A 57,671-nucleotide genomic window follows, 5' to 3' on the forward strand; every position below is an offset into this window, starting at 1 on the left:
GGCCGGACGCCGGATCCTCGAAATGCCCGGAGGCGCGCTCGGCGGGCTGACCCGGCGGCTGGGACCGCGCGAGGGTCGCGGTGCCGAGGACGAGCACCACACCGAGGGACGCGGCGACCCACGCGCGCATCGCAGTTCGTCCGGCCATGCCAGAGCTCCGTTCGCCAGCGTCGTTGCCTACGAAACTTGACGAAACGGTAACGGTGGTCGAGGCCTCAACTCGGCAGCGACGCGCGACTTCGGGCTGGTCACCAGGGTTGTCGGCACCGAGAACGGGTGCCGCGAGCGGCGGGCAAGTATGTTCAGAACCGTCGGCGGACGCCGGCACGACGACAGGGGACGCGGTGCGGGTTTCGAACACGACGAGCAGTGCGCGGCGCACACGCACCGCCGCAGCGGGTTTCGCGGTCGCCACCGCCGCGCTCTTCGCCGTCGGCTGCACGACAGGCGACAAGCTGGACGGCACCGCCACCGCCTCGATGGACTCCTTCGTGCCGTCCGCGGACAACCAGGATCCAGCCGGCGAGATCCCCGGCATCGTGATCACCGAGTTCCCGCCCGGCCTGCACGTGACCAGCACCCAGCGGGTCGCCTACCCCGCGATCCCGCCGCTGGGCGGACCACACGACAGCCGGTGGGCGGCCTGCGACGGCGTCGTCTACGACAAGGGCGTCCGCACCGAGAACATGGTGCACTCCCTGGAACACGGCGCCGTCTGGATCGCCTACAACCCGGACAAGGTGGACGCCGAGGATCGCGCCGCGCTCGCCGCGCGGGTCGAGGACAGGCCCTACACCGTGATGTCACCGATTCCCGGCATGGACCACCCGATCTCCCTGCAATCGTGGGGCCATCAGCTGAAACTCGACAGCGCCGACGACCCGCGGATCGACCAGTTCATCGTGGCTCTGCGCGAAAACCCGTACACCACGCCGGAACCCGGCGCGACCTGCTCGTCACCCCTGTTCGACCGCACCAACCCACCGCCGTTCGACCCCACCGACCCCGGCCCCGGCGCCGTGGATCCGAACAGCGACGGGGCCGCGATACCCGACGTGCCTACGCCGTCACCTGGAAGTGGGCGATGACTTTCGTCGGCCGCACCCGCACGACGAGCTCACCAGCGACCCCGTTGCGCTTGCCGAATTCCTCGGCCTTGTCCGGACCCATGTAGCGAGCCGCGATGTCGGTCGCCGTCCGGACGAGCTCGTCGAGATCCTCGGACAGCGTCACCGTGCCCTGCACCTCCACCAGCGCGTACGGCTGTTCCTCGAGATCCACACACAGGGCGACCCGGGGATCCCGCGCGAACGCCCGCCCCTTGGCGGTGTTCTTGCCGGTATTGAAGACCAGCTCGTCCCCTTCGACGATGAACCAGACCGGGGTGACCAGCGGACGGCCGTCGGCGCCGGTGAAAGCCACCTTGCCCGTTCGTGTTCCATGGGAGAGGAATTCGCGCACCTGAGGATCAGCGAGTGAGGCCATCCGGTCAGGGTAGGCCGGACCGGATGCACCGCGCGCGACCCACACCGAACGAGCCCGCGTACGGCCGTACTTTCGCGCACCGAGCCGCCGCGCTCGGCGAACGGGGCAGAATCGAGGTTCGGCGGTCAGATCGCGCCCTGTGCTCGCGCGGTCGCGACAGCGGAGGTCCGCGACTTCACGCCGAGCTTGGCGTAGATGTGCACCAGGTGCGACTTCACGGTGGTCTCGCTGAGGAACAGTTGTTTGGCGATGTCGCGGTTCGACAGACCTGCGGCGACCAGGCGCAGTACCTCGACTTCGCGCGGGCTGAGAGTGGTGTCGGCGCGGCGGACGCGGGTCATCAGGCGGGAGGCCACGGTCGGTGAGAGGACGCTTTCGCCCGCGGCGGCGGCGCGGACAGCGGCGAGGAGCTCGGTGGGTGGGGTGTCCTTGAGGAGGTAGCCGACGGCGCCCGCTTCGATTGCGCCGAGGATGTCGGCGTCGGTGTCGTAGTTGGTGACGACCAGGACGTTGGGCGGAGCGGGCAGGGCGCGCAGGCCCGCGGTGGCGGAGGCACCGGAGCGGCCGTCGCCGAAGCGCAGGTCCATCAGCACCAGGTCGACGGGATGTGCGGCGCAGAAGGCAACGGCCGCGTCGGCATCGGCGACATCGCCGACGACGCTGATGTCGTCGGCAGCCTCGAGCAGAGCACGCAGACCGGCCCGCACGATGGCGTGGTCGTCGGCGAGCAGCAGCCGGATCACGAGACCGCTCCCAGTGGGAAGGACACAGTGACGGCGGTGTGGCCGGGTTCGGATTCGATCGTCATCGCACCACCCTGCTGTTCGACGCGGCTGCGCATGGCGGCCAGGCCGAACGCACCGGATCGCGGCCCGCGCAGGACGTCCGGCGCGATGCCGATGCCGTCGTCGACGATGTCGAGGTGCACGTCGGTGTCGTCGTAGGTCAGCGTGACCCGCATCCGCGCGGCCGCCGCGTGCTGGACGACATTGGCGACCGCGCTTTGCGCGATCCGCACCAGCGCCGCCTCCACCGGCATCGGCAACCGCTCCGGCTCGCCCTCGACAAGCAGCTGGGTGTCCAGTGCAGGTGATTGCGCGCGCTCGCAGATCCGTTCCAGCGCTTCGGCCAGCGACTGCCCGTCCAGCGCGGCGGGCGACAATTCGTCGATGAGCCTGCGGGTTTCGGCCAGATCCTCGGCGGCGGTCTCGCGGGCGAGCCGAATGCGGTCCAGCGCTGGATGATCCGGCGCCGCCTGTTCGGCGGCGTGCAGCAGGAGCTGGATACTGCTCAGCCCTTGGGCGACGGTGTCGTGGATTTCCTTGGCCAGTCGCTCGCGTTCGGCAAGCTTGCCCGCCGTCCGCTCCTGTTCAGCGAGAACCGCTCTGGTGTCGAGCAATTCATGGATCAACCGCTCCCGTTCCACCGCTTCGCGATACAGCGCCTGATAGCCGAGTCCGATACCGATGGCGACCAGCGCGCCGAGCACAGGCCCGACCACGGCCCCGGCCGACCAGCCACGGTGCGCCGCGAATCCGACGACCCCGACGGCCGTGGCCAGCACCACCGCGACCAGATTCCACGGTCGCGGCAGCAGATGCAGGTAGACGAAGAACAACCCGAAGGCGAGATACACGGCATCCGGAGTGAGCCCCAGCAGCGCCAGCCACAGCACGGTAAGAGTGGCCAGCCACACCGACACCACCCACGAATTCCACACCGGCACCGGCGTATCGGGCCCTGCCGACGGAGGTGTTACCTCGCCCCGAGGACTCGTCACGCGCGCGGCATCCGACTCGACCACCGATGCCGGAGCGCCCGAGGCAACCCGGTCTCCCGAGCGCCGCGGCAGCTCGGTGCCCGCGAAGTAGACGGCCAGCCACACCACCGTCAGGACGACCACCCACACCCCGTGCCCGCCGCCCCCGGGCAACAGCGCCCGCACCGCGACCACCACGGCCAGCACCGTCACCAACACATGCAGACCGAGCCGCAGCGTGGTGACCACCGGGGTCAGCGGGGACGAGTGCACCCGACCAGCTTATGTGCGGCAACCGGCCCGGCATCCATCGAAAGGTGTAAACGCGGGCAGACCTTGGAAGGAAGGCGTTTCGTGCGCTGGTGCGATGGCCCGGCGGCCGTTCGCGGCGAGAGTGGAGGCATGTTCGTCGCACTCCGAGACCTGCGGGCCGCCCGCGGCCGCTTCCTGCTGATCACCACCGTCGTCCTGCTGGTGGCGGTGCTGGTCAGTTTCCTGAGTGGACTCACCGCCGGGCTGGCGCACCAGAACATCTCCGCGGTCCAGGGCCTGCGCGCCGACCAGGTGGTGTTCGCCGAGACCGGCACCGATCCGTCCTTCGACTCCTCGGTTCTCACCGAGGAGCAGATCGCACAGTGGCGCGCGATGGGCGGGACCGAAGTCACCCCTGTCGGCATCTCCCGGGCCCGCGCCGAACACGCAGGCGCGAGCCCGGAACAGGTCGCGTTGTTCGGCGGCGAGCCATCGGCGTTCAGCAATCATCCTGCTACCGCACCGGGTGCGGTAGTGCTGAGTTCCGGCGCCGCCCGCGAACTCGCCGCGGGCACCGGCGACACCGTGGTGCTGGCCGGACACGAGTTCACCGTCGCCGACGTCGCCGGTGACGAGTGGTACAGCCATACCCCCGTGATCTGGACGAGCATGGCGGATTGGCAAGCGGCCAGCCCTCGCGCCGGCGCGGCGACCGTGCTCGCGGTGACCGGCAACGCACCGCGCAACGACCTCGACGCCGAGGCCGGAACGCATACGGTGCCCGCGCAGGACGCCGTCCAGGCGATCGGCTCCTACCAGGCCGAGAACAGCTCGCTCACCCTGATGACGGTACTGCTGTTCGCGATCTCCGCGCTGGTCATCGGCGCCTTCTTCACGGTATGGACCGTGCAGCGCCAGCCCGATATCGCCACGCTGAAAGCCCTCGGCGCCACCACCGGTTCGCTGGCCGTCGACGCGCTGGCGCAGGCCGCGATCGTGCTGGTCGCCGGCGTCACGCTCGGTCTCGGTATCACCGCGGTGGCCTCGTTGTTCCTCGGTGATGCGATGCCGTTCGTGCTCTCGCTGTCGACCACGCTGGTGCCGGCCCTGGCCCTGATCCTGCTCGGCCTCCTCGGCGCCGCGGTCGCGCTGCGCTTCCTGTTCACCACCGATCCGCTGACCGCGCTCGGCGCGACCCGCTGAAGGACCTCCCATGGCACTGACCCTCACCGATGTCACCCTCACCTACCCCGACGGCGCGGGCAGGCTCACCGCCCTCGACCGAGTGTCCATGCATGTCCCCGGCGGCACGATCGCCGCGGTCACCGGCCCGTCCGGCTCGGGCAAGTCGAGCCTGCTCGCCGTGGCGGCGACGCTGATCCGGCCGGACTCGGGCGCCGTCCTCCTCGACACCGACACCGGCCGCACCGATCTCGCGCAGCTGAGCAGGCGCGCCGCGTCCGAGATCCGTCGCACCGTGATGGGCATCGTCTTCCAGCAGCCGAACCTCATCCCGGCGCTGACGGCGCTCGAACAGCTGGAGGTCACCGCCCGCCTCGGCGGCAAGCCGCGCGCTGGTCGCAGCGAAACCAAGTCCCGTGCAAAAGAATTGCTCGATGCCGTGGGCTTGTCCGAGCACGCGGGCAAGCGCCCGGCCCAGCTCTCCGGCGGACAGCGCCAGCGCGTCAATATCGCCCGCGCGCTGATGAACGACCCGGCACTGCTCGTCGTCGACGAGCCGACCAGCGCGCTGGACTCCGAACGCGGCGCGGCCGTCCTCGACCTGATCACCACCATCGCCCGCGAGCACAGGGCGGCGACGATCCTGGTCACCCACGATCCCACCCATCTGCACCGCATGGACGCGGTCTACCGGATGACCGACGGTCGCCTGAGCACCGTCGAGGCCGGCGCCCCCGCCCGAGCCTGATTCAGTGCGCCCGCCACGCGTCGATGGCGCACCGGGCAGACTGAACCGATGAGCGATCCGAGACAGCTGATCGTGGTCGACGCGGCCAATGTCGTCGGTTCCCGGGCCGACGGCTGGTGGCGGGACCGAGCCGGCGCCGCCCGGCGGCTGCTGTCGGAGATCGCCGACCTGACCACCCGGCTACCGGAATCGACCGACGTGACCGTCGTCCTCGAAGGTGCGGCCAAAGCCGCCGCCGACGGCGACGAACCCAGGGCACCGCGGCTGACCGTCGTCCTGGCCGAACGCTCAGGCGACGACAAGATCGTCGACGTAGTGTCCGAAGCCGCCGGACACATCACCGTCGTCACCGCCGACCGCGAACTCCGTTCCCGAGTCCAGGCGCTCGGCGCCGAGACCGTCGGCCCCGGCTGGCTTGTGAGCCAACTGAACTGACAGCCTGCTGGTGGTCGCCGGATCCGGTCACCCGATCAACGGCGCTGGTCGTCGATCAGGCCGGAGACGATCCCGTTGCCTGGAACCGGTTCCGCCGCCCGCTGTTTGCGCTGGCGAGCAGGCTGAATCCGCGACGCGGCCTGGGGCGACTCCGACAGCGCCGCGAGCGCCATCTGCCGCAGCACCGGCCGGGCCCTCGTCGCGATGGCCGGGGTCGCGCTGTGCGGGGTGGAGTTGATCAGACCGAATGCCGCGTGGGCTTGGACGCGGGCGGTTTCCTCGGCGAGGCCGGGGTGCACCTCACGCAGCACCTGCACCCACACCTCGACGTACTGGCGCTGGGTCCGGCGCAGGGTGCGGCGGTCGGCGGCGGGGACGTTGTCGAGGTCGCGGTCCTGGATGCGGATGAGCTCGGGGTCGTCGAAGGCGAAGTCGAGGTGGAAATCGACGAGGCCTTCCAGCGCCTCGGCCGGGGACGCCGCCGCCTCGACGACAGCGCGGCCGCCGTCGAGCAGCCGCTCACTGACGCCGACGAGGAGTTCGACGAGCAGGGCCTCTTTGTTCGCGAAGTGCCGGTAGACGGCCGGACCGCTGATGCCGACCGCCGCGCCGAGGTCGTCGAGGCGGACACCGAAGAAGCCGCGATCGGCGATCAGCCGGGCGCCCGCGTCGAGCAACTGCTCCCGACGCTGGGCTTTCATCAATTCGCGCCGGGTCACCGGGGCGGGCTCGAGCGTGGCCAACCTCGACTCCCTTCCACCGGGTCTGGACAACTTGGTTAGTCAAGATTAACCTGAATTTCAGTTATTGGCGATTAACCGGATGGCAGGATGGCGTGATGACCGTTACGCACGACCTCGACAACGGCACCGCGGCCGCGACGAGCAACCGGGCCGCGCACCACGCGCTGGTCGACGAGCTGCGGCAGCGGCTGGCCAAGACAGCGCTCGGCGGCCCGCAGAAGTCTCGCGAGCGGCACGCGGCCAGGGGCAAGCTGCTCCCCCGGGAGCGGGTCGACCAGCTGCTCGACCCCGGCAGCCCGTTCCTCGAACTGTCCCCGCTGGCCGGCAACGGCATGTACGGCGACGAGTGCCCCGGCGCGGGCGTGATCGCGGGCATCGGCCGGATCGCGGGCCGCGAGTGCCTGGTCCTGGCCAACGACGCGACGGTCAAGGGCGGCACCTACTACCCGATCTCGGTGAAGAAGCACCTGCGCGCGCAGGAGGTGGCCGCGCAGAACAACCTGCCGTGCGTGTATCTGGTGGACTCCGGCGGCGCCTTCCTGCCGCACCAGGACGAGGTGTTCCCCGACCGCGAGCACTTCGGCCGCATCTTCTACAACCAGGCGAACATGAGCGCCAAGGGCATCGCCCAGATCGCGGCGGTGATGGGTTCGTGCACCGCCGGTGGCGCCTACGTGCCCGCCATGGCCGACGAGGCCGTCATCGTGCGCGACCAGGGCACCATCTTCCTCGGCGGCCCGCCGCTGGTGAAGGCCGCGACCGGCGAGGTCGTCACGGCCGAGGAACTCGGCGGCGGCCTGCTGCACTCGCGGACCTCCGGCGTCACCGACCACCTCGCCGAGGACGACCGCGACGCGCTGCGCATCGTCCGCGATATCGTCGCCACCCTCGGTCCGCGCCCCGAGGCGCCGTGGGAGGTGCTGCCGAGCACCCCGCCCGCCAAGCCGGAGGACGAGCTCTACGACGTGGTCCCGGTCGATCCGCGCACGCCGTACGACGTGCGCGAGGTGATCGACCGGATCGTCGACGGTGAGGCCGGATTCCACGAGTTCAAGGCCGAATACGGCAAGACCCTGGTCACCGGGTTCGCCCGCATCCACGGCCACCCGGTCGGCATCGTCGCCAACAACGGCGTGCTGTTCGCCGAATCCGCCATGAAGGGCGCGCATTTCATCGAACTGTGCGACAAGCGCAAGATCCCGCTGCTGTTCCTGCAGAACATCACCGGCTTCATGGTCGGGCGCGACTACGAGGCGGGCGGTATCGCCAAGCACGGCGCCAAGATGGTCACCGCGGTGGCGTGCGCGCGGGTGCCGAAGCTGACCGTGGTGATCGGCGGCTCCTACGGCGCGGGCAACTACTCCATGTGCGGGCGCGCGTATTCGCCGCGCTTCCTGTGGATGTGGCCGAACGCGCGGATCTCGGTGATGGGTGGCGAGCAGGCCGCCTCGGTGCTGTCGACCGTGCGCGGCGACCAGCTCGACAGCGCGGGTAAGCCGTGGTCGGAGCAGGATCAGGAAGCCTTCAAGGCGCCGATCCGGGAGCAGTACGAGACCCAGGGCAACCCCTACTACGCGACGGCGCGGATCTGGGACGACGGCGTCATCGCGCCCACCGACACCAGAACCGCGCTCGGACTTGCCCTCTCGGTGTGCGCGCAGGCGCCGCTCGAGCCCGTTTCCTACGGCGTCTTCCGGATGTGAGAGACATGCTGAACAAATCCCACCCCGTCGAATTCGACACCGTCCTGGTCGCCAATCGCGGCGAGATCGCGGTGCGCGTCATCAAGACCTTGCGCGCCATGGGCATTCGCTCGGTCGCGGTGTACAGCGACGCCGACGCCGGCGCCCGCCATGTGCGTGAGGCCGATGTGGCGGTGCGGCTGGGGCCCGCGCCCGCTCGCGAGAGCTACCTGTCGATCGAGAAGGTCGTCGACGCGGCCCTGCGCTCCGGCGCTCAGGCCGTGCACCCCGGTTATGGCTTCCTGTCGGAGAATTCGGCGTTCGCGGCCGCGCTGGCCGACGCCGACATCGTCTTCCTCGGGCCACCCGCCAAGGCGATCGAGGTGATGGGCGACAAGATCACCGCCAAGAAGACCGTCACCGCGTTCGGTGTTCCGGTCGTTCCCGGCATCGCCGAACCCGGCCTCACCGACGAGCAATTGATCACCGCCGCCGCCGAAGTCGGCTATCCCGTGCTGGTGAAGCCGTCGGCCGGTGGTGGCGGCAAGGGCATGCGCCGGGTCGACCGGGCCGAGGACCTGCCCGCCGCACTGGTCAGCGCGCGACGGGAGGCCGGCGCGTCCTTCGGTGACGACACCCTGTTCCTGGAGCGGTTCGTCACCCGGCCCCGCCACATCGAGGTGCAGGTCCTGGCCGACAAGTTCGGCAATGTCGTGCACCTGGGCGAACGCGAATGCAGCTTGCAGCGCAGGCATCAGAAGGTGATCGAGGAAGCGCCGTCGCCGCTGCTCGACGCCGCGACCAGGGCCCGCATCGGCACCGCGGCCTGCAATACCGCGCGCAGCGTCGACTACGTCGGCGCTGGCACCGTGGAGTTCATCGTCTCCGCCGACCGGCCCGACGAGTTCTTCTTCATGGAGATGAACACCCGGCTGCAGGTGGAGCATCCGGTGACCGAGATGGTCACCGGCGTCGACCTGGTGGAATGCCAGGTGCGCGTCGCCGCCGGGCAGAAGCTGGCGCGGACGCAGGACGAGATCCACCTGGCCGGGCATGCGATCGAGGCGCGCGTCTACGCCGAGGACCCGGGTCGCGGCTTCCTGCCCACCGGTGGCACCGTGCTCGCCCTCGCCGAGCCGAACGGCCCTGGCGTGCGGGTGGATTCGGGGCTGTCCGAGGGCACCGTGGTCGGCAGCGACTACGACCCGATGCTGTCGAAGGTGATCGCCCGCGGCACCACGCGCGCCGACGCGCTCGCCGCACTGGACCGCGCGCTCGCGCAGACCGTGCTGCTCGGCGTCACGAGCAATATCGAGTTCCTGCGTTTCCTGCTCGCCGACGACGACGTCCAGGCAGGCCGCCTCGACACCGCGCTGCTGGACCGCCGGGTGGCCGACTTCCGGCCCGCCGCCGTCACCGACGACGAATTCATCGCCGCTGCGGCCTATCACTGGCTGCGCCGGTGGCCGAGCACGGGTGGTGACCCGTGGTCGGTGCCGTCGGGCTGGCGCCTAGGCACACCGGCGCCGACCGTGATCCGGCTCGCCGGGGGCGATCGGATCCGCCACGTCTTCATCACGGGCACACCGGAATCCGCGACCGTTCGGCTGGAAACCGACGACACCGCGCGACCGGGCGCGCACACCGACGAGTCCGATACCCGCTCACTCGCTGCCGCGCTGCTCGCCGACCGTCTCACTCTCACCGTGGACGGACTCCGGCGCGTGCATCGCGTCGCCGAGGCCGACGGTCAGCTGTGGGTGAGCGGCGACACCGGTGTCGCCGTGCTGCGCGAGGTCGCCGAGGCGAGCGTGCGTGGCGACGCGGCACACGTCGGCGACGCCGAAATCCGCAGCCCCATGCCGGGTTCGGTGATCGCGACACCGGTCGCCGATGGCGCGACCGTCGAGGTCGGCGACCCGGTGATCGTCATCGAGGCCATGAAGATGGAGCACGCGCTCACCGCCCCCGTCGCGGGCACCGTCGAACTCCTGGCACAGCCGGGCGCCCAGGTGAAGCTCGACCAGGTGCTGGTCCGCGTCATCGCCCATCCCACCGACACCGCCGACGCGGAAGGAACCCCCGCATGATCGACTACCTGTCCACCGGATCGCTGCCGGACGAATACCGCCAGCTCGCCCTCACCGTGCGCGACTTCGCCCAGCAGGTCGTCGCGCCCGTCTCGGCGAAACACGATGCCGAGCACAGCTTCCCGTACGAAGTCGTCGCCGGGATGGCCGATATGGGCCTGTTCGGCCTGCCGTTCCCCGAGGAGTTCGGCGGCATGGGCGGCGACTACTTCGCCCTGTGCCTGGCGCTCGAGGAACTCGGCAAGGTCGACCAGAGCGTCGCCATCACGCTCGAGGCAGGCGTCTCGCTCGGCGCGATGCCGATCTACCGCTTCGGCAACGACAAGCAGAAGACCGAATGGCTGCCCCAGCTCACCAGCGGGCGCGCGCTGGCCGGTTTCGGTCTCACCGAACCCGACGCGGGCAGCGACGCGGGCGGCACCCGCACCACCGCGATCGAGGACGGCGAGAGCTGGGTGATCAACGGCGCCAAGCAGTTCATCACCAACTCCGGCACCGACATCACCCGGCTGGTCACCGTCACCGCGGTCACCGGGCAGACCGGCGGCAAGAAGGAGATCTCCACCATCCTGGTGCCGACCAGCACGCCCGGTTTCGTCGCCGAACCGGCCTACAACAAGGTCGGCTGGAACGCCTCCGACACCCACCCGCTCAGCTTCACCGATGTGCGGGTGCCGAAGGAGAACCTGCTCGGCGAGCGCGGCCGCGGCTACGCCAACTTCCTGCGCATCCTCGACGAGGGCCGCATCGCCATCGCCGCGCTCGCGGTGGGCGCCGCCCAGGGCTGCGTCGACGAGAGCGTGCGCTACGCCGGCGAGCGCCAGGCGTTCGGGCAGGCCATCGGCCGCAACCAGGCCATCGCGTTCAAGATCGCCAGGATGGAGGCGCGCGCCCACGTCGCGCGTACCGCCTACTACGACGCCGCCGCGTTGATGCTGGCGGGCAAGCCGTTCAAGAAGGCCGCCTCGATCGCCAAGATGGTCGCCAGCGAGGCCGCGATGGACAACGCGCGCGACGCCACCCAGATCTTCGGCGGCAACGGTTTCATGAACGAATACCCCGTGTCCAGGCACTACCGTGACAGCAAGATCCTGGAAATCGGTGAGGGCACGACGGAGGTGCAGCTGATGCTGATCGCACGGGAGCTGGGTCTGTGACGCGGCGCGTCGTCCAGCGTGGATTGTGGTTCGAGGAGTTCGAGGTCGGGACGATCTACGAGCACCGGCCCGGCCGCACCATCACCGAGGCCGACAATGTCCTGTTCACCACGCTGACCATGAACACCCAGGCGCTGCACCTGGACGCGGCCTTCGCCGACGCGCAGCCGCCGTTCAACCAGCGCCTGGTGAACTCGATGTTCACACTGTCGACGCTGGTCGGCCTCTCGGTCGCCCAGCTCACCCAGGGCACCCTGGTGGCCAATCTCGGCTTCTCCGAGATGGCGCTGCCAGCGCCGCTGTTCCATGGCGACACGATGTACGCCGAAACGCTGGTCACCGACAAGCGGGAATCGAAGAGCCGCCCGGGTGAGGGCATCGTCAGCCTCACCCACACCGCGCGCAACCAGGACGGCGTGATTGTGGCGAAGGCGGTCCGGCAGACCCTGGTCAGGAAGGCGCCCGCGGCATGAGCGGGCAACGCCCGGAGGAACTGGCGTGCCGCACCATCCCCGGGCGTCCCGGCCCGCCGAAAGGACACAGCATGACGATGACGGGAGACAGCGTGAGCGCATGGGAGCCGAGCGGACCGGCCTGGCTGTTCTGCCCGGCCGACCGCCCCGAGCGCTTCGCCAAGGCCGCCGCGGTGGCCGATGTGGTGATCCTCGATCTCGAGGACGGCGTCGCCGCGGGTGACAAGGCCGCGGCCAGGAAAGCACTGATCGAGACCCCACTCGACCCGCAACACACCGTGATTCGCGTCAACGCGGCCGACACCGACGAGTACGCGGCCGACCTGGCAGCCCTCGCGCAGACCGCCTACCGGCGCGTCATGTTGCCCAAATGCGAATCGGCCGAACAGGTTCGGAGCCTGGCCGGGTATGAGGTCATCGTGCTGATCGAGTCGCCGCTCGGTGCGGTGCGGGTGGCCGAATCGGTCGCGGCCGAGAACGCGATCGGCGTGATGTGGGGCGCCGAGGATCTGGTCGCGGGACTGGGCGGCAATTCCAGCAGGCATGCCGACGGCAGCTACCGCGATGTCGCCCGGCACGTGCGCTCGGCGAGTCTGCTGGCAGCCAAGGCCTTCGGCCGGTTCGCCCTGGATTCGGTGTTCCTGAACATCAAGGATCTGGAGGGGCTGGCGGTGGAGACACTCGACGCGGTGGCCGTCGGTTTCGATGCCAAGGTGGCCATTCATCCGAGTCAGGTGGCGGTGATCCGCGAGGGATTCGCGCCCGATCCGGACGAGATCAATTGGGCACGAAGGGTTCTCGCCGAGGTGCCCAACCATCGCGGAGTCTTCGCGTTCGAAGGCCGCATGGTCGACGCGCCGGTCCTGCGGCATGCCGAGCAGATCGTCCGCCGGGCCCGCTGAGTACATCCCGGCGCGCCGGGTAACCATTCGCCGGAGACCCCGGTTCACGTGCAATCCAGAGGAGGACATCCGGTGCAACCGCAATGGGAGCCGAACGCCCAGGACATCGCGTCGGCACGGATCACCGGCTTCGCTGCCTTCGTCAGCGCCAGGACAGGCAAGGTGTATCCCGACTACCAGGCACTGTGGCAGTGGTCGGTCGACGATATCGCCGGGTTCTGGCAGGCGCTGTGGGACTACTTCGAGCTCGGTGAGACCGCCGGTGCGGTGCTCGGCTCGCGGGAGATGCCCGGCGCGCAGTGGTTCCCCGGTACCCGGCTGAACTATGTCGACCAGATCATCCGGATGGCCCAGTTCGGCCGTCCCGCGATCATCGCCCTGCACGAGGACGCCGAGCCGCGAGAGATCGCCTGGTCCGAATTGATCGAGCAGGTCACCGTTTTCGCGCGAACGCTGCGCGAGCAGGGCGTCGAGGCGGGCGACCGGGTGATCGGCTACCTGCCGAATATCCCGGAGGCGATCGTCGCCTTCCTCGCCACCGCGAGCATCGGCGCGGTGTGGAGCGCGTGTGGGCAGGACTACTCGGCCAAGGCGGCGCTGGACCGGCTCGGCCAGCTCGAGCCGACCGTGCTGGTGACTACTGACGGCTACCGGTTCGGCGGTAAGCAGCACGACAAGCGCGCCGACATCGCCGCGCTGCGAGACGGTCTGCCCAGCCTGCGCGCCACCGTCGCGGTGTCGCAGCTCGGCCTCGAGGTTCCAGACAGCGTGGCATGGTCCGATGCCGTCGCCGAGGTCGGCCTCGGCGTCATCGACACCACCGCGGTCGATTTCGATCATCCGCTGTGGATCGTGTTCTCCTCCGGCACCACCGGCCTGCCCAAGGGCATCGTGCACGGACACGGCGGCGTGCTGCTGGAACACCTCAAAGCCGTTGCGCTGCAGTCCGATATCGGACCTGACGACACGTTCTTCTGGTACACCAGCCCCAGCTGGATGATGTGGAACTTCCAGGTGGCCGGGCTGCTGGCCGGCGCGACCATCGTCACCTACGACGGCAGCCCGGCCGCTGGCGCGCCGGATGCGCTGTGGCGCCTCGCCGCTCAGGTGCGCGCCACCGTCCTCGGCACCAGCCCCGGCTATGTCCTCGGCTGTATCAAGGCGGGATCGGTGCCGCGCACCGATCACGATCTGTCGGCCCTGCGCACCGTCGGCATCACCGGCTCGGCGCTGCCGGTGTCGAGTGCGCTGTGGCTGAACGAGAACGCGGGCGAGCACGTGCAGGTGAGCTCGATCAGCGGCGGCACCGACGTGGTGTCGGCCTTCATCGGCGGCGTGCCCACCGTGCCGGTCTGGCCCGGCGAGCTGTCGGCGCCGTATCTCGGTGTCGCCCTCGACGCCTTCGACGAGCAGGGCACACCGGTGCGCGGCGAGGTCGGCGAGCTGGTGGTGACCCAGCCGATGCCGTCGATGCCGGTCGGTTTCTGGCGCGACGAGGACGGAAAGCGCTACCACGACGCCTATTTCGACACCTACCCCGGCGTGTGGCGGCACGGCGACTGGATCACCCTGACCGAGCGCGGCAGCGTCGTCGTGCACGGCCGCTCCGACTCCACCCTCAACCGGCACGGTATCCGCATGGGCAGCGCCGACATCTACCAGGTCGTCGAACAGTTCCCGGAGATCGCCGAGGCCTTGGTGATCGGCGCCGAACAACCCGACGGCGGCTACTGGATGCCCCTGTTCGTCGTCCTCGCCCCCGGCGCCGAACTCACCGACGACCTCAAAACCCGCCTCGCCACCGCGATCCGCACCGAGGTCTCCCCCCGCCACGTCCCCGACGAGATCCGCGAGGCACCCGGCATCCCCCACACCAGAACCGGCAAGAAACTGGAAGTCCCGATCAAGAAGCTCTTCCAGGGCGCGGACGCGAGCCGCGTAGTCGAACGCAGCGCCGTCGACGACCCGGCACTGCTGGACTGGTACGCGCAAATCACCCCACCCCACAAGCCCTGAGGGCTCGCTACGGACGCCCGCGAAGGGCCGTGTCTGATCACCCGCAAAGCCCTCGGACACGCTGCAATACACTTCGCGTATGAATGTCGGCGAGTCTCGTGGAGCACGTGGATCGGTAGTCGGCGGGGCGAAGGATGGTGTGCGGCGGCGGCCGAAGAATCGGCGTGCGCAGATCGCGGCCAGCTCGGCGGTGGCGTTCGGCGCCGCCGGGTATCACGGGGTGAGTATGGAGGACATCGCGGCCGGGTTAGGCATCAGCTCGGCCGCGCTGTACCGGCACTACCCGAGCAAGTACGCGCTGTTCCGGGAGGAGCTGCTGCGGGTCGGGCAGGCCTTCACCGCCTCGATCACCGCAACCGTTGACGCGACACCGACCGCAGCGGAACAGTTGCGGCACATGCTGACCGGGCTCATCGGCGCGACAGTCGAGAACCGGGCGACGGTCACGCTCGTGCGCTGGGAGGGCCGCTATCTGGAGCCCGCCGATCGGCTGGTGCTCGACGAGCAGCGCGCCTGCGTGCAGGTCGCGCTCGACGAGCAGCTGGCCGTGCTGCGCCCCGAACTGACCGCACCGGATCTACGGATGCTGTCCACCGCGATGTTCGGCGTGATCACCAGCATCGCCGACCATCACGCCGCCCTGCCCGCCCGCACACTGAACCGGCTGCTCGGCGCGGCCTGCCTCGCCCTGGCCGAGGGCGGATTGCCGCCCGCGGCAACGGTTTCGGAGCAGCCGACCCAGGTCGAGATCCCGGACTCGTTCAAACACGAACTGCTGCTGCGCAAAGCGGTCGAGCTCTTCCACGAACGCGGCTACCCGAACGTCAGCGTCGAGGACATCGCCTCGGCCGCCGGCCTGTCGGCCGCTTCGGCGGTCTACCGCTTCTACCGCGGCAAGAGCGACATCCTCGCCGCCGCCTTCCGCCGCGCGGCGGACCGTGTGTCCGGCGCGATCGGCCCCGCCGTCGCGAACACCCCCGACAGCGGCGCGGCGCTCGGTGTCCTGATCGACCAGTTCGTGACCGACACCTTCGACGAACGCGCACTCGCCGTCGTCTACTACGCCGAATTCGGGCACGTCCCCGCCGAGGAACGCGCGGTCCTGCGCAATATCCAGCGCCTGAGCGTCCAGGAATGGGCCCGCCTCGTCCGCGAGGAACGCCCCGACCTCTCCGCCGCCGAGTCCCGCTTCCTCGTCCACGCGGCCTTCGCCATGGTCATCGACCTAGGCCAGGCCTTCGCAGGCGACCCCATCGCGTGCCGTGCCAGAGTCGCCTACCTCATGCGCCGAGTCCTACTCGGCTGACCTGCGTATTTCACCCGCTGCGGGTGAGGCAGAGCAGGGCGGGAGCGATTTATGGTGGCCGTCGATACGCTCGAACGGAGAGTGGATGGATGGTCTCGCGGGTGAATACGGCGGGCTGAGCAGGCGTGGGCTGCTCGGGCTCGGCGCTGCGGGTGTGATGGCCGCGGCGCTGCCCGGTTGCGGCGGTGACGATCCGGAGCGGGGGCCGAGGCGGACCACCGGTCCGCCGGACGTTCTCGCGCTCGCCATCGACGCCTATATCTTCGGCTATCCGATGATCATGCTGGACATGTTGCGGGCGGCGAGCGGGCCGACGAACACCGTCGATCACAGCGGGCTGCCCGATCCGGACACCCGCGTCGCCCGGCTCAGCCACGACATGGTCTATTCGCAGGCCTGGCTCGACCTCGCCGACGAGCCGCTGGTGCTGCAGATACCGGGGATGGAACCCGGCCGGTTCTGGCTGTTCCAGGTGCTCGACGGGTGGGCCAACACCGTGCACGATCTGACCAGCGAAGATCCACGCACCTCCGCCGATGGCGCAGGGCGGCCCGACACCTACGTCATCACCGGACCGGAGTGGTCGGGCACGGTGCCCGCACATACCACCCGGTTGCGCATGCCCGCGGTGATGTCGACGATCGTGGGCCGCATCCAGATCAACGGGCCGGGAGACGCGTCCCGGGTGAGCGGCCTGCAGCAGCAGATCAAGCTGATCCCGTTGAGTGCCTGGCAACGCGGCGAATTCGACAGCACCGTGAGCCGCTTCCAGCCGATCTACCGCGGGCCGGAACCGCCGGTGAAGCGGATCGCGGCAATGGACGGCCGCACCTACCTCAATCGCCTGTGCCGGCTCCTGCTGACCACACCGCCCGCACCAGCCGACGCCCCACTGATGCGGGAACTCGCCGCGATCGGGGTGCGGCCGGGTGGCACCGTCGACGGTCAGCCCGTCGACGTGCTCGACGAGGCCGTGCGCCAGGCGAATCGCCGGATCGTCGACTGGCGCGACCCCACCGCCCGGCACGTCAACGGCTGGGAAATCCCGATCGACCTCGGCGACTACGGCACCGACTACCTGCGCCGCGCGGCGGTAGCGATGCGCTCCCCCGGCGTCGCCCCGATCCGCAACGTCCTCTACGCGACGCTCTGGTCCGCCCCCGCCACCGACGACCAGGGCCGTCCCCTGCGCTATCGCATCCGCTTCGCCCGCGACCAATGGCCACCGGTAGCCGCCTTCGCTTCCCTCACCGCCTACGACCCCCAGGGCTTCCTGGTTCCCAACCTGAACGCGATCTACGCCGTAGGCCACGTCCCCCCACCCGTGGCCGCACCCGACGGCTCGATCGATATCGCCGTCCAATTCGAGGACCCACGCCCCCGCGTCCCCACCGGAAACTGGCTCCCCATCCCACCCACCGGCGACTTCTCCCTCACCCTCCGCCTCTACGCCCCGAAAGAAGCAGCTCTCGACGGCACGTGGCAGCCGCCGCCGATGACGCTCGCGGACTGAACCGGGGGACGGAAGCCGGCGGGGTGTCAGCCTTCGTTGGCCATGGCGGCGATGAGGGAGTTGGGGCGCATGTCGAGCCAGTGGGCTTCGACGTACTGGAGGCAGGAGGTGCGGGTGGCGGCGCCGAAGGCTACGGTCCAGCCGCCGGGGACGGCGGCGAAGGTGGGCCAGAGGGAGTGTTCGCCTTCGGCGTTGACCAGGACGTAGAACTGGGCGTTCTCGTCGTCGAACGGATTGCTCATCGGATTTTCCTTTCGGCGGGGGTGCTGAGGTCGAAGGAGTCGCTCGGGGCGTCGGGGTCGGCGGTGAGCAGGCCGAGTGCGCGGGAGAAGCGACGCAGCAGGGTGGCGGCGGTGCGGTCGTCGAAACGGTCTGTGCTGTATTCGATTTCGAGGCCGAGATTGCCGTCGGGGTCGGCGTTGGCGGAGACGATGAAGTGCACGCCGTCGGCCACGGTCGAGCCGTCGAAGCGCATCGCGGTGAGTTCGAGGCCGGGGACGTCGAAGGCGCCGGTGTCGAGGTAGCTCAGTGTCACCTCACCCAGCGGGCCGGTGACCGCGCACGATTCGCTGGTGGCTGCGGTGGCCGAGGCGACCACGGGATCCGGCTCGGCACAGAGGATTTCGGAGAGGGTGGTGGCGCCGGCGACGGCGGCGCCTGCCTGCCAGGCGAGCAGGACCGTCATCGCCGCTCTGACCACCGCGAACGGCGGGACCGCGTGCCTGCGGGACAATTCGGCGATCCGCGCGCCGATCCCGGCACCGATCCGGGCTCGCATGCTCGCGCCGCACACCGGGAACGATTCCAGTGCACCGGTCTTCAGCAGGTCGACGGAACCGAGGCGAACCAATGCCGCTGTGGTGCCGTCGATTTCCCAGCGCGCCAGCTCGCCGGTGCGGAACATGCGTTCCCCGGGGATCCCGAACGGGTTCGACACGAAACGATCGGCGGTCGCCACCGGGTCGTCGCGATATCCGCGGGCCAGTTGCGCGCCGGACAGGTACAGCTCCCCCACGACGCCAGGGCTCGTGGGCCGCAGACGCGGGTCGAGCACATAGACGCGGCGGTTCCATTCGCGGACCCGCACGGCGGGCGGCTCGGGAGTGTCGGTGCGCGGTGCGGGCGGGTAGGTGAGGGTGACGGTGGCCTCGGCCCGGCCGTAGTCGTGGTGCAGCCGGGCGCCCGTCACCGCGCCGAAGGCACGGACCTCGGCCGCGGTGAGCGGCGCACCGAGGACGACGACGCTGCGCAGCGAGACGATCTCGGCGCGCAGGCCTGCCCGGTGGACGTGCTCGGTGAAGGCGGCCAGGCGCTGCGGGGTGAAGTCGGCCGTGGTCACGCCGTAGTCGGCGACCAGGCCGGCTAACCGGACCGGATCGGGTGGTTCGGTGAGGACGACGGTCGCGCCGACCCGCAGGGGCAGCACATAGCCGTGCCATTCGGTGACCTCGCCGATGGCCGCCTGATGCAGATAGACGTCGCGGTTGGTGAAGGCGTGGCGGCCCTGGATGCCGGTCAGCCGGTGCATCGCGGCGATGTGGCTGATCGTGATGCCCTGGGTCGCGCCGTGCGGGTACAGCACGAACGCGGGATGCTCCGGCAGCACGGGCGCGCGGCGTTCGGCGCGGGTGATCGGTTCGTCGGAGTAGTCGGCGAGCGGCGCCTCGTCGACGACGACGGCCGGAATGTCGTACAGCGCCACGTGATCGCGGTCGCGCACGGTCAGCACCAGTGCGGGGTTCGCGACCGGCGGTAAGACGGCCGTCGCGGTGTCGACGGGTACGACGGCGCCGCCCGCTTTGAGGACGGCGTACATCGCGACGATCAGTTCCACCGAGCGCGGAACATCCACGAGCACCGCTGATTCCGGACCGACGCCGAGCGCGGTCAGGTGCCGGGCCAGCTGGTTGGTGCGCCGGTCCAGGTCACCGTAGGTGATGATCGAGGCCGGGTCACCCGTGCTCGGGGTGTACACGACCGCCGGGTCGAAAGGGGTCGCGGCGGCCTGCGCTTCGAATTCGTCGAGCAGCAGTTCGCCGGGGAGCCCGCCCGGGCGCGGCGCCTCGGACCCGAGCTGGTCGCGATCGTCGACGCGGCCGATGAACTCGAGTTCGGCGGTCCAGCCGTCGCCCGGCGGCCTGCGGCGCACGAGGTCGCCGGTGGCGAACATCCGGTCGTCGACCGGGCCGATCGGGTTGGCCAGGAAGGTGGCCGCGGTGGCTTGCCTGCCCAGGTATCCGCGCGCCAATTGCACACCGGAGACATAGAGTTCGCCGACTTCACCGTCGGGGACCGGGCACAGGTGCTCGTCGAGGATCAGCAGTTCGACGTCGTCGGCGGCCGAGCCGAGCGGCACCACCTCGAGGTCGGCGCCGGTGACCTCGTGGGCAACGACCTCACCCGCGGTCTCGGGCCTGCCGTAGACGTGCCACAGGGTCGCGCCGCTCACGGCGCGCAGGGCGGCGGCGGTCTTGACGGGCAGTGGTGCGCCGCAGCTGAGCACGATGCGCAGGGAATCGAGGCGCTCTTCGGCATCGGGCAGCGCGGCGAGCGCGGCGAGCTGATCGGGATCGAAACAGGCTGCGGTGACGCCGGTCTCGGAGATCGAGCGGGCGAGCGAGGCACCCGTCGGGAGGACGAGGGTGGCGCCGGTCTGCAGGGCGAGCAGCATCTCCCCCACCGTCGCCTGACCGGACAGTGGCGCGTGCCAGAGCACGGCGTCACCGGGGCCGACGCCGCAGAGCCGCTGCCGCCACACCGAATTCGCCTGGGCGGCACGGTGTCCGACGACGACCGCGCTCGCCGCCGCCACATCGACCACGAGGTAGGCCGGATTGTCGGCCCCCGGTCCCGGTAGCTCGTCGGCCGCGACGTCACCGCTGGGTTCGGTGTCGATCGCCAGTGCCGGGACACCGTTCGGATGGGGTGTGTCCGGCGCGGTGATCATCAGAACGGGTGCCGCCAGCGATACCGTGCGCTGCCGCACGTCGGTGGGGGCGTCCGGATCGAGCAGGACGAACGCGCCGCCTGCGGCGATCACCGCGTGCACGGCGACGACGAGCTCGACCGAGCGCGGCAGCGACACCGCGACGGTGGTCTCCGGTCCGACGCCGCGTGCGGCCAGGCAGGCCGCCAGCGCGTCGACCCGTTCGCCGAGCTCGCCGTAACTGAGCTCGGTCGCACCGTCACGCACCGCGACAGCGTCGGGGTCGTGGCGGAGCTGGGTGGTGAAAGCGGCGAGCAGCGTCGCCGGGTCACGCCTGCGCTCGTCCTCGGGGTCACGCAGCAGCGCGTCGATCGAGACAGCGGCCGTGACCGAATCCGTGTGCGACATCAGAGTTGTCCTTCCGTGTCGTCAGCCGACCCCGACCCGGCGATCACCGCGGCGGCATCGGTCACCAGTGTTTGCAAAGTGGTGGTGAGTCCGGACGCACCGAGAGCGGCGAGCACACCGGGCACCAGCCCGGCCAGCGCGACGTTCACCAGCGCTTCGGGTTTCATCGCGGCGCCCATCGCCTTGCTCACCGCGGTGAGCTTGGCGTCGAGCGCTTCGAACGAGATGGCGTGCTCGCCGTGCGCGAATGCCACGGTCGCCGGCGCGAGCCGGGCCGCCGAGCCGACGAGGCCCGGCAGATCGGCAATGGTGTAGGCGCGCGGACGCGGTGTCTGTTCCGCGTCGGTGCGCACGTCGATCGCCCGCACCACCACGGCCGGGTCGGCCGCGACGGCCGCAAGGACCTTGCGGAACCGTTCGGCCAGTATCCGGATGGTGGATGCGTCGAAAAGATCTGTGGCGTAACCGAAGTACACGTCGAGTCCGTCGAGTGCGCCGTCGGTGTCGTAGCGCTGGAGGGCCGTCAAATGCAGGTCGAACTTGGCTTCGCCGAGTCCGGGGTCCAGCGTCCGCACGTGCAGCCCGGGTAGCTCGATGCCTCCCGGTGGCATGTTCTGGAAGGTGAGCATGACCTGGAACAGCGGGGTGTAGGCGCCCGAGCGGGCCCGGCCCATGGCATCGACGACCTGCTCGAACGGGACGTCGGCGTGCGTGATGGCGGCGAGGTCACGTCGCCTGGCCTGGGCGAGCAGGTCGGTGAACGGCGCTCGCGAGTTCACTTCGGTGCGCAGGACGACGGTGTTGACGAACATGCCGACCAGGTCGTCGAGTTCGCGAGCGCCGCGGCCTGCGACCGGTGCGCCGATGGTGATGTCGGCGCTGCCGGACTGCTTGGCCAGCAGCACCGCCAAGGCGCTGTGCACCAGCGTGAACAGGGTGGTGCCGTTGGCGCGGGCCACCTCGTCGAGACGGCGGGTGAGCTCGGCGTCGACCTCGAACTGTTCAGCCGCACCGCGCATCTCACGCCGGGTGGCCCTTGGTCGGTCGGTGGGCAGCGCGAGGAGTTCGGGCGCACCGGCCAGTTCGCGGGTCCAGTAGCTCAGCTGCTGGGTGAGCACGCTGTCCGGGTCGCTGTCCGTGCCGAGCAGCTCGTGCTGCCAGGCGCTGAAGTCGCCGTACTGGATTTCCAGTGGCGCCCAGCCGGGTTCGCGGCCTTCGGTGCGATCGACATAGGCGCGCACCAGGTCCCGGGTGAGCGGGGCGATGGAGTAGCCGTCGGCGCTGATGTGGTGCACCACGACGACGAGGACGTGATCGCCCGCGCCCAGGCCGTAGAGCGCCACCCGGACCGGCGGTGCGGCCATGATGTCGAACGGCTGCGCGACCAGGGCGGCGATCCTGGCCTCGACGTCGGCGGGCGAGACCGGGATCGGGGTCAGTTCGACCGCGGCGGACCAGGCGGGCATCACCTGCTGGACCGGCCCCGCCGCGGTGTCGGGGTAGCGGGTACGCAGGGTGTCGTGGCGGGCCAGCAGGTCGCCGACCGCCGACTGCAGGGCGGGCAGGTCGAGGTCGCCGGTGAGACGGATGGCGGCCGGGATGTGATAGGCCGCCGACTGGGGCGAGAGCTGGTGCAGCACCCACATGCGCTGCTGCGCGGGCGAGAGCACCGCGGGCCCGTCACCGGTGCGCCGGGTCAGCGGCGGACGGGCGATCGAGCGATCGATGCTGCCGAGCCGTTCGGCCAGCGCGGCCACGGTCGGGGCGTCGAACACCGCGGCCACCGGCACCTGCGCGCCCAGCGCCGCGCCGAGCCGGGCAGCCAGGCGGGTCGCCATCAGCGAGTTGCCGCCGAGGGCGAAGAAGTCGTCGTCCAGGCCTGCGCTCGCGCAGCCGATCACCTCGACGAAGGTCTGCGCGACCAGCTGTTCGGTCGCGGTGACCGGCGCGCGGAAGGCCGCCTCCGCGAACTCCGGCTCGGGCAGCCGGGCCCGGTCGACCTTGCCGTTGGCATTGAGCGGCAACGCGTCGAGTACGACCAGCGCGGCAGGCACCATGTACGCGGGCAGCTCAGCGGCGAGTTCACCCCGCAGCCGGGCGGCGATCGCCGGCTCGTCGCCGGGGGTCAGATCGGCGACAGCGGCGTAGGCGATCAGGCGCGAACCGGCCCGCTCATCGGTCTTGGCGATCGCCACCGCGGCACGCACTCCCGCGCACCGCAGCAATGCCGTCTCGACCTCGCCGAGCTCGATCCGGAATCCACCGATCTTCACCTGGAAGTCGGCGCGCTCCAGGTACTCGAGGGTGCCATCGGCACGCCAGCGGACGATGTCGCCGGTGCGGTACATCCGCGAACCGTGGGCAGGCGAGGTCGCCGCAGCGCCTGCGTCCGCCCTAGCGGTGAAAATTGCTGTGTCTGTGGCTGTTCCACCTGCGGTAGTCGAGGCGACCGTAGTCGCGGATACGGGCGAGCCGAGAGCGGCGGTCGATGCCGCGCCACGTGCAGGAGCCCCGAACGGGTTGGCGACGAAGCGGTCGGCGGTGAGGGCCTGGCGGCCGTGGTAGCCGCGCGCCAGTTGATCACCGGCCAGGTAGAGCTCACCCGCGACCCCGATGGGTACGGGGCGAAGGCGGGCGTCGAGGACGTAGAGGGCGCTGTTCCAGGCGGGGGTGCCGATCGGAACCGCGTGCGTGGGGTCTTGTGCCACTTCGTATTCGGTGATGGACACTGCCGCCTCGGTCGGCCCGTACAGGTTGTGCAGGCGGGCCGCTGCGCCACAGGCGCGGAACTGGGCGGCGGTGGTGGCGGGTAGCGCTTCGCCGATCGCGAGGACGGCGCGTAAGGAGTCCGGCAGTCCGGCTTCGGTGGCCAGCAGCATGCCGACCAGCGACGGAACCGCGTGCAGGACCGTGACGCCGTGGCGGGACATGGTGGTGCGCAAACGATCCGGATCGCGTTCGTCGCCGGGGCGGGTGACGATCAGGGCGCCACCGGAGGTCAGGGGTGACCAGAACTCCCATACCGACAGGTCGAAGGTGGCGGGGGTCTTCAGCAGGACGCGGTCGGCCCCGGTCATGGTGAAGCGGTCGTGTAGCCAGGCCAGCTGGTTGACGATCGCGGCGTGCGGCATGGTGACGCCCTTGGGCAGACCGGTCGAGCCGGAGGTGAAGATCACATAGGCGGGGTGCTCGGGGCGCAGTGGTGCGGTGCGTTCGGCATCGGAGACCGGGTGGTCCGAGAGTCCGTGCAGCGCAAGGTGGTCCAGTTCGAACACCGGCACATCGACGGTGAGCGGAAGACCGTCGCCCGCGGTGGTCAGCACGCACAGCGGGGCCGCGGTGGACACGATGTAGGCGATCCGGTCGACCGGGTGATCGGGGTCGATCGGCACGTAGGCGCCGCCCGCACGCACGACGGCGTGCATGGCGATCACCAGGTCGAGACCGCGCCGCATGGCCAGCACGACGGTGCGTTCCGGGCCGACGCCTTCGGCGATCAGCAGCCGGGCGATCCGGTTGACACGGCCGTCGAAGGCGGCGTAGTCGAGCGATTCGCCGGTCTCGCCGTCCACCAGCGCGAGCGCATCGGGGGTGGCGGCGGCCTGGCGGGCGCCGAGGTCGGCCAGGGTGGTCCGCTCGACCGGGTGCGCGGTGGCGTTCCAGGTGTCGAGCACCAGGGTGCGGTCGGCGCCGAGCAGATCGAGATCGCCGACGACGGTTTCCGGTGCGGCGGTGACGGATTCGAGCACCCGGCGCAGCTGATCGGCGAACCGCTCGGCAGTGTCCGCGTCGAAGAGGTCGGTCGCGTAGCCCAGCGCCATCTCGATACCGGCGGGTGCGCCGTCGGCGGTGTAGTGATCGAGCGCGAACAGATGCAGGTCGAATTGGGCGACGCCGGAATCGAATTCGATGTCGGAGACGGTCAGTCCCGGCAGCTCGAGCTGACCGCGCTCATGGTTCTGGAACGAGTAGCCGACCTGGAACAGCGGGTGCCGGGCGGTGGAGCGGGCCGGGTTGAGGACCTCGACCAGGCGCTCGAACGGCACATCCGCGTGGGAGAACGCGGCGATGTCGGCGGCGCGGGCGGCGCCGAGCAGGTCGGTAAAAGGCGCATCGGCCGCGACCTGGGTGCGCAGCACCAGGGTGTTGACGAACATGCCGATGACCTCGTCGAGCTCGGCTTCGCCACGGCCCGCGTTGGGGGTGCCGACGGCGATGTCGGCGGTTCCCGAGAGGCGAGCCAGCAGGGCGGCGAAGGCCGCGTGCACCACCATGAACAGGGTGGCGCCCGTGCCGCGGCCAAGGGCGACGAGCGCGGCGTGCAGGTCGGCGTCGACGGTGAAACTCACCTTGTCGCCGCGCAGGCTCTGCCGGGCCGGGCGGGGCCGGTCGGTGGGCAGGGTCAGCTGATCGGGCAGTTCGGCCAGCTGGGTCTGCCAGTAGCTGACCTGCTGGGCGGCAACGGATTCCGGGTCGGCTTCGTCACCGAGCAGCTCGCGCTGCCACAGCGCGTAGTCGGCGAACTGCACCGCGGGCGGCGTCCAGCAGGGCGCGGTGTCGGCGAGGCGCGCGGTGTAAGCGCGCATCAGGTCGGCGACGAACGGTGCGATCGACGAGCCGTCGGCGGCGATGTGGTGCAGGACGGCGGCGAGCACGAATTCGCCCGCGATGGTTCCACCGGATCCGGAGGTGGAGGTGGAGGTGGAGGTAACCATGCCGGTGCCCTCCCCGCCACCCGTGCCGGTGCCGATGGCGGTGCCGACGGTGGCGGTGGCGGCGGTGGCGGTGGCGGTGGCGGTGGCGGTGGCGGTGGCGGAGCGTGACCCCGCTTGGCCCTCGGGAGCATCACCGCCGGATACAGCGCTCACCTGGAACAGGCGCAGCCGGACCGGGATCTCGGCGGTGACGTCGAAGGTGGTCGCGGCCAGGTCGCGGATCGCGCCGGGCAGCTCGGCCTCGGTGACAGCGATCCGCTCGAGCGACGGAATCGCTTGAGCGGCAGTCATGATGGACTGCACGGGCGCCCCGTCGAACTCCGGGTACACCGTCCGCAGCGATTCGTGGCGGGCGACCAGATCGCCCACCGCGGCTCGCAGCGCGGCGACATCGAGATCACCGGACAGGCGCAGCGCGAACGGGATGTTGTAGGCCACCGAGGCGCGGTCGAAACGGTTCAGGAACCACATCCGCTGCTGTGCGGGCGAGAGCGGCAGCTGCTCGGGACGGGCCCGGCCGACCAGCGCGGGACGGTCGACCTTCGCCTGCGCGTCCACGGCCGCGGCCAGCTCGCCGACGCGCGGTGTCTCGAACAGGGTCCGCACGCCGACCCGCCGGTCCAGCGCGGCGCCGATCCTGGCCACCGCCTTCGCCGCGAGCAGCGAGCTGCCGCCGAGGGCGAAGAAGTCGTCGTCGGCGCCGATCGGCTGGTCGTCGGCGGCGGTACGGCCGAGCACCTCGGCGTAGACCGCGGCGATGATCTCCTCGGTCACCGTGGCCGGCTTGCGGTAGACGGTGGTCTCGAAGACCGGAGCGGGCAGCGCGGCCCGGTCCAGCTTGCCGTTGACGGTCAGCGGAATGCGCTCGACGGGCACGACGGCGGCCGGGAGCATGTGCTCGGGCAGCGTGCGGGCCAGTTCCTGGCGGATCGCGGCGGCCTCGATGTGACCGGTGTCCGGGCCTGCGACCAGGTAGGCCACGATCCTTGGCTCGTCGACCAGGTCGGTGCGCACCAGCACCGCGACCTCGCGCGGAGCCACCGAGCTGTGCAGCAGCGCGGCTTCGATCTCGCCGAGCTCGACACGGAAACCGCGCAGGTTGACCTGCTGGTCGGCCCGGCCCAGGTACTCGAGTTCGCCGAAGGCGGTCCAGCGCGCCAGGTCACCGGAGCGGTAGGCCAGGCTGCCCGGTGCGCCGTAGGCGTCGGCGACGAATCGGCTCGCGGTCAGCGCGGGACGAGCCAGGTAGCCGCGCGCCAATTGCGCCCCGGAGACATAGATTTCGCCGGGCACGCCAACCGGAACGGGGCGCAGGCGCGAATCCAGCAGGCGCACAGTCAGTCCCGTGAGAGCACTGCCGATCACGCTGGCCGAACCGGTGTCCGGCGTGATCTCCCGATAGGAGGCGTGCACCGTGGTCTCGGTGATGCCGTACATGTTCACCAGACGCGGCGAGTGCGGGTAGCGGGCGAACCAGCCCGACAACCGCTGCGGTTCCAGCGCCTCACCACCGAAGATCACCGTACGCAGCGCGTAGTGAGCGGGCGCAGTATCCGACGGCGCCGCTCCCGAGGACCCTGCGTGGTTACGCTCCGCTACCTCCTCCGGGCCCGCCGCTCGCGGCGCAGCCAGATCGGCGGCGATGAGCTGGTAGAACGCCGACGGGGTCTGGTTGAGCACGGTCACCCGCTCGGCGAGCAGCAGTGCACGGAACTGCTCGGGCGAGCGCGAGGTGAAGTAGTCGACCAGGACCACCGAGCCGCCGGTCAGCAGCGCGCCCCACAGTTCCCAGACCGAGAAGTCGAAGGCGTAGGAGTGGAACATCGTCCACACGTCCGACGGGCCGAAGCCGAAGTGGCCGGCGCTGTTGTCCAGCAGCGCGAGGACGTTCGTGTGCGGGATCACCACGCCCTTGGGGCGGCCGGTGGAGCCGGAGGTGTAGATGACGTAGGCGGTGTTCGCCGAGGTCAGCGGCGCGCGGCGGTCCGCGTCGGTCAGCGGTGCGGCCGAGTGGCCTCTCAGGGTGTCGGCGGCGGGGTCGAGTACAGGGCCGCCGAACCAGTCGCGAGCCAGTCCGGCGCCGGCGGTGGCGATCGCGCACAGCGGACGGGCGTCGTCGAGGACGTACTCGATGCGGTCGGCCGGGTAGTTCGGGTCGATCGGCAGGTAGCCGCCGCCCGCCTTGAGCACGGCCAGCAGTGCGACGGCCAGTTCCACCGAACGCGGAAGGGCAACGGCCACCAGTGTTTCCGGGCCGACGCCGGCTCCGACGAGACGCCGGGCCAGACGGTTGGACCAGGCGTCGAGCTCACCGTAGGTGAGGGCGTCGGGGCCCGCCTTCACCGCGACGGCCTGCGGGTCGGCCGCGGCGACGTGAGCGAACCGGTCCAGCATGGTCTCGGTGTCCGAGGCCACCGAGCTGCCGGTGGTCGCCCAGTCGTGCAGGGTGCGCTGCTGTTCCTCGGCGCTGAGCAGCTGGATGTCACCGACCACGACGGTCGGATCGGCGACGACGGCGGCCAGCACCTGGGTGAACCGGCGGGCCAGCACCGCGATGCTGCCCGCGTCGAACAGATCCGTGGCGTAGGCGATTTCGATGGCCATGCCGTCGGCGCGGCCGTCGACGTCGTCGGATTCGCGGACGGTGAACTGCAGGTCGAACTTGGCGACCGCGGCGTCGAAGTCGACGGGCGCGACTGTCAGCCCGGCGGCCTCGAGCGCGGGCACGGTGAAGTTCTGCAGGACCAGTGCCACCTGGAACAGCGGGTGGCGGTTACGGGAGCGGGCCGGGTCCACCGCGTCGACGATCTGCTCGAAGGGGATGTCGGCGTGGGAGAGCGCGTCGAGGTCACCGGCGCGCACGGCGTCGAGGGTGGTCTCGAATTCGGCGCGCGGGTCGATCTGGCTGCGCAGCACGAGGGTGTTGACGAACATGCCGATCAGCCCGTCGAGCGCGGCCTCACCACGGCCGGCGACGGGGGTGCCGATGGCGATGTCGCTGCCGCCGGAGAGCCGGGCCAGCAGCACCGCCAGCGCCGCGTGCACGGTGCTGAACAGGGTGGCCTCGTGCTTGCGGGCCAGTTCACGCAGTTCACTGTGCAGATCGGAGTCGATCTGGAACCGGTGCACGCCGCCACGGAAGCTGGACTCGGCGGGGCGGGGGCGGTCGGTCGGCAGTTCCAGTTGCTCCGAGAGACCGGCCAGGCCGCGACGCCAGAACGCCAGCTGGGTGTGTGCGAGGGAGGTGGGATCGGTCGCCTCGCCGAGGTTCTCGTCCTGCCAGAGCGCGTAGTCGGCGTAGTGGATCGGCAGCGGCGACCACGCGGGGGCGGTGCCGTCGCGGCGGGCGGCGTAGGCGGTCATCAGGTCGGCGGCCAGCGGGCCGAGGGAGAAGCCGTCGGCGGCGATGTGATGGATCACCAGCACGAGGACGTGCTCGTCAGCCACGGCGAACAGTGCTGCGCGGAACGGGATTTCGGTGGTGAGGTCGAATCTGATCGCGGCGCAGGACAACAGGCGCAAGGGCAGCTCGGCCTCGGTGATCGGCTCCGGCCGCAGTACGAGGCGTGCGGCGTCGGCGATCAGCTGCTCGGCGCCTTCCGGGCCGTCCGGGTAGCTGGTGCGCAGGGTTTCGTGCCGGTCGACGACATCGGCGATGGCCGCTTCGAGCGCGGTGATGTCGAGCGCACCGGACAGGCGCAGTGCGACCGGGATGTTGTCGACGGCGTCGCCGGGGCCGTCGGCATCGGCGAGGTAGCGGTTGAGGAACCACATCCGGCGCTGCGCCGCGGACAGCGGAATCCGCTGCGGGCGTTCGCGAGTGGCCAGCGGGAGGCGACGGCCGGTGCCCCGCAGCGCGACGCACCGTTCGGCCAGGGCTGCCACGGTCGGCGCGTCGAACAGCAGTCGCACGGGCACCTGGGTGTCGAGGGCGTCGCCGAGTCGGGCGGCCACCTGGGTGGCATTGAGCGAGTTGCCACCGAGGGCGAAGAAGTCGTCGTCCAGGCCGACTTCCCGGTCGGCGGGGAAACCGAGCACGGTGGCGAACGTGATCGCCACGATCCGTTCCACCTCGGTGACCGGGGCGCGGAACACGGCGGCCTCGAAAACCGGCTCGGGCAGTGCCGAGCGGGCGAGCTTGCCGGAGGCGTTGAGCGGGAAGGCGTCGAGTTCGACGTACGCCGCGGGAACCATGTAGGCGGGCAGCGTGCGGGTGAGAGCAGCCTTCACCCCATCGGTGTCGATGTCCGTCGCCGCGACCAGATAGGCCACCAGCAGGTCGTCGCGGACGACGACCGCCGCCTGCGCGACCTCGGCCAGGTCGGCCAACGCGGCCTCGATCTCACCGAGCTCGATCCGCAGACCGCGCAGTTTCACCTGGAAATCGGTGCGGCCCAGGTACTCCAGCTCGCCGTCGGCGGTCCAGGCGACCAGGTCACCGGTGCGGTACATGCGCGAGCCCGCAGGGCTCTCGGGAGCCCCCGCAGCGGACACGGCGAACGGGTCGGCGACGAAACGGTCGGCGGTCAGGTCGGCGCGACCCGCATAGCCACGGGCGAGCTGGGCGCCGGCGAGGTAGAGCTCGCCGGGGACGCCCACCGGGACCGGCCGCAGCCGCGCGTCGAGCACGTAGACGCGGGTGTTGTGGACGGGCTCGCCGATCGGCACGGTGAGCACATCGGCGTCGACGACCTCGTGGAAGGTGACGTCGACCGCGGCCTCGGTCGGACCGTACAGGTTGTGCACAGCCGTACCGGTGTGGCGGCGCAACAGCTGAGCGGGTGCGGGCGGCAGCGCCTCACCGGACGCGAACACCATGCGCAACGACGCGCATCGTCCGGCCGCCGTACCGGTCACGTTCCCGGGGAGCGCGCTCGCCGAGGCGCCGCCCGCGACCGTCCCGATGCTCGTGTCGTCGACGAGGGCGGTCGAGGACGCGCCGAGAGCGGCGACGAACACCGACAGCATCGACGGCACGAAGTGGACGACAGTGACCGACTCGGCGTCGATCAGGTCGGCCAGGTAGGCCGGGTCTCGATGGCCGTCGGGCCGGGCCAGCACCAGCCGAGCGCCGATCTGCAAGGGCCAGAAGAACTCCCACACCGAGACGTCGAAGGTCGCCGGAGTCTTCTGCAGCACGGTGTCGGCGGCGGTGAGGCGGTAGGCGTCCTGCATCCACACCAGGCGGTTGACGATCGAGGCGTGCGAGACGACGACGCCCTTGGGCTTGCCGGTCGAGCCGGACGTGAAGATCAGATAGGCCGCATTGGCCGGTGCGAGGGTGGCGAGGCGGTCGGCATCGGTGATCGGCTCGGCCGGATAGTCGGCGGTGTCGAGCTGCTCGAACTCGAGCACCGGAACCGACGTCGTCGCGGGCAGGTCGAGTTCGTCGATCGAGCGGGTGAGGACGCAGACCGGGTCCGCCGCGTCGATGACGTCGGCGAGGCGTTCGGCCGGGTGCTCCGGGTCCAGCGGCACGTAGGCGCCGCCCGCGGCGAGCACCGCGTACATGGCGACGACCAGGTCCGTGGAGCGGTGCATGCCGATGGCCACGGTGCGGTCCGGACGGACGCCGATCGAGATCAGCAGGCGCGCGAGGCGGTTGACCCGCTCGGCGAAGTCGGCGTAGCTGAGCGATTCGTCCTCGCAGGTCAGCGCGATCGCGCCAGGGGTGCGCGCCGCCTGGGCCGCGAACAGCGAGACCAGCGTCATGGACTCGTCGACCGGGTATTCGGTGGCGTTCCAGGTGTCGAGGATGCGGGTGCGCTCCGCGGCGCCGAGGAGGTCGATGTCGCCGATCACGACGCTGGGATCGGCGGTCACCGTATCCAGCACCCGCAGCAGGCGGGTACCGAAATCTGTGATGGTCTGCGCGTCGAACAGGTCGGTGGCGTACTCGAAGCGGGCGAGCAGGCCGTCGGTGGTCTCGCGCAGGGTCAGCTGCAGGTCGAATTTGGCGGTGTAGGTGTCGATCTCGATTTCGGAAGCGGTGAGGCCCGCGAGTTCGAGTTCGGTCTGGGTGTTGTTCTGGAAGTCGAGCATCACCTGGAACAGCGGGTGCCTGGCGGTGGAGCGCTCGGGGTTGAGCGCTTCGACGAGCCGGTCGAAGGTGACATCGGTGTTGGCCAGGGCGCGCAGGTCACCGTCGCGGACGGTGCCGACGAGTTCGGCGAAGGTGGCGTCGGGGCGGATCTGGGTACGCAGCACGAGGGTGTTGACGAACATGCCGACGAGCTCGTCGAGCGCCTGATCGCCACGGCCGGCCACCGGGGTGCCGATCGAAATATCCTGCTGGCCGGACAGTTTCGCCAGGGTAGCGGCGAAGGCGGCATGCAGCACCATGAACAGCGAGGCCTGGGTGTCGGCGGCGAGCGCGCGCAGCCGGTCGGTGATCGTGGCCGGAACGGCGAAGGTGTGGCGGGCGCCGCGGCCCGAGGCGACCGCGGGGCGCGGACGATCGGCGGGCAGGGCGAGCAGGTCGGGCAGCTCGGCGAGTTCGGTTGTCCAGAAATCGATCTGGCGCGCCATCGGCGAATCGGGATCGTCCTCGGCGCCGAGTGCGGCGCGCTGCCACAGGGCGAAGTCGGCGTACTGCACCGGCAGCGGGGTCCATCGCGGTGCGGTGCCCGCGAGGTGAGCGGCGTAGGCCACCATCACGTCTCGGGTGAGCGGGGCGACCGACCAGCCGTCGGCGGCGATGTGGTGCAGCACCAGGACCAGGACGTGCTCGTCGGCGGCGGTGCGCAGCAGATGCAGGCGCACCGGCGGTTCCTGGTCGACCGCGAAGGGCACCGCGGCGACGGTACGAATCCGGTCATCGAGCGCGGCAGGGTCGACGGCTTCGGGCTCGAGCGTGATCGTCAGCTGTTCGGCGGCGAGCACCTGCTGGAAGGGGATGCCGTCGACGGACGGGTAGCGGGTACGCAGCGCCTCGTGGCGGGCGAACACCGCGGCGACCGCGGCGGTCATAGCGGCGTGGTCGAGCGTGCCGGTCAGGCGGATGGCGGCGGCGATATTGTCGGCCACCGAATCCGCGTCGAACTGGTTGAGGAACCACATGCGCTGCTGCGCGTAGGACAGCGGAATCCGTTGCGGGCGTTGCCCTGCCACCAGCGGCAGCCGGGCCGGTGCCGTCTCGCCCGTGCCGAGGCGGGCCGCGAGCGCGGTGACCGTCGGCGCCTCGAACAGCACCTTCAGCGACACCGTCACACCGAGCGCGGCGCCGAGGCGCGCGACCACCTGGGTGGCGACCAGCGAGTTGCCGCCGAGCGCGAAGAAGTCGTCGTCGGTGCCGACCCGCTCGACACCGAGCACCTCGCCGAACACCTGCGCAACCACGGTCTCGGCACCCGCGGCGGGCGCACGGAACGCACGAGCGGCGAACACCGGCTCGGGCAGCGCACGGCGGTCGAGCTTGCCGCCCGGGGTGAGCGGCAGCGCGTCGATGACGACGAACGCGGACGGCACCATGTGCGCGGCGAGGGACCCGCGCAGGGCGGTCTCGATCGCCACGACATCGACCTCGGGCTGCACAATCTCGCGTGGCGCGACCGCCTCGACACCGATGCCGGGCGTCTCCACACCCTTTCGCGACACATCAGAGTCAGAGTCCACTTCGGCATCGACACCGGCCGACCCACGGTCGTGCGACGAATTCGCGTTCGCAACGACCCCGATTCCGTTGGCCCTGAAACCTTCTCGCGCATCGGCGGCCCCGCGCAATGCGGCGTCGGCGTTGACGGGCACCAGGTACGCGACCAGCTGGTCACCTCTGTGCGCGTCGGCGCGAACCAGCACGACCGCCTGGCGCACCGACGGCTGGGCGAGCAGGGCGGCTTCGATCTCGCCCAGTTCGATGCGGAAGCCGCGGAGTTTCACCTGGTCGTCGTTGCGGCCCAGGTATTCCAGGGTGCCCTCGGCGGTCCAGCGGACCAGGTCACCGGTGCGGTACATGCGCACGCCCGGCTCCCACGGGCAGGCGACGAAGCGGCCTGCGGTGAGGGCGGCGCGGCTGCGGTAGCCGCGGGCCACCTGCGCGCCCGCGACATACAGCTCACCCGGGACGCCGGCGGGGACCGGCTGCATCCGGTCGTCGAGGACCCACTGGGCGATGCCGCGCAGCGGGGTGCCGAGGGTCAGTGGCGCGTGCGCGGACAGCGGGGCGCTGATATTGGTGGCGACCGTCGTCTCGGAGGGGCCGTAGGCGTTGACGAACGCGCGGGGCACGGCGCCCTCGGTCCAGCGGGCGACCAGGTCGGGCGGGCAGGCTTCGCCGCCGACCATCACCATGCGCAGGTCGTCGAGCTGCGCGGGATCGAGCACCGCCAGACCCGACGGGGTCATCAGGGCGTGGGTGACCCGCTCCTCGGCCAGCAATCGCGCGAGGTCGGCGCCCACGTGACGGCCCATCGGCGCGATCACCAGGGTGGCGGCGGAATTCACCGCGAGCAGCAGCTCCATCACGGAGATGTCGAACGAGGGCGACCCGACCTGCAGCACCCGCGCGTCGGGGGTGCCGAACATGCGGTCGGTCTCTTCGGCGGCGAACCCGGCGATGCCTGCCTGGGTCACCAGCACGCCCTTGGGCAGGCCGGTGGAGCCGGAGGTGTAGATGACGTAGGCCAGATGCTGGGTGCGCAGCGGCCGCACCCGGTCGGCGTCGGTGACGGGATCGCTGGAGCGGGCGGCGCAGTCGGCCATCAGCTTCAGCTCGTCGAGGACGAGCCAATCGGCCGGGCCAGGCAGTGCGTCCTGCGCCGCCGACACCGTAAGACCTACTCGCGCACCGGAATCGGTCACCATATGGGTGATCCGCTCGAGCGGGTAGCTCGGGTCGACGGGCAGCCAGGCGGCACCGGCCTTGGCGATGGCCCACACCGCGAGCACCGACTCGATCGAGCGCGGAATACCCACCGCGACAATGTCATCGGGGCCGACACCGCCGTCGATGAGCACCCGCGCCAGCCGGGAGGACGCCCGGTCGAGTTCCCGGTAGGTGAGGCCGCGGTCGCCGTCGGTGACCGCGACCCGATCATGGTCGGCCGCGACGGCGGCGGCGAGGAGGTCGGGAAGCAGACCGGTGGCGGTGACGGGTGCGCCGCGCATGCCGGTCAGGCGCGCCTGTTCGGCCGCCGACAGCAGTGGAAGATCACCGACCGGCGTCTCCGGTGCGGACACCGCCGCGCCGAGCAGGCGCACGAAACGCGCGCCGAGGTAGACGATCTCGGCATCGTCGAACAGGTCGGTGGCGTAGAGGGCGACGGCGTCGATGCCCGCGGCTTCGCCTGCGGCACCGCGCCGTTCGGCGAGGGTGATCTGCAGGTCGAACTTGGTGATGTCGAGTTCGATCTCGTGCACCGACACCGGGGCGCCGCCGAGCTCGAAGCTGGTGTCGAGTACGGCCTGGAAATTCAGTGCCACCTGGAACAGCGGGTGCCGAGACTGCGAACGAGCGGGGTTCACCACGTCGACCAGCCGGTCGAACGGGACCGTGGCGTGCGCGAACGCGGCGAGGTCGGTCTCGCGGGTGTGTTCCAGTACCGCGGTGAAGCTCGCGGCCGGGTCGATCTCGGTACGCAGCACTAGGGTGTTGACGAACATGCCGATCAGATCGTCGATCGCCCGGTCGCCGCGGCCCGCGACGCCCGTGCCGATCGCGATGTCGGTGGTGCCGCCGAGCCGGGCCAGCAGCACGGCCAGCGCCGTGTGCAGCACCATGAACAGCGACGCCCCCGCCTGGTTGGCCAGCTCGGACAGCTGCCGGTGCAGGCCGGCGCCGATGGTGAAGCCGGTCCGGGCGCCGCGCATGCTCGGCTCGACCGGACGCGGCCGCGCCGACGGAAGTTCCAGCTGATCGGGCAGACCCGCCAGAGTTCGCTCCCAGAAAGCGATTTCGCGGGCGGCCAGCGACTGCGGATCGGTTTCCACCCCGAGCAGTTCGCGCTGCCACAGCGCGTAGTCGGCGTACTGCACACTCAGCGGCGCCCAGCCTGGCTCGATGCCCGCGGTGGCGGCCTGGTAGGCGGTGAGCACATCGCGCACCAGCACCTGCAGCGAAACACCGTCGGCCGCGATGTGATGCAGGACGACCGCAAGCGCGCACTCGTACGGTTCATCCGTGACGACGAAGATGTGCGCGCGGAACGGCGCCTCGCGTTCGAGATCGAAACCGGCGCAGGCGAATCGGGCGAGTTCGGCGTCCAGGTCGACGGCGGCGACCGTGGTCGGCTCACCGATCCGCACGATCCCGGCGTCACACACGACCTGCTCGGCCACCTCGCCGCCGGGCACATCCACCGCGGGGAACACGGTGCGCAGCGCCTCGTGCCGCCCGACGACGGCGGTCAGCGCGTCGACGAGCGCGGACAGATTCGCGGTGCCGCGCAGCCGGACCACGAACGGCATGTTGTAGCCGGGCGCCGACGGATCGAACCGATTGAGGAACCAGATCCGCTGCTGCGCGGGTGAGAGCGGGATCAGCGCGGGACGCGGACGCGCCGCCAGCACCGGCAGCTGGGCGGAGATCCCGGCGTCGGCGCGCTCGGCGATCGCGGCGGCCAGCCGGGCGGGGGTGGTCGCGCCGAAAAGATCGCGCACGCCGAGCCGGCAGCCGAGGTCGGCGCCGAGCCGAGCCGCCACCTGGGTCGCGACCAGGCTGTTGCCGCCCAGCGCGAAGAAGTCGTCGTCGCGGCCGATCCGGTCGAGCCCGAGGACCTCGCCGAACACCCTGGCCACCGTCTGCTCCACCGGGCCGACCGGCTCGGCGTAGGCGACAACGATACGGGCGGGGGCGGGCAGCGCCTTGCGATCCAGCTTGCCGGAGGCGTTCACCGGCAGAGCGTCGAGCAGCACGAACGCGGCGGGCACCATGTACCCGGGCAGCGCGCGCAACGCCGCCTCCCGCAGCTGCTCGACCGCGACCGTGCCCGGCTCGGATTCCACGACATAGGCGACGAGCTGTTCGCCGACACCGGCATCGCCGCGGACGACGACCACCGCGCGCACCGCGCCCTCGACGCCTTCGAGCACGGCTTCGATCTCGCCGAGCTCGATCCGCAGACCACGCAGCTTCACCTGGAAGTCGGTGCGGCCCAGGTATTCCAGTTCCCCGTTGGTCGTCCAGCGCACCAGGTCACCGGTGCGGTACATCCGCGCACCCGGCGCGGTCGGGTCGGCGACGAAGCGGCCCGCGGTGAGCTCGGGACGTCCGACATAACCCCGGGCGAGCTGTACCCCCGACAGATACAGCTCACCCGAAGCCCCGACCGGTACCGGCCGCAGCCGCGAGTCGAGAACATGGAGCCGGGTGTTGAACACCGGCGCGCCGATCGGCACCGTGACCCGGTCGGCGTCGTTCACCTCGTGGAAGGTGACATCGACGGCGGCTTCGGTCGGGCCGTAGAGGTTGTGCAGCCGCGCTCCGGTGAGCAGCCGCAGCCGCTGCGCCAGTGCAGCGGGCAGTGCCTCGCCCGAGGCGAAGACCAGTCGCAGCGAGGTGCGCTCGGCGATCTCCTGCTGGGCGAGAAAGGCTTCCAGCATCGATGGTACGAAATGCGCGACCGTGACGCCGTATTCGCCGATCACCTTACGCAGGTACCCGGGATCGCGATGACCGTCCGGCTCGGCGAGCAGCAGCGTCGCGCCGATCTGCAAGGGCCAGAAGAACTCCCACACCGAAACATCGAATGTCATCGGGGTCTTCTGCAGCACCACGTCGATGCCGTGCAGCCGGTAGCTGTGCTGCATCCACACCAGCCGGTTGACGATCGCGGCGTGCTCGACCGCGACGCCCTTGGGCAGGCCGGTGGAGCCGGAGGTGAAGATGACGTAGGCGGGATGACCGGGGCGCAGCGGTGCGGCGCGCTCGGCATCGGTCAGCGAGGTGTCGGCACAGCCGCTGAGATCGAGAGCGTCCACGGCCAGCACCGGCAGCGCGTCGGCGCCGGGCGCACCGTCGCGGGTGGTGGTCAGGACGGCGGCCGGTGCGGCAATGCCGAGGATGTGCGCGATGCGCTCGGCCGGATGATCCGGGTCGATCGGCACGTAGGCCGCGCCCGCGGCGAGGACCGCGTACATCGCGACGACCAGGTCCGGCGAACGCCGAATGCTCAGCGCCACCAGCGATTCCGGGCCGATGCCGTCGGCGCGCAGCCGCCGGGCCAGCCGGTTGACCCGCTGGGCCAGCTCGCCGTAGGTCATGGTCGCGTCGTCGTCGCCCGCCATCCGCACCGCGACGGCGTCGGGCGTGCGGGCGACCTGCGCTTCGAACAGCGCGGGCAGCGTCGCGGCGGCCACGCGGCGCTCGGCCAGCGCGGCCTCGACGTCGAAGGTGGTCGCGTTCCAGATCTTGGTGCTGACCTCCAGTTCCAGCTCGGTCGCCACCTCGACGGCGGCGATCGAAGTGTCCAGGTCGGCGGCCGAGAGGCGCTCGAGGAAGCCGAGGAACCGGCTGTGGTGGCGGGCCAGGGTGTCGGCGTCGTAGAGGTTGGGGTTGGCCTCGAAGTCGACGTGCACGCGATCGCGGTCGCCGTAGTAGACGTTGAGGCTCAGGTCCTCGATCGGGCCGGTGGACAGCACCCGGTAGCGGCCGGTGGTGGTGCCGAGGGTGAGGTCGCTGCGAAAGAGCATGAAGTTGGCGAGCGGGCCGAACAGCGCGCGCCGGGCGGGGCGGCCGTCGTCCTCGGCGTCGCGGCGGATGTCCTCGGCGCGGTAGCGCTGATGCCGCAGCGCACCGGCCACCTCCACCCGCGCCGCGCGCAGCAGCTCACCCCACGTGGTGGTGGCGCCCGCCGCGCCGGTGGGCAGGCGCAGCGGCACGATATTGGACAGCATGCCCGCCGAGCGGCGCATCACCGCGGTGGTGCGGGCGGTGACGGGCAGGCTCAGCACCGCGTCCGGGGTGTCGGTGAGCCGGCCGAGGTAGGCGGCGAAGGCGGCGAGCAGCACCGCCGAGATGGTCGAATCATCGCTGGCGGCAATGGTTTCCAGCCGATCGACCAGCTTTTCCGAGAGGCGTCCGCCGGTCACCAGGTTGATCGCGGCGCGCGGGGCGGTGCGGGTGTCGAGCCCGGTCGGGCTGTCCAGGCCCGCGATGCGCTCGGCCCAGTGTTCGCGGTCGCCCGCGAACCGGGTGCTCTCGCGGTAGCGCTGTTCGCCCTCGACGAGTTCGGCCAGGTCACCGGGCACGACCTCGCGTGCCTGGGTGCCGAGCACGCGGGCGGTGTAGAGCTCGGCGATGCGCTGGGAGTTGGTGAAGGCGCCGTAGCCGTCGAGCACGATGTGGTGTCCGCGCAGGTACCAGAACCAGCGCGCCTCGCCGACCCGCAGCACCGCACCCGCCACCAGCCGGTCGGTGAGCAGGTCGATCGGGGCGCCGAATTCCGCGCGCATCCACTCATGCGCGGCGGCGACCGGGTCGTCGTGGTGGCGCAGATCGATCAGCGGCAGCTCGGTCTCGACCGGGATGGTGTGGTCGACGACCTGGTACGGGACGCCGTCGGATTCGCCGATGCGCACCAGCGGGGAGCCGTAGGCGTGCGCAGCCTCGGCCGTGACCTGTTGCAGCACAGCGGCATCCAGCGCACCGGTGATGTCGACGTACTGGGCGATGGTGATCGGGACATCGGGGTCGAGCAGCTGTGCGTACCAGACACCCAGCTGGGCGGGGGTCAGCGGGAACGGCGCCGACGCGGCCTCCGCTTCCTGTGGTCGCGCGCTGAACCCACCCAACTCCGTACCGTGCACCAGAGCCTCCTCGAATCGCGAAAAAACAGCAGACCGAACGTTTTTCGGGCAGCACGAAGACACCTGGCGTACTCCGTGAGACCGAGAAATTCGGCATGAGCGCAGTGGGCGTGACGCCACACTCGCGCAGGATCCCCGACAGATCATGTGGACGAGATCGACGACCGGTCGGCCGTCGGCGCGACAGACGGTTCGTGTCCGTCGCGGTGCCTAGCTGTTGATCGTTCCTCCAACATCGCGGCCGCGGCTCGAACCTCGCGCCTCGGCGTTGTCACTTACATCACATGGCTGCCTGTCCATGCATTGCAGACACTAGGCGGTCAGTTAATAAAAAGGAACTTTTTCCGATAAAAAAACCGAACAAGCGCCCAGTTGGTTTGGAGGGTAGCCCACGACCTGGGCAGCAGTGTGTGCCACGCCACATCCTTGGCGGATGTGTGAGCTGCCACACTTTCAGAACCGGAGACTATGAGCCGAAACGTTGCATCTGCGTTGCATCGGCCCCGAGGCGCCGGTCGAGCACCCGGATCTTGGCCTCGATCTGCGCATACAGTGGCGAATCGCGGTCGACGGTGGCCCGGTACGCGGCCCATGCGGCGGCGTCGTCACGCCCTTCCGGACCCGCTGTCCACCGGCGCAGCACGCCGGGATCGGCCGAAGCGAGCACCGCGGTGCGCAGCCGCACGCGAAGCTCGTCCCGGATGTCGCAAATGCCGGGAGCCGAGGATCGCGGCAGCACCGGACCGGCGTACAAGCGCAATGCGGATTCGATATCACCGGAGTCGAGCGCGGCCCGCAGCGCCTCCACATCGGTTGCGACATGCACCCGGAGACGGTATGGACGCGATCCGACGACCGTCGCGCCGACCACCGACCGCAGGCGCGACATCGCCGCGCGGATCGTGCCGTTGTCGAGATCGGTGTCGTCGAGCAGCAGCGCCAGATGATCGGCGCCAAGGCCTTCGGGATGCTCGGTGAGCAAGAGCAGGATCTCGGCATGGCGTTGCGAGAGCGGTACCCGCTCCCCCGCCACACTCAGCTGTGGCTGTCCGAGGCCGAGCACATCGAGCCCGAGCCGGGCCGGACCCGCGTCGGCGCCCGCGTCGCCGGTGCGTTGCGGCTCCGCGGCCGGGCCACCGCGGCCCGCGCGCATCGCCCGCAGGACGAGATCCATCTCGGCCGCCGTGGCCGCGGCTTTCACCAGAGCGAGGATCTCGGGCTTGGCCACCCGCATCCCGCCGGCAATCATCAGCACGCCGATCAACCGGCCGTCCGGCTCGTGCACCGGCGCCGCAGCGCCGGTGATCTGGTGCATGCGATGGAGGAAATGTTCGGGTCCGTGGATCCAGGTCGCGCGGCCGGTGCGCACGACGAGGCCGACCGCGTTCGTGCCGATCCGGCGTTCGCTGAGATCGTCGCCCTCGCGCACGCCGATCTCGGCGGCGGCGGCGACCTGCTCGGGATGGCCGTGTACCGACAGCACCCGGCCGAACTGGTCGGCGACCGTCACGATCAGTCCGGCGCGCGCCGCGTCCTGGACCAGCAGTTTGTCGATCAGTGGCATCAGTGCGGCGATGGGATGTGCATCCCGGTAACGCACCAGATCGGCACCACGAAGACCGCGACTGTCGAGGACGTCCGTCGGATCGACTCCGCCACGCACACCGCGTAGCCAGGATTCGAGTACGAGCGGACGCAGCAGGCCGGCCAGCTGGGTCAGCTGTTCACCACCGGCACTGAGAAAACCATGGGCCTGTGCGGCATAGGCTTCCAGAGCACCGAGCTGTGCGCCCGTCTCCGCCGCCTGCCGTGGGGGCCGCCCACCTGCGAGATTGCTGACCATTTGCCTTTCTTTCCCGCTACAAACTGTACCGGTCAGTTATCAGCTGCTTCGCCAGAAGTGTGGGTTTGTCCCGCAGGTCACATTGTGGTAGCAAATGTCACTTCGTCACACCGCATGGAGATCGGCTATCAGTGCCGCCAGCAGCACCACCGCGGCCTGCGGACCACGGCGCAACGGCACCGGGACAACGGACAGATCGGCGACCGTGAGGCCCTCGATGCCATGCACCCGGCCGGTCTCGTCGACGACGGCGCGCGGGTCACCGGCGTGGCCCATCCGGCAGGTACCCGAAAGATGCTGGGACGTCCCCAGATGCGCGCGTAGCCAGGTGTCGTCGACGGTGCGCAGCGGTAGGCCGAGCACTCGCGCCGCGACCTCGACCCCGGCGCGCAGCCGGTCGCGATCGCGGGCGCTGCGCAGATAACCCTGGTCGATATGGGCCGGGACGGACGGGTCGGCCGAGCCGAGCGTCAGTTCGCCGGTCGACTCCGGAGACATCAGCGCGACACCGAGCCTGCGCAGGCCCGGCGTGAACATGGGGGTATACGGGCGCAGCTCGAGATCGTCGAGTTCCAGGACGTATTCGAGCGCGACCGTCGCCGATTCCGGCACCGGTCCCGGGTACTCGATACCGATCTCCGGATGATCGGTGCACCCGGCGCCGACCGGTGCGGGCAGCACGACCGGAACACCGAGCGAGCGCAGCCGCGACTCGGGACCGATCCCGGAGCGGATCAGCAGCGCCGCCGATTCCACGGCGCCCGCGCACACGATCACCCGGTCGGCGAAGGCCGTTCCGCGTTCGCGACCGCGCGCCCACTCCACGCCGACGACCCGCGAACCCCGCAGCATCAGCCGGGTCACCGTTGTCCTGCCGGTCACGGTCAGGTTGGACCGGGCGAGGGCTGGATAGAGATGGGTGAGCGCCGGACCGGCTCGGCGGCCGCGCGACAACGCCAGCGGTACCCGACCGAAACCATCCACCCGGTCGACGCCGGGCGGCGTTTCCGTGGGGATAGCGTTGAGATCGGCGACTTCGGTGAAGCCGAGTGCCGCGCAGCGGTCGGCGAACTCCCTGCTGACCGGCGCCGGGTCGATGGTGCGCTGGACCGGGATCGGGCCGCGTGCGCCGTGTCCGGGCGCGGAACCGAAATCCCGATCGGATTCCAGCTCGGCGAGCAGCGGCAGCACCGCGTCGAACGACCACAGCGCGCTGCCGGCCGCCGCGCTCCACTCCGTGAAGTCGGCGGCGGTCGGCCGGATGAAGTAGCTGCCGTTGATCGCGCCCGACCCGCCGATCAGCTTGCCCCGCACGATATTTCCCTGGTACCGCCACACCACGCCGGAGTCAGGGCCGACCGGAAGATGCCCAGGATCGAGCAGGTGGGCAGGCACCTCGGCGGCCGACGCCCAGACCGGTCCCGCCTCCAGCACCAGGACCGTGTGCGCCGGGTCGGCACTGAGCCGGGCCGCGAGCACGCACCCGGCCGACCCGGCCCCGACGACGAGAGTGCTGGTCACGCAGTGAAACTCAGCGGGGCGGCACGCTCGGCTTGAGCGCCTCGAAGCTGCGCGCCCTGATGACGCCGAGCCACAGGCCGCTGCCGTAGGCGACGTCGTCGAGACGCTTGTAGGCGACATAACGCACCGGGTCGAGCCCACCGGAATCGCGATGGGTGAACCAGTCGGCCAGTCCGTCGGCGAGCGCCATGGTGATCGCGATCTTGCGGATCCGCCGCGAGGCGAGCACCGCGACCAGCGTCACCGGCCAGTAGTCGCGGCACATCGCCGAAGCCAGCCGCCACATTCCGGCGAAATAGCCGCGCGCGAGATACACCGCAGCGATGCGGGTCGGATTGTCCAGTTCTGTGAACACCCGCCGCATCCGCACCAGCGCGGTGGCCAGCGTGACCAGCCCGCCGAGCAGTCCCCACTTGGACAGCGTCGCGAACAGAATGCTCGCCAGCACGGTCCAGGTCGGTACCGACAGCGGCGAGACCATCCCCGCGTGCCGTTTGCCGAGCGGTGCGGCGCCGGTGCCGTAGAACAGCTTTCGGCCGAACCAGGCGCGGAAGGCCACCCGGTGGTCGTGGGCGACATGCGCGGCGGGCTCGTAGCGCAGCCGCCAGCCCGCCCGTTCCAGCCGCCAGCACAGGTCGACGTCCTCGGCCACCTGCATCGACTCGTCGAAACCGCCCTCACCGAGCAGCGCCGCGCGCCGGGCGAGCAGCGCCGCGCTCGGCACATAGGACACGACACCGCGCGCGTGCACCGCGGACTCGCGCCTGCCCAGGTCGAGCGAGGACCGGGTGTGCTCGTAGCGGGCCAGCGCGTTGGACTCCTTGTCCAGCGCGACGATGCGCGGCGCGACCAGCGCGACCTGCGGATCGCTGAAGTGCCCGAGCATGACTTCCAGCCAGCCACTGCGGGGGACCACATCGGAGTCGAGGAACGCGACGAAGCCCGTTGTCGCCGCCTGTAATCCGGCATTGCGGGCGGCCGCCGGACCCAGCGGGATCTCGTGGCGCAGCACTGTCACCTGACCGCGGCCCTGACGTGGCGGGATGCGCACTGGTTCGTCGGAGCCGTCGTCGACGACGATGACGTTGTGCCCGCGCAACGTGGCCAGCAGGCGCAGCAGGCCGTCGGCGTTGTTGTAGAGCGGGATGACGACGGTGACATCGTCGAGCGAGGGCAACAGCCGCGGCCGCGGGTTCGCCACACCGGAATCGAGCAGCCGGCGCGCCACGATCGCGGACTTGGTATCGGTCACCTCCAGGTACCCGTCGCCGATCAGCTCGGCGGCCTCCGGGGCCAGGCGCATGATCCGCGCGGGCGATCCACCGATCAGGATCCGACCCCCGGAAAATGCGCGTACCCGTGGATCGATCCGTACCCCGAAGCCGTCGGGCAGACGATCATGGCGCATTCCTCGCATGCTATTCGCACTCGAGCTCGCAGACATCATCACCCCACAAAAAAGGAGGAAAGTCCGCCAGAAATGCCGCCGTGACCGTTAGCCGGACGCGTCAACAAGATCGGCAGCGCACTTTCGGCAACCGGCCCGTTTATCCGAGCGGACTCTCGTTGCACGCCTTGGCAGGAGCACGCTTCACGGTCAACGGCAGCGACACCCGGCCTCGGGTACGAACCGGGCGCGAATGGTCGACCGCGGGTCTGGGAATCGTGCGTCCAGGCATCGACAGCGCCGCTTCGCCATAGCCCTGAACACATTCCGGGTCGGGACCGTTGGCGGGCAGGCCGGTGAAGAACTTCGCCGCCATGCAGCCGCCGCGGCACGCGTCGTAGTGCGAGCACTTGGTGCAGGCGCCACCGTCGACCGGCTCGCGCAGTTCGGCGAACAGCTCCGAGGTCGTCCACACCGCGTCGAAACCGCCGTCGGCGACGATGTTTCCAGCCTTGAACCGGTCGTGGATGGCGAACGGGCAGGCGTAGACGTCGCCCACCGGATCGACCAGGCACACCACCCGGCCCGCGCCGCACATGTTCAGGCCGGGCAGCGCGGAACCGAAGGCGGACAGGTGGAAGAACGAGTCGCCGGTGAGCACGCCCTCGCCGTTGGCGACCAGCCAGTCGTAGAGCTCACGCTGCTGTTCGGGCAGCGGGTGCAGTTCGTCCCAGACGTCGGCGCCGCGGCCCGACGGGCGCAGGCGGGTCAGGCGCAGGGTCGCGCCGTAACGGTCGGCGATGGCCTTGAATTCGTCGAGCTGGGCGATGTTGTGCCGGGTCGCGACGACCGAGAGCTTGGCGTCCTTGAAGCCCGCGTTGTGCAGGTTTTCCAAGGCGCGGATCGCGGTGTCGTAGGAGCCGGGGCCACGCACGGCGTCGTTGACCGCGGCGTCGGCACCGTCGAGGGAGATCTGCACGTCGACGTAGTCACTGGCGGCCAGCCGGGCGGCGACCTCCTCGTTGATGCGAACGCCGTTGGTGGAGAACTTGACCCCCACGTGGTGGGCGGTGGCGTAGTCGACCAGTTCCCAGAAGTCCGGGCGCACCGTCGGCTCGCCGCCGCCGATGTTGACGTAGAAGATCTGCATGCGCTCGAACTCGTCGATCAGCGCCTTGCACTGCTCGGTCGTCAACTCGTTCGGGTCGCGGCGACCCGACGAGGACAGGCAGTGCACGCACGACAGGTTGCACGCGTAGGTGAGTTCCCAGGTCAGGCAGATCGGTGCGGCCAGACCCGATTCGAAGCGGTCGATCAGCCTGCCGCCCTGGGTGGTGTCCGTGGAGGCAGGCATGCTCACCGGTGTCACCGGCGTGACCGGGCCCGGTGCGGGCACGATCATGTCGGTGTCGGCCAGCTGCGCGAGCGCCGCGAGGTGCGCGTCGGACGCACCGACGCCCTTGGCCCGCAGCGCGTCCCGCACCGAGGCATGGGCAGGCAACGACTGCACCACGTCGACCAGGTCGCGGCTCTTGAGGAACGAGAGCTTGCGAGTGCCGAAGTGATACAGCAGCGCACCGAAGGATTCCGGGCGCAGCGAGACGCGCGGATGCAGCGCCCAGCGGGTGTCGAGATCGAGCACGCCTGCCTCCATGGTCAGTACACGCCGCACATGCCGTCGATGCTGACCTCTTCGATCAGCGTCTCGGTGACCAGGTCTTCGTCGGATTCGACGGTCGCACGCGTTGCGTTCTCGGGCATGAGTACCTCCATTGTGTAGCCGGTCACCGCCGACTTTAACGTCAGTCACTGCCATAAAGGGGCGGAATTCGAAAATCTCGATGGCCGCGAGCGCTCTGGGCCGCCCCTCTAGACTTCCGGGAGCAGGACGGGAGCGGGCCGATCGCCCGGTGGCAGTAGAGGTGAGGCGGAAGTTTGCGTAACCACGGAGGGGCAGGGAGCGGCGCGCATTCCACACTCTCGGAGTCGGAGATCGTCGAGGCCGCGCTACGAGTCGTGCGCGAGGACGGCGTGGAGAAGCTGTCGATGCGCAGACTCTCCCGCGAGCTCGGCGTCTCGCCGATGGCGCCGTACTACTACGTCGCCGACAAACGGGAACTGCTCGACCTGGTGGCCAGCGCCGCGCTACTCGGGGTGCGCAAGCCATCGCGCGAGTCGGGGCCATGGCAGGAGCGCCTGCGCGATCTGATCGATCAGATAGACGATAAACTGCGCAGGCATCCCGGCCTGGGCGACATCCTGCTCGAGCAGATGCTCGGCAAGCAGCTCGACCTGATCGACGCGGTGATGGAGATCCTGTTCGACGCGGGCTTCAGCGACCGCAACGTGCTGGCCGCGTACGCGACCATCCACACCTACCTGTTCGGCCGCAGCCGGGTGAATCCGCGTGACCGCTCCGCGCCGGCGGACGTGCTGTTGCCCGAGGCGGTGGCACGGGCCACGAAGTACATGGCGGACCTGCGCGGCAAGTACTCCTACGACTTCGGGATGGAGGTACTGGTCGCCGGTCTCGAGGCACAGCTTGCCCTGCAGGCGCGTCCCGACCTAGCATGAAACTGAAACACGTTCTAGTTTTGTTCGAGAGGACGACATGACCACAGTCGAGGTTCCGCACGGTTCGCGCTCGGTGGTGCTGCGGGTGGCCGCGGTGATCGCCGAAACGGCCGACACCAACTCCGTGGTCTTCGAGGTGCCCGCCGACCTCCGCGAACGCATGACCTACTCGCCGGGCCAGTTCCTGACCCTGCGCATCCCCAGCGACCAGACCGGCTCGGTCGCGCGCTGCTACTCGCTGGCCAGCTCGCCGTTCACCGACGATCTGCCCAAGGTGACGGTCAAGCGCACCGAGGGCGGGTACGGCTCGAACTGGCTGTGCGACAACGTCGCCGCGGGCGACCAGCTCGAGGTGCTGCCCCCGTCGGGCATCTTCACGCCCAAGAACCTCGACGAGAACCTGCTGCTGTTCGGCGCGGGCAGCGGCATCACCCCGGTGATGTCGATCCTGAAGTCGGCGCTGTCGCAGGGCACCGGCAAGGTGGTGCTGGTCTACGCCAACCGCGACGCGAACTCGGTGATCTTCGCCGACGAGCTGCGCGAGCTCGTCGGCAAGCACCCGCAGCGGCTCACCGTCATCCACTGGCTCGAACCGCTGCTCGGGCTGCCGACCGCCGACATGCTCTCGACGCTGGTCGCGCCCTACACCGCCTACGAGGCGTTCATGTGCGGGCCGAAGCCGTTCATGGACCTGGTGCACGACGCGCTGGCCACGCTGGAGGTGCCGCGCGCCCGCACCCACGCCGAGGTGTTCAACTCCCTCGCCGGTGACCCGTTCGCCGACCACGCTCCGGTCGAGGTCAGCGACGCAGAGGCCGCCGACGCCGCGACGGTCGAGGTGGAGCTCGACGGGCAGGTGCACGAGCTGTCCTGGCCGCGCAAGCAGACCCTCGTCGACATCATGCTCGACAAGGGCCTCGACGTGCCCTACTCCTGCCAGGAGGGCGAGTGCGGGTCCTGCGCTTGCACCGTGCTCGAGGGCAAGGTGGAGATGGGGAACGCCGAGATCCTCGACCCCGAGGACATCGAGAACGGGTACATCCTCGGCTGCCAGGCGCGACCGGTCACCGACCACCTGAAGATCCAGTTCTGAGCCGGGGTCCCGGACCAGCTCGACCCTGTCACCGCATCGCGCGGTAGGCGGCGCGTTGCTCCGGGGCCAGGTGCTCGACGGCGTAGCTCAACGCGGTGCGGCCCATGCTCGGCGCGTAGACGTCGAGGAAGCCGGTGAGCACCGCGGGGTCGACGCGTTTGCCGACCTCGCGCAGCATCCAGCCGAGCGCCTTCTGGATCAGGTCGCGGCGGTCGTCGAGCAGCTTGGCGGCCAGTTCCAGCGTCGTGCTCGGGTCGCCCGCCTTGATGAAGGCGAAGGTCGACAGCAGCGCCACCCGCCGCTCCCACAGCGAATCCTGCTGTGCCAGCTGGAACAGCGGGGCGCGGTCTTCGTCGAGCAGCCAGGGGCCGACGATGTGCTCGGCGGAGGCGTCAACCAGATCCCAGTTGTTCACCCGGCCCCGGCGCACGGCGTCGAGGTAGAACTCGACCATCTCCGCGCGGGCGGCGTCGTCGCGGGTGCGCGGTTTCGACGCGGCGGCGAAGCGCGCGTTCAGGATGAGCAGGGCGGCCAGGCGCTCTTCGTGGACCGGGCTGTCGAGCAGCTCGCCGATCTGCTTCAGCGGAAGGGTGGCGAACTGTTTCGCGACCTTTCTGGTGGCGGGGACGCGGACGCCGAGGAAGACGTCTCCCTCGCCGTATTCGCCGGGGCCCGTCTTGAAGAAGCGCTGTAAGTGCCGCGCGTCAGCCGGATTCGCCAGTTCGGCCAGCGCGGACCGCACCTGGTCGGCAGTGGGAGCCTCGGACACCACAAACACCTCCGATCGACGGACAACCACCCGTATTCAACACGGGTGCACCGACAATTCGTGGCCGGTCAGAGGTCGGTGGCGCCGAGTAGCCGACCGGATTCGAATGTCGCCGCGCTGGACGGCAATGCACCGGGAAGGCCGCTCTTGCGGACCGTGACGGTGCCGTTGCCCGTCGTCGGGCGGCCGAGTTCGTCCATCTTGCGCATGGTCTGCGCGGCGACGGCCTGGGCGCTGTCGAACAGGCGCACACCGTCGGGCAGCGCGGCCACGATGGCATCGATGACCAGCGGATAGTGCGTGCAACCGAGGACGACGCCCTCGACGTCGGCCGGCGTGCGCGCTGCGGCGTCGGCGATGGAGTCGCGGATGGCGGGCAGGTCGCCGCGGTCGATCGCGTCGGCCAGGCCGTGGCAGGCTACGCCGACGACCTTCGCGTCACCGGCGAAGCGGGCGATCAGGTCGGCCTGGTAGCGGCTGGCGGTGGTCGCCGCGGTCGCCCACACCGCCACCGACCGGCACTGCGCCGCCGCGGGCTTGATGGCGGGCACGGTCCCGATCACCGGCACCGATTCCCCCACCGCGGCCCGCACGTGCTCCAGCGCCGTCACGCTCGCGGTATTGCACGGCAGCACGATCACTTCGGCGCCCAGTTCGAGCGCCTGCCGCGCCGCGCCGAGCACCCGCTCGACCACCCAGTCCTCCGGTTTGGGCCCCCACGGTGCGCCCTCGGGGTCGAGCAGGAGCAGCAGATCCACATCGGGCCGCAACTTGCGCAACCACGCAGCCGTCGGCAGTAGGCCTAGGCCGGAATCGATAAGCGCGACGATCACGGGGTCCACCGTATTACAGGCACCCGAATCGGCCCGTCGCGACCGTGTCCCCCGCCGATTCGGCGCGGCTAGACCAATTCGATCTCGTCGAACCCGACCGTCAGATTGTGCCGCCGCTCGCGCAGGACGCCGCCTTCGCGGTGGGCGACCCCTTCGGCGAACTCGAGCCGCAGCGTCGCGCGCCGGACATCGACCTCACGGACGACGCCACAGATTCCGACGAACGGCCCCGCCGGGAACTGGACGACATCACCGGGCGCGTAATCGGTAAACCCCACGCCGCCACAGTAATCCAGTTCCGCGGCGCCGGACAGAGCCTTCGGGTCAGCCCGCGGCGGCGAGGAGGTCCGCCACCGGGGTCTCGGTGGCCAGTTTGGCGCGCAGCTTCATCACCTGGCCGGTCAGGCCCGCACCGAGGACGGCGGTGAGGATGCCGTCGCGGGAGTAGTAGGCGAGGAACTTGCGGCCGTCGTCGGTGACCACAATGACGTCGTCGGTGGGTGACGGGGTGCCGAGGGCCTGGATCTTGACGTCGTACTGGTCGCTCCAGAAGTACGGCACCCTGGCCGCGGTCGGGGCAGCCCCGCCGAGTAGCGCGGTGACCAGGAGTTTCGCCTGTTCGCCCGCGCTGGTCCAGTGTTCGACGCGCTTGCGGACGCCGGTGTCGTGCTGCCAGGCGGCGACATCGCCGACCGCCCAGACACCCTCGGCGGAGGTGCGGCCGACCTCGTCGGCGAGCACACCGCCCCCGACGGCTTTGTCGGCGAGTTCGATGCCGGAATCGGCCAGCCAGTCGGTGACCGGGACCGACCCGACACCGATCACGACCAGGTCGGCGTCGATCTCGCTGCCGTCGGTGAGCACAGCGCCACGCACCCGCCCGGCATCGTCGGCGCGCAGCGTGTCGACGCCGACGCCGCAGCGCAGGTCGACGCCCTCCTCGCGATGCATGCGGGCCACCAGGCCGCCGATCCGCTCACCCAGCACCGAGGCGAGCGGGGTCGGCTGCGGCTCGACGAGGCTCACCTCGACGCCGGCCGCGCGGAAACTGGCCGCCAGTTCGCAGCCGATGAAACCGGCGCCGATGATCAGCGCCCGGTTCGCGCCGTCCAGTTCCGCGCGCAGGGTCTGGGCGTCCTCGTGGGCGCGCAGCACGTGCACGCCGGCCACCTCGGACAGGCCGGGCAGCCTGCGCGGGCGCAGACCGGTCGCGATGATCAGCTGGTCGTAGCCGATGCCGGTGCCGTCGGCGAGGGTGACGGTGCGCGCGGCGGTGTCCACCCCGGTGACCGCGGTGCCGAGGCGCAGCTCGATGTTCTTCTCCGCGAAGAACTCCGGCGGACGCAGGGTGGTGTCGTCGGTCTCGCCGCGGACGAACTGCTTGGACAGCGGCGGGCGATCGTAGGGCGGGCGCGTCTCGTCGCCGAGCAGCAGCACACCGCCCTCGTACCCGGCCCTGCGCAGTTCCTCAGCCGTGCGCAGGCCGGCCAGACCCGCTCCGACGATCACGATGGGCGCGCTCATACCTGTGTCCTCTCGCCATGAGCGGCGCCCTACGTGCTCGCGCGAGCCACCGCCGCCGGGAGCTGACCGCCCATGTCCTTGTGTCGCGGGCCACTACGGCCCCCAGATGTTTGTACCAGTGCGCACGGTCACCAGTGACACCCACGTCGCAACATAACCGTGCCGGTTCCGGTATAGACCGGGCGGTCAATCAGGAGTAGACCGAGGTCAGAAGGATTTTCCATCTCACCGAGGAGGCATTTCCCTATGTTCACCGACAGCCGTGCACAGGACTTTCTCGCCGTAGTGCTCGGCGCATTCACCGCGCTGTCGCCCCTGTGGGTCAGCACCAACGACAACGCCCGCTGGACGTTGATCGTGCTCGGCGTACTCATCGCGGCGACCGGGCTGATCCAGATGGTCAGGGCGGAAATGGCCGCCGCCGACTACGCCATGGGCCTGTTCGGCGTCCTGCTGTTCATCTCGCCGTGGGCGATGGACTTCACCGCCTACCGCGGCGCGTCCATGACCGCATGGGTCGTCGGAGTAGTGACGGTGGTGGTGGCGGTCGCCGCGCTGCCCGCGATGAATGCCCGCTTGCACAACATGGCTCCGCATCACTGATGCCGGGCCGACACGTCGGGCGCCGCAACGCGAAACGCGATGGCGACGCCCGGCAACTCATTCTGGATGCCGCCGAAAACCTGTTCGCCGCACACGGTTTCGACGCCACCCCGACCGCGGCCCTCGCCGCGGCCGCCGGTGTGCCCAAGGGCCTGGTCTTCTACTACTTCCCCACCAAGAACGCGATCCTGTCCGCGCTCATGCGCGAACGCGTCCCGGAACACCCGATCGACGACCTGAACGCCGTCATCGCCCCCGGTGACCCGGCCACCAGCCTGATCAACCTCGACACCGCCATCAACCTGCGTGACCACCACTCCTCGGTCCTGCGCGTCATCATGTGGCGCGAGGCCGACACCCACCCCGACGTCCGGCGCCGCCTGCGCCAGCTCCGCGACCAGCTCCTCGACGTCACCGCCCGCGTCCTCCAGGAGAGCGTCCCCACCCCCATCCGCCCCAGCACCCTGCGCGCCTGCGCCGCCGCCTGGGTCTCGGCCATGTTCGCCATCGCGGGCACCGACCGCCTACACGCTCTCGACGACATCCCGGTCCCCACCACCGACGACCTGCTCTCCGTCGCCCAGGTGGTCGCCGCGGGCATGACCCACCTCGGCTGACCGGCGCAGCACGCGCACCGCCAGCAGCCCGAGCGCGGCATGTAGCAGCCCCGCGGTCACGGCGACCACGTGCAGGCCGTCCACGAACGCGGCGCGCGCGTCCGCGAGCACGAACGGCGCGAGAGCGGGCAGGCGCAGGGTCTCGCCGAGGGTCGGCGCGAGGTCGGGGCCGTGCAGCCGGAACAGCAGCGCGGCCAGCGAGCCGAAGACCGCGATCCCGACGGCGTTGCCGAGTTCGTTGCCGGTCTCGGCGAGCGCGGCGGCCGAACCTGCCCGTTCGGGCGGGACCGCGGCGACGGCGATATCGGCGACCACGCTGAACGAGATGCCGTAGCCGATGCCCGCGACGGCGGTCGAGGCGATGTACCAACCCGCACCGCCCGTATCACCGGCGAACAGCAACAGGAACAGTCCGGCGGCGATGGCGAAGTGCGCGCCGATCAGCGCCGCCGACTGCCCGATCCGGGCGACGACGCTGGGCGTCACGACCGCGGCCACGGTGAGCACCACGGCACCGGGGACCGCGAGCGAGGCCGCGCGGGCGACCGTCAGCCCGAGCACCGACTGCAGATAGGTGCTCGCGAGATAGGCGGTCGCCGACCAGGCGGCCAGCGGCAGGAATCCGGTGACGATCGCGATCGTGAACACCGGACTGCGGAACAGCCCGAAGTCGATGAGTGGGTGCGTGATCCGGAACTGCCTGCGCACGAACCAGATCAGCAGCGCGAGACCGGCGAGCCCGGCCACCGACCCGGTCGCGGACAGACCGTCCGCCGCCGCGTGCTTGACCGCGTACATGGTGAGCAGCAGCCCGGCGGCCGAGGCGAGCACACTCACCACATCGACCCGACCGACGCCGGACTCGCGCACCTCACGCAGCAGTACGGGTGCGAACACCAGGAACACCAGCAGGACAGGCAGATTGATCAACAGCACCGATCCCCACCAGAACCTGGTGAGCAGCTGCCCCGCGACGATCGGGCCGACGGCGAACCCCGCGGCGAAGGTGGCGGCGAAGATCCCGATGGCCTGTGCGCGCAGGCGCGGGTCGGCGAACAGGGTGCTCAGGATCGCCAGCGCCGACGGCAGCAGCGTCGCTCCCGCCACGCCCATCAGCACCCGCAGGCCGATCAGGATCTCGGCGCTCGGCGCGAAAGCCGCTGCTGCCGAAGCCAGCCCGAACACGGCGGCGCCGATCATCAGCAGCCGGAGCCTGCCGTACCGGTCGCCGATGCCGCCGAACGCGATCAGCAGCGAGCCGACCGCGAAACCGTAACCGTCCAGGATCCACAGGGATTGGTCCGCGGTCGGGGTGAGCGCGTCGGTGATCGCGGGCATGGCGAGGAACAGCACGGAGCCGTCCATGGCGACCAGCAGGACGGGCCCGAGGATCACCACCAGACCCAGCCAGGCCCGCAGCGTCGAAGGGGGTGTGTCGAGTCGAGTCATGACCCCGAATCTGCGGCAGCCCGCCACCGGCAACCAGACCCGGTGATGGGTACACCTCGCGGGGATACCCGCCGGTCCGCCGCCGTGCCTACGATCGGAAGACATGGAACTGGAAAGCCTCGGCGCATTCCTCAAGACCCGCCGCGACCGGACCACACCCGAGCGCATCGGGCTGCGGACCTACGGCGCCACCCGCCGGGTGCCCGGGCTGCGCCGCGAGGAGCTGGCCCAGCTGGCCGGTGTCAGCGCCGGTTACTACACGCGACTCGAACAGGATCAGGCGGGAACGGCATCGTCGCAGGTCATCGAGGCCATCGCCCGGGTGCTGCGGCTCGACCCCGCCGAGACCACTCACCTGCACAACCTGGCCGGACTCCCCGCAACGCCGCGCCTGACCCGCTCCGAACCCGAACGCGCCCACCCCAGGGTCCTCGCGCTGCTCGACGCGCTCGGCGACACCATGCCCGCCGTAGTCCTCGGCCGCCGCGGTGACGTGCTGGCCTGGAACCGCACCGGGCACGCCCTGTTCGCCGAACACCTCGACTTCGCCGCCCCCGCTGACCCGGCCCTGCGTCCCTCGATCCCGCGCATGTTCTTCCTCGACCCCCTCACCAGGGACCTGCACCGCAACTGGTCCGAGCTGGCCCGCATCCACGTCGCCTACCTGCGCCTCACCGCGGGCCGCTACCCCACCGACGGTCACCTGGCGGAACTGATCGGCGAATTGTCCATGCGCAGTGCCGAATTCGCCGCCCTGTGGGCCGAGGGCGAAGTCGCCGACTGCACAGTCGGCGCCATGCACCTGCATCACCCCACCGTCGGGCCCGTCGACGTCGACTACCAGGTGTGGCTGCAACCGGACAGCCCCGACCACCGACTCGAGGTCTACACCCCGCGCGACGCGAGCACGGCCGACGCGCTACGGCTGCTCGGCCCTGCGACAGCGGAGAGTGCGCACGACCAGCATCGTGTCCTCGCCGCCGAGTGACCGACGCGTGATCTACCGCACCGAGGCGCGCATCATGTCGGCTCGCTGCCGACGGCGTGCACCGCACAGAACTCGGCGAGCCCAGCGGCTGTAGGCGGTGGTAGCGACCTGCCGAGGCGAGTAACCCGGTGGCGTCGTCTCCACTGGATACGACGCCACCGGGCCTGTTCAGCCGCCGGCGATGATCGACTCCGCGACCGCCGGTGGGACCGGCGCGTAGGAGTCGAACACCATGGAGTAGTTCGCCCGGCCCCGGGTCTTCGAGCGAAGATCACCGATGTAGCCGAACATCTCCTGGAGTGGGGTCAGGGCCCGCACGACGTGGGCGCCGCCCCGCTGGGTGAGGTCGGTGACGCGGCCGCGGCGGGCGTTCAGGTCACCGATCACCTCGCCGATGTACTCCTCGGGAGTGACGACCTCGACGGCCATCAGCGGTTCGAGGAGCACCGGTTTCGCCAACGCGGCGGCGGCTCGCACCGCTGCCGCGCCTGCCATCCGGAACGCGAGATCCGACGAATCCTGCACGTGGGCGGCGCCGTCGAGCAGCGTCACCTTCACGTTCACCAGGGGGAAGCCGGCCAGCGCGCCGACGCGCAGCGCGTCCTGCGCGCCCGCGTCGACCGCGGGGATGTACTCCCGCGGTACGCGCCCACCCGCGACCCGGCTCTCGAATTCGTAGACCGCGCCGTCTTCGGCCACGTGCGGCTCCAGCGCGATCACCACCTTGGCGAACTGCCCGCGCCCACCCACCTGCTTGCGATGGGTGTACTCGAACAGATCCACCGCGGCGGTGACGGTTTCGCGATAGGCCACCCGTGGTGCGCCGATCTCGGCCTCGACCCGGAACTCCCGCTTCATCCGGTCGACCAGGATCTCCAGATGCAGTTCGCCCATGCCGCCGACGACCGTCTGGCCGGTCTCGCTGTCGACGTGCACGGTGAACGTCGGATCCTCCTCGGCCAGGCGAGCCAGGGCGACGCCGAGCTTGTCCTGATCCGCGCGGGTCCGCGGTTCGATCGAGACGGCGAGGACGGGGTCGGGGAAGGTCATCGACTCCAGCACGATCGGCGCGTTCCGATCGCACAGGGTGTCGCCGGTGCCCGTCTCCTTCAGACCGATCACGGCACAGATCTGACCGGCCTGCACCCGATCGACGGCGATCTCGGTGCTCGAATGCATCTGGAACAGCTTGCCCAGGCGCTCCTTTCGTCCATTCGTCGAATTCAGTACGGCCGCACCGGGTTCGATGCGGCCCGAGTAGACCCGCAGGTACACGAGCTTGCCGAAGAACGGATGCAGCGCGACCTTGAACGCCAGGGCCGCGAACGGCTCGGCGATATCGGGCGCGCGCTCGATGTTCTCCCCTTCCGGTGAGAAGCCGTGCACCGCGACCACATCCAGCGGCGAAGGCAGGTAGTCGACCACCGCGTCCAGCAGCGGCTGCACGCCGATGTTGGCCAGCGCCGAACCGCACAGGACGGGGTAGGCGCGCGCGTCGACCGTCATCGTGCGGATGGCGGCCTTGAGCTCGTCGACCGGGATCGCCGCGCCGGAGAGGTAGCGCTCCAGCACCGCCTCGTCGGCCTCGGCGACCGCGGCCAGCAGCGCCTCACGGTGCTGTTCGGCCTTGACGCGCAGGTCGTCCGGGATCTCGACGACCTCGAAACGCGCACCGCGGTCGGTGTCGCCACGCCACACCTTCGCCCTCATCTCGACCAGGTCGACGATGCCGTCGAACTCGCCCTCCGCGCCGATCGGCAGCTGAATCACCAACGGCCGCACGCCGAGTCGCTCCGCGATGGTCCGCACGGTGAAGGCGAAATCCGCACCGAGCTTGTCCATCTTGTTGACGAAGCAGATCCGCGGCACGCCGTACCTGTCGGCTTGGCGCCACACCTGCTCCGACTGCGGCTCGACGCCCTCCTTGGCATCGAACACGGCGACCGCGCCGTCGAGTACCCGCAGCGATCGCTCCACCTCGACGGTGAAGTCGACGTGGCCGGGGGTGTCGAGGATGGTGATCTCGTGCTCGTTCCACCAGCAGGTGGTGGCCGCGGCGGCGATGGTGATGCCGTGCTCGCGCTCCTGGATCATCCGGTCCATGGCGGCGGTCCCGTCGTGGACCTCGCCGAGGGTGCGGGTGACGCCGGTGTAGAACAGCACCCGCTCGGTGGTGGTGGTCTTGCCCGCGTCGATGTGGGCGGCGATGCCGATATTGCGCATGCGGGCGAGGTCGGCGCGTGGTCTGGTCATGGGAATCCCCCAGTGGGTCAACTAGTTCGGTCGAAGAGTCGACGCTCGCCAGTTGTGCGTTCCACCGGACGGCACGGGCGTCGGATCACGCGGCGCCACACCGGCGCCCGAAGACCCGAGGTGAACTAGTGCCGCGAATGCGGACGTGCCGTAACCATGAGTCCAGTTCTACGCGGTCGGCTGCCCGGCTGTCGACGGGATTTCCGCCGGCGCGTGTTCGGGAATTCGAGCCGGGCATAAATCCGCCGCGAGCACGGTTCGTCACAACGAGGGCCCGGCTGTGGTGGCCCATCCGGCGAGTCATGCACCGTGCACCCAGAGGAGACCCACCGATGACAGCAGAGTTCGACCCGCGAGAGCTGCTCGCGACGGCCAAGCTCGGCGTACTGGCCACGATCAAAGCGGACGGACGTCCGCAACTGTCCCCGGTCACCCAGTACTACGACCGTGATGCCGGGATCATCTATGTCTCGATGACCGAAGGCCGGGCCAAGACGGCCAACCTCCGGCGGGATCCGCGGGCCGCCTTCGAGGTCACCGCGCCCGACGGCTGGTCCTGGGCCACGGCCGAGGGCAGCGTCACCCTCACCGGTCCCGGCACCGACCCGAACGGTCCCGAGGTGGAGGCTCTTGTCGCCTACTACCGGGCCGCCGCCGGTGAGCACCCGGACTGGAACGAGTA

At 70.2% G+C, this 57,671-nt stretch carries 36 protein-coding genes and 1 pseudogene (2 of these 37 cut by a window edge); 18 read left to right on the forward strand and 19 right to left on the reverse strand.

Going from position 1 to position 57,671, the window contains the following annotated elements; translation table 11 throughout:
* Nucleotides 1–148 carry the beginning of an Ig-like domain repeat protein gene (locus tag ACWF9G_RS18060; RefSeq protein ID WP_452516532.1) on the reverse strand. The gene continues 3,320 nt to the left of window position 1, outside the view, so the window shows 148 of its 3,468 coding nt (coding positions 1–148); it begins with the start codon at nucleotides 146–148; its stop codon lies beyond the left edge, outside the window.
* Nucleotides 149–344: 196 nt separating this feature from the next.
* Here ACWF9G_RS18060 and ACWF9G_RS18065 point away from each other — a divergent pair, with 196 nt between their 5' ends.
* Nucleotides 345–1,088, forward strand: a complete 744-nt coding sequence (locus ACWF9G_RS18065; protein WP_452516534.1) for a DUF3105 domain-containing protein — start codon at nucleotides 345–347, stop codon at nucleotides 1,086–1,088.
* Here the strand turns inward: ACWF9G_RS18065 and ACWF9G_RS18070 are convergent.
* The 3 genes from ACWF9G_RS18070 to ACWF9G_RS18080 form a co-directional block, all read right to left on the reverse strand.
* Nucleotides 1,060–1,485, reverse strand: a complete 426-nt coding sequence (locus ACWF9G_RS18070; RefSeq protein WP_452516535.1) for a PPOX class F420-dependent oxidoreductase — start codon at nucleotides 1,483–1,485, stop codon at nucleotides 1,060–1,062. The two genes, ACWF9G_RS18065 and ACWF9G_RS18070, sit on opposite strands and share 29 nt — an antisense overlap.
* 125 nt (nucleotides 1,486–1,610) lie before the next feature.
* A complete protein-coding gene (locus ACWF9G_RS18075) occupies nucleotides 1,611–2,228 on the reverse strand; it encodes a LuxR C-terminal-related transcriptional regulator (protein ID WP_452516537.1) in 618 nt (205 codons plus the stop codon).
* The gene (locus ACWF9G_RS18080; protein ID WP_452516539.1) at nucleotides 2,225–3,517 is read right to left on the reverse strand and encodes a sensor histidine kinase; all 1,293 of its coding nucleotides are present in this window, start codon (nucleotides 3,515–3,517) and stop codon (nucleotides 2,225–2,227) included. The genes ACWF9G_RS18075 and ACWF9G_RS18080 overlap by 4 nt, the downstream gene beginning before the upstream one ends.
* Before the next feature lie 129 nt (nucleotides 3,518–3,646).
* Here ACWF9G_RS18080 and ACWF9G_RS18085 point away from each other — a divergent pair, with 129 nt between their 5' ends.
* From ACWF9G_RS18085 to ACWF9G_RS18095, 3 genes are read left to right on the forward strand one after another with little or no spacing between them, the layout of a single operon-like run.
* Nucleotides 3,647–4,699, forward strand: a complete 1,053-nt coding sequence (locus ACWF9G_RS18085; protein ID WP_452516540.1) for an ABC transporter permease — start codon at nucleotides 3,647–3,649, stop codon at nucleotides 4,697–4,699.
* Nucleotides 4,700–4,709: 10 nt separating this feature from the next.
* A complete protein-coding gene (locus tag ACWF9G_RS18090) occupies nucleotides 4,710–5,426 on the forward strand; it encodes an ABC transporter ATP-binding protein (protein ID WP_452516542.1) in 717 nt (238 codons plus the stop codon).
* A gap of 48 nt (nucleotides 5,427–5,474) precedes the next feature.
* Entirely contained in the window at nucleotides 5,475–5,861 is a 387-nt protein-coding gene (locus tag ACWF9G_RS18095; protein WP_452516543.1) for an NYN domain-containing protein, read from the forward strand.
* 152 nt (nucleotides 5,862–6,013) lie between these two features.
* On the opposite strand, the pseudogene ACWF9G_RS18100 reads toward ACWF9G_RS18095, so the two are convergent.
* Nucleotides 6,014–6,562, reverse strand: a pseudogene (locus ACWF9G_RS18100) (SACE_7040 family transcriptional regulator); the annotation flags it as partial.
* 137 nt (nucleotides 6,563–6,699) lie between these two features.
* Between ACWF9G_RS18100 and ACWF9G_RS18105 the strand changes: the two are divergent.
* The 8 genes from ACWF9G_RS18105 to ACWF9G_RS18140 all read left to right on the forward strand — a co-directional run bounded on the left by ACWF9G_RS18105 (nucleotide 6,700) and on the right by ACWF9G_RS18140 (nucleotide 17,743).
* Nucleotides 6,700–8,307, forward strand: coding sequence for a carboxyl transferase domain-containing protein (locus ACWF9G_RS18105; RefSeq protein ID WP_379305756.1), 1,608 nt, complete (start codon nucleotides 6,700–6,702; stop codon nucleotides 8,305–8,307).
* Nucleotides 8,308–8,312: 5 nt separating this feature from the next.
* Nucleotides 8,313–10,376 carry an acetyl/propionyl/methylcrotonyl-CoA carboxylase subunit alpha gene (locus tag ACWF9G_RS18110; RefSeq protein ID WP_452516545.1) on the forward strand — a complete coding sequence of 688 codons (2,064 nt, stop codon included), beginning with the start codon at nucleotides 8,313–8,315 and terminating at the stop codon, nucleotides 10,374–10,376.
* Nucleotides 10,373–11,533, forward strand: coding sequence for an acyl-CoA dehydrogenase family protein (locus tag ACWF9G_RS18115; protein ID WP_452516547.1), 1,161 nt, complete (start codon nucleotides 10,373–10,375; stop codon nucleotides 11,531–11,533). Before ACWF9G_RS18110 ends, ACWF9G_RS18115 begins: the two co-directional genes overlap by 4 nt.
* The gene (locus ACWF9G_RS18120; protein WP_379305762.1) at nucleotides 11,530–12,006 is read left to right on the forward strand and encodes a MaoC family dehydratase; all 477 of its coding nucleotides are present in this window, start codon (nucleotides 11,530–11,532) and stop codon (nucleotides 12,004–12,006) included. Before ACWF9G_RS18115 ends, ACWF9G_RS18120 begins: the two co-directional genes overlap by 4 nt.
* A gap of 71 nt (nucleotides 12,007–12,077) precedes the next feature.
* Nucleotides 12,078–12,908 carry an HpcH/HpaI aldolase/citrate lyase family protein gene (locus ACWF9G_RS18125; RefSeq protein ID WP_379305764.1) on the forward strand — a complete coding sequence of 277 codons (831 nt, stop codon included), beginning with the start codon at nucleotides 12,078–12,080 and terminating at the stop codon, nucleotides 12,906–12,908.
* Between the two features lie 72 nt (nucleotides 12,909–12,980).
* Complete coding sequence (locus tag ACWF9G_RS18130) at nucleotides 12,981–14,924, forward strand: acetoacetate--CoA ligase (RefSeq protein ID WP_452516550.1); 1,944 nt, start codon at nucleotides 12,981–12,983, stop codon at nucleotides 14,922–14,924.
* Between the two features lie 79 nt (nucleotides 14,925–15,003).
* Entirely contained in the window at nucleotides 15,004–16,230 is a 1,227-nt protein-coding gene (locus tag ACWF9G_RS18135; protein WP_452516552.1) for a TetR/AcrR family transcriptional regulator, read from the forward strand.
* A gap of 85 nt (nucleotides 16,231–16,315) precedes the next feature.
* Nucleotides 16,316–17,743, forward strand: coding sequence for a DUF1254 domain-containing protein (locus ACWF9G_RS18140; RefSeq protein WP_452516554.1), 1,428 nt, complete (start codon nucleotides 16,316–16,318; stop codon nucleotides 17,741–17,743).
* Between the two features lie 26 nt (nucleotides 17,744–17,769).
* Here ACWF9G_RS18140 and ACWF9G_RS18145 read toward each other — a convergent pair whose 3' ends face one another.
* The 8 genes from ACWF9G_RS18145 to mftA all read right to left on the reverse strand — a co-directional run bounded on the left by ACWF9G_RS18145 (nucleotide 17,770) and on the right by mftA (nucleotide 46,047).
* Nucleotides 17,770–17,985, reverse strand: coding sequence for an MbtH family protein (locus tag ACWF9G_RS18145; RefSeq protein ID WP_308426088.1), 216 nt, complete (start codon nucleotides 17,983–17,985; stop codon nucleotides 17,770–17,772).
* Nucleotides 17,982–21,077, reverse strand: coding sequence for an AMP-binding protein (locus ACWF9G_RS18150; RefSeq protein WP_452516556.1), 3,096 nt, complete (start codon nucleotides 21,075–21,077; stop codon nucleotides 17,982–17,984). The genes ACWF9G_RS18145 and ACWF9G_RS18150 overlap by 4 nt, the downstream gene beginning before the upstream one ends.
* A complete protein-coding gene (locus ACWF9G_RS18155; RefSeq protein WP_452516558.1) occupies nucleotides 21,077–39,535 on the reverse strand; it encodes a non-ribosomal peptide synthase/polyketide synthase in 18,459 nt (6,152 codons plus the stop codon). Before ACWF9G_RS18155 ends, ACWF9G_RS18150 begins: the two co-directional genes overlap by 1 nt.
* A 466-nt stretch (nucleotides 39,536–40,001) precedes the next feature.
* A complete protein-coding gene (locus ACWF9G_RS18160; protein WP_379305781.1) occupies nucleotides 40,002–41,378 on the reverse strand; it encodes a GAF domain-containing protein in 1,377 nt (458 codons plus the stop codon).
* Nucleotides 41,379–41,483: 105 nt separating this feature from the next.
* The gene (gene mftG, locus ACWF9G_RS18165; RefSeq protein WP_452516560.1) at nucleotides 41,484–42,899 is read right to left on the reverse strand and encodes a mycofactocin dehydrogenase MftG; all 1,416 of its coding nucleotides are present in this window, start codon (nucleotides 42,897–42,899) and stop codon (nucleotides 41,484–41,486) included.
* Nucleotides 42,900–42,909: 10 nt separating this feature from the next.
* Nucleotides 42,910–44,307, reverse strand: a complete 1,398-nt coding sequence (mftF, locus tag ACWF9G_RS18170) for a mycofactocin biosynthesis glycosyltransferase MftF (protein WP_379305785.1) — start codon at nucleotides 44,305–44,307, stop codon at nucleotides 42,910–42,912.
* A 139-nt stretch (nucleotides 44,308–44,446) separates the two neighbouring features.
* On the reverse strand, nucleotides 44,447–45,940 hold the full coding sequence (mftC, locus tag ACWF9G_RS18175) for a mycofactocin radical SAM maturase (protein ID WP_379305799.1): 1,494 nt from the start codon (nucleotides 45,938–45,940) through the stop codon (nucleotides 44,447–44,449).
* Nucleotides 45,941–45,942: 2 nt separating this feature from the next.
* The gene (gene mftA, locus ACWF9G_RS18180; RefSeq protein WP_189025716.1) at nucleotides 45,943–46,047 is read right to left on the reverse strand and encodes a mycofactocin precursor MftA; all 105 of its coding nucleotides are present in this window, start codon (nucleotides 46,045–46,047) and stop codon (nucleotides 45,943–45,945) included.
* 174 nt (nucleotides 46,048–46,221) lie between these two features.
* Between mftA and mftR2 the strand changes: the two genes are divergently transcribed.
* Together mftR2 and ACWF9G_RS18190 are read left to right on the forward strand one after the other, a co-directional pair.
* Nucleotides 46,222–46,860, forward strand: a complete 639-nt coding sequence (gene mftR2, locus ACWF9G_RS18185; RefSeq protein WP_379305788.1) for a mycofactocin system transcriptional regulator MftR2 — start codon at nucleotides 46,222–46,224, stop codon at nucleotides 46,858–46,860.
* A 37-nt stretch (nucleotides 46,861–46,897) separates the two neighbouring features.
* Nucleotides 46,898–47,953 (forward strand): 2Fe-2S iron-sulfur cluster-binding protein, encoded by a 1,056-nt coding sequence (locus ACWF9G_RS18190; protein ID WP_452516561.1) that lies wholly within the window; start codon nucleotides 46,898–46,900, stop codon nucleotides 47,951–47,953.
* 28 nt (nucleotides 47,954–47,981) lie between these two features.
* On the opposite strand, the gene ACWF9G_RS18195 is transcribed toward ACWF9G_RS18190, so the two are convergent.
* The 4 genes from ACWF9G_RS18195 to ACWF9G_RS18210 form a co-directional block, all read right to left on the reverse strand.
* Entirely contained in the window at nucleotides 47,982–48,722 is a 741-nt protein-coding gene (locus ACWF9G_RS18195) for a DNA alkylation repair protein (RefSeq protein WP_452516563.1), read from the reverse strand.
* 68 nt (nucleotides 48,723–48,790) lie between these two features.
* Entirely contained in the window at nucleotides 48,791–49,555 is a 765-nt protein-coding gene (locus tag ACWF9G_RS18200) for a glutamate racemase (protein WP_452516565.1), read from the reverse strand.
* Between the two features lie 68 nt (nucleotides 49,556–49,623).
* Nucleotides 49,624–49,833 (reverse strand): hypothetical protein, encoded by a 210-nt coding sequence (locus ACWF9G_RS18205; protein WP_189025706.1) that lies wholly within the window; start codon nucleotides 49,831–49,833, stop codon nucleotides 49,624–49,626.
* Nucleotides 49,834–49,879: 46 nt separating this feature from the next.
* On the reverse strand, nucleotides 49,880–51,079 hold the full coding sequence (locus ACWF9G_RS18210; protein WP_452516567.1) for an NAD(P)/FAD-dependent oxidoreductase: 1,200 nt from the start codon (nucleotides 51,077–51,079) through the stop codon (nucleotides 49,880–49,882).
* Nucleotides 51,080–51,325: 246 nt separating this feature from the next.
* Here ACWF9G_RS18210 and ACWF9G_RS18215 point away from each other — a divergent pair, with 246 nt between their 5' ends.
* Nucleotides 51,326–51,682 carry an SPW repeat domain-containing protein gene (locus ACWF9G_RS18215; protein WP_452516568.1) on the forward strand — a complete coding sequence of 119 codons (357 nt, stop codon included), beginning with the start codon at nucleotides 51,326–51,328 and terminating at the stop codon, nucleotides 51,680–51,682.
* Entirely contained in the window at nucleotides 51,682–52,299 is a 618-nt protein-coding gene (locus ACWF9G_RS18220) for a TetR/AcrR family transcriptional regulator (protein WP_452516569.1), read from the forward strand. The genes ACWF9G_RS18215 and ACWF9G_RS18220 overlap by 1 nt, the downstream gene beginning before the upstream one ends.
* On the opposite strand, the gene ACWF9G_RS18225 is transcribed toward ACWF9G_RS18220, so the two are convergent.
* Nucleotides 52,207–53,748 (reverse strand): MFS transporter, encoded by a 1,542-nt coding sequence (locus ACWF9G_RS18225; RefSeq protein WP_452516571.1) that lies wholly within the window; start codon nucleotides 53,746–53,748, stop codon nucleotides 52,207–52,209. The genes ACWF9G_RS18220 and ACWF9G_RS18225 overlap by 93 nt on opposite strands.
* A 103-nt stretch (nucleotides 53,749–53,851) precedes the next feature.
* Here ACWF9G_RS18225 and ACWF9G_RS18230 point away from each other — a divergent pair, with 103 nt between their 5' ends.
* Nucleotides 53,852–54,736 carry a helix-turn-helix transcriptional regulator gene (locus ACWF9G_RS18230; protein ID WP_452516573.1) on the forward strand — a complete coding sequence of 295 codons (885 nt, stop codon included), beginning with the start codon at nucleotides 53,852–53,854 and terminating at the stop codon, nucleotides 54,734–54,736.
* A gap of 168 nt (nucleotides 54,737–54,904) precedes the next feature.
* On the opposite strand, the gene fusA is transcribed toward ACWF9G_RS18230, so the two are convergent.
* Nucleotides 54,905–56,989 (reverse strand): elongation factor G, encoded by a 2,085-nt coding sequence (gene fusA, locus ACWF9G_RS18235; RefSeq protein ID WP_452516574.1) that lies wholly within the window; start codon nucleotides 56,987–56,989, stop codon nucleotides 54,905–54,907.
* 332 nt (nucleotides 56,990–57,321) lie between these two features.
* On the opposite strand from fusA, the gene ACWF9G_RS18240 reads away from it, so the two are divergent.
* Nucleotides 57,322–57,671, forward strand: the 5' portion of a protein-coding gene (locus ACWF9G_RS18240; RefSeq protein WP_379310400.1) for a PPOX class F420-dependent oxidoreductase. The gene runs 79 nt beyond the window's last position; only the first 350 of its 429 coding nucleotides appear in the window; it begins with the start codon at nucleotides 57,322–57,324; its stop codon lies beyond the right edge, outside the window.

This window comes from Nocardia sp. NPDC055029, assembly GCF_053608525.1.

What these genes read in the sequence shown, in the direction of transcription:
- mftC (WP_379305799.1), bottom strand. Translation starts at nt 45,940, where the DNA reads ATGGAGGCAGGCGTGCTCGATCTCGACACCCGCTGGGCGCTGCATCCG.
- ACWF9G_RS18145 (WP_308426088.1), bottom strand. Translation starts at nt 17,985, where the DNA reads ATGAGCAATCCGTTCGACGACGAGAACGCCCAGTTCTACGTCCTGGTC.
- ACWF9G_RS18125 (WP_379305764.1), top strand. Translation starts at nt 12,078, where the DNA reads ATGACGATGACGGGAGACAGCGTGAGCGCATGGGAGCCGAGCGGACCG.
- ACWF9G_RS18230 (WP_452516573.1), top strand. Translation starts at nt 53,852, where the DNA reads ATGGAACTGGAAAGCCTCGGCGCATTCCTCAAGACCCGCCGCGACCGG.
- ACWF9G_RS18105 (WP_379305756.1), top strand. Translation starts at nt 6,700, where the DNA reads ATGACCGTTACGCACGACCTCGACAACGGCACCGCGGCCGCGACGAGC.
- ACWF9G_RS18085 (WP_452516540.1), top strand. Translation starts at nt 3,647, where the DNA reads ATGTTCGTCGCACTCCGAGACCTGCGGGCCGCCCGCGGCCGCTTCCTG.
- ACWF9G_RS18070 (WP_452516535.1), bottom strand. Translation starts at nt 1,485, where the DNA reads ATGGCCTCACTCGCTGATCCTCAGGTGCGCGAATTCCTCTCCCATGGA.
- ACWF9G_RS18135 (WP_452516552.1), top strand. Translation starts at nt 15,004, where the DNA reads ATGAATGTCGGCGAGTCTCGTGGAGCACGTGGATCGGTAGTCGGCGGG.
- fusA (WP_452516574.1), bottom strand. Translation starts at nt 56,989, where the DNA reads ATGACCAGACCACGCGCCGACCTCGCCCGCATGCGCAATATCGGCATC.
- ACWF9G_RS18160 (WP_379305781.1), bottom strand. Translation starts at nt 41,378, where the DNA reads ATGGTCAGCAATCTCGCAGGTGGGCGGCCCCCACGGCAGGCGGCGGAG.
- ACWF9G_RS18110 (WP_452516545.1), top strand. Translation starts at nt 8,313, where the DNA reads ATGCTGAACAAATCCCACCCCGTCGAATTCGACACCGTCCTGGTCGCC.
- mftF (WP_379305785.1), bottom strand. Translation starts at nt 44,307, where the DNA reads ATGCGCCATGATCGTCTGCCCGACGGCTTCGGGGTACGGATCGATCCA.
- ACWF9G_RS18190 (WP_452516561.1), top strand. Translation starts at nt 46,898, where the DNA reads ATGACCACAGTCGAGGTTCCGCACGGTTCGCGCTCGGTGGTGCTGCGG.
- ACWF9G_RS18115 (WP_452516547.1), top strand. Translation starts at nt 10,373, where the DNA reads ATGATCGACTACCTGTCCACCGGATCGCTGCCGGACGAATACCGCCAG.
- ACWF9G_RS18140 (WP_452516554.1), top strand. Translation starts at nt 16,316, where the DNA reads ATGGATGGTCTCGCGGGTGAATACGGCGGGCTGAGCAGGCGTGGGCTG.
- ACWF9G_RS18225 (WP_452516571.1), bottom strand. Translation starts at nt 53,748, where the DNA reads ATGACTCGACTCGACACACCCCCTTCGACGCTGCGGGCCTGGCTGGGT.
- ACWF9G_RS18090 (WP_452516542.1), top strand. Translation starts at nt 4,710, where the DNA reads ATGGCACTGACCCTCACCGATGTCACCCTCACCTACCCCGACGGCGCG.
- ACWF9G_RS18220 (WP_452516569.1), top strand. Translation starts at nt 51,682, where the DNA reads ATGCCGGGCCGACACGTCGGGCGCCGCAACGCGAAACGCGATGGCGAC.
- ACWF9G_RS18150 (WP_452516556.1), bottom strand. Translation starts at nt 21,077, where the DNA reads ATGTCGCACACGGATTCGGTCACGGCCGCTGTCTCGATCGACGCGCTG.
- ACWF9G_RS18210 (WP_452516567.1), bottom strand. Translation starts at nt 51,079, where the DNA reads ATGAGCGCGCCCATCGTGATCGTCGGAGCGGGTCTGGCCGGCCTGCGC.
- mftA (WP_189025716.1), bottom strand. Translation starts at nt 46,047, where the DNA reads ATGCCCGAGAACGCAACGCGTGCGACCGTCGAATCCGACGAAGACCTG.
- ACWF9G_RS18215 (WP_452516568.1), top strand. Translation starts at nt 51,326, where the DNA reads ATGTTCACCGACAGCCGTGCACAGGACTTTCTCGCCGTAGTGCTCGGC.
- ACWF9G_RS18095 (WP_452516543.1), top strand. Translation starts at nt 5,475, where the DNA reads ATGAGCGATCCGAGACAGCTGATCGTGGTCGACGCGGCCAATGTCGTC.